A 57,671-nucleotide genomic window follows, 5' to 3' on the forward strand; every position below is an offset into this window, starting at 1 on the left:
GCTGGATATTCTCCAAACGCTTTTCATCTTCTCTGGCCTTCTCTTCTGCCATTCGCTGCGAAGGTAATTTAATTCCCCACGAGGCCAGCTCCCGCCGCGTAGGAAGCTTGACCGGATTTGGACGCGGCAATTCAGGACCAATTCCCTGCTTCACCTGGGTGTTCACTGATTCACTGGTGGCAGTAAAGCCCGGCATAAATGGCGTTTCGGCTGTAGCTGCATCGCTGTTAATTCCACCGTTTTTCACATCAGAAGGTTGCGAAACGGTTGGGGATGAAAAATCAAACGCTGAAGAAGCATCACGCCAGTCTTCCCTTTTCTGAACATCATCCACATTATTTAATGGCACAGACGGCGCTGGCGTTTCATCCGGCAGGGTGAAACGGTAAAGTTCAGGCGTCTTTTCCTCATGAGTAACCGACGCAGCCTGATGTGGTTGAGAAACGGCCTGAGGGAAGTGGGGTTCCGCTGACAATGCCGCCGCCGAAACAGCGGGTATGGCCGGCGCAACGTGTCTTGCAGCAAACGACGCTGGCGACGGGGTTGCAGCAGAGGCGTCGTCAGTAGTTGCAGCAACGGCAGGGAGGTTGACCAAAGGATCGTTCTCTTCGCTGCGTTGCTTTTCATCGTGCCATACTTTTTTCGATGCAGACAGCAGCACATCATTGTCATCGTCATCGTCGCGAGCGTGCTGCGCAAGCGTCGCAGCAGAAAACGCCACGTGCTGTTCTTCTTCATGTTCATCTTGCTGATATTTATCTTCCTGCCAGCGTTCATCCTGACGCGAACGATTACTGGCAAAGGTCAGTAGCCCCATCACCACACCGCCGATTTTCTCAGCGATAGTTAACCACGACCAGCCAGTGTAGAGGGTAAGACCTGCCGCCCAGATAAACAGCAAGGTCAGCGTTCCGCCAGCACCACTGAACCAGGTTGACATGGCATTACTCAGCAAACTACCAATGACACCGCCGGAGGCAAAATACCAGATATCATCCGCATTCAGCGCAGCCATACCACAGGTAGTCACTACCAGTGCCAGAACCCCTATCAGACGCAAGGCTACGGCAAAGTAGTCGATATAATCCTGCGTATGCCGCTGACGGAAAGCGATCCAGCACAGGCCAAGAATGACTGGAGGTATGGCATAGGCCATCACACCAAAAATGAAAAACAGCGTGTCCGCGAGCCAGGCCCCTACTCCCCCCCCCAAATTATGGATAGGTTCGTGCCATGCAGTCTGTGACCAGCTGGGATCGGATGGGTTGAAGCTCACCAGCGCCACCATCAGATAGACGGCGAGCAGAGCAACAATAATCAGTACGGCTTCAAGCAGACGCCGTCTGTTACTGAGCGGTTGTAACGAAACTTCTTTATCTTCTGTGTATTCCTGGCTCAAGCGCATCTCCAGGTGCCTGTAAACAATGAAGGCAACAGCGTCGGACTAACCCGACGCTGGACCTGTATGAATTCACAGGAGTGTACCGAAATCTTCCAGGTTTTGCACCTGCTGTCTGTTACCGGGTTTTAATGACCAGCCGGTTGCTTTGCTTCACTTCTTCCATCACGACATAAGTCCGCGTATCGTTCACACCCGGCAGGCGTAGCAAGGTTTCACCGAGCAGCTTACGGTAAGCTGACATATCAGGAACGCGCGTTTTCAACAAATAATCGAAATCACCTGAAACAAGATGACACTCTTGAGTTTCCTCAAGTTTTTGTACCGCAGCGTTAAATTGTTCAAACACATCTGGCGCGCCTCGATTCAGAGTAATCTCAACGAATACCAGTAGCGAAGCATCCAGATAATGTGGATTCAGTTGGGCAGTGTAGCCAAGGATAAATCCCTGACGTTCAAGACGACGAACACGCTCAAGGCATGGCGTCGGTGATAATCCCACCCGCTTGGAGAGTTCAACATTAGAGATACGTCCATCCTTCTGTAATTCATTCAGGATGTTACGATCAATTCTATCGAGATCTTTACCAGGCCGTTTTTTATTGTCTACCATTATTATTGTCTCTCTTAATACCTTCCCTTTACCTGCCATTCCCTGCTCAAGTTCTATTTTCACAGAGATGTTCTAAGTGAAGTCTGAAGTCTGCTGCGATATTAAAACGCCCATCCGTATGAAGCATGTTGTCTGTCCACACCATGCTTCATTACCAATGCAGACCGGGTAGATCCGACCAAAAGTACAAAATCAGCGAGTTAAGCCGATTTGCCAGCCGAAAAAACCTTTGCTTCCTACACTGTTTTCGCAAAAGCACAACCGATTGTCAAAGTAAAACAACCTAAATCAGTACAACATGCCATATGTGTTGCTGCGTGACTGTTTTTTAATGGATATTTGAGCTGACCTGCACCATTATGTATCACGTTTTGCTCTGTTTTTGCGCATCGTTCCCCCTTTTGACTCGAGGTAAATTGGTTAAGCCTTTTGCAACCATTGTTAACAAAAGTGCTGAACGCTTTTTTTGCCCTGTCAAATTCCCTACAATCAGGCGCTGGGGCGAAAGTAAAAACAGTTGAGGGTCTCATGATCACCGCCAAACACAGCAAATTACTTATTCTGGGCTCTGGCCCGGCAGGCTACACTGCCGCCGTTTATGCGGCACGCGCCAATCTGGAACCGGTGCTCATTACCGGACTGGAAAAAGGGGGGCAGTTAACCACGACGACCGAAGTGGAAAACTGGCCGGGCGACCCGCACGATCTGACAGGACCGCTTCTTATGGAGCGAATGCAGGAACATGCAGAGAAATTTAACACCGAAATCATTTTCGACCATATCCACAGCGTCGACTTGCAAAATCGCCCATTTCGCCTGACAGGTGACAGCGGCGAATACACCGCAGATGCGCTAATCATTGCCACAGGTGCATCAGCGCGCTATCTCGGTCTGCCTTCAGAAGACGAGTTTAAAGGCCGTGGTGTTTCTGCCTGTGCCACCTGTGATGGTTTCTTTTATCGAAACCAGAAAGTCGCGGTAATTGGTGGCGGTAACACCGCAGTAGAAGAAGCGCTCTATCTGGCGAATATTGCTGCCGAAGTGCACCTTATTCACCGTCGGGACAGCTTTCGGGCAGAGAAAATCCTCATCGACCGTCTGATGGAAAAAGTACGCAATGGCAATATTGTACTGCACACAAATCAGACGCTGGATGAAGTGATGGGAGACCAGATGGGCGTCAGTTCTCTTCGCCTGCGCTCTGCTCTGGATAATACCCAGACGAAAGAACTGAATGTTGCTGGTCTTTTTGTCGCCATTGGACACAGCCCGAACACGGCTATTTTCAAGGATCAGCTTGAGCTGGAAAATGGCTATATCAAAGTTCAGTCCGGTTTACAGGGTAATGCCACCCAGACAAGTATTCCGGGTGTATTTGCCGCCGGTGACGTCATGGATCACATTTATCGTCAGGCGATTACGTCTGCTGGTACCGGCTGTATGGCCGCATTGGACGCAGAACGCTATCTGGATGGATTAGTTAAAAAATCTCAGTAAGTTGTTAAAAAACTGAGCCAATTTTACCTCAGGCGACCACTACTGGTCGCCTTTTCACCTTCTGCATTGTAACATTGCCCATACTCTTTCCCGATCAACAGCGTGCCGCCGTAATGGCTCAGTCGCTGAATATCTGGCTTCGCGGTAAGGCATGAATAAATCACGGCAGCAACAGTTACTTCGCTGGTTAAAAATCCAGAGCGTCCAGGGCAAACGTTGGTTAAGGCTTTCACAACTTCTGGGTATTTTCAGCGCGCTATTGATACTTGCACAGGCATGGCTGATGGCCGGGCTGCTTCAGTCACTGATTGTTGAAAACCTTTCCCGCCATTTCCTTCTTCCGCAGTTTGTGATGCTGGCTTTCTGTTTTACCCTGCGTGCGCTACTGGTATGGCTACGCGAGAAAACCGGCTTTGAGTATGGCAACGCTATCCGACAACACCTGCGACAGACCGTGCTTAACCGGCTGGAAGTTCTCGGCCCTGCATGGATTAATGGTAAACCGGCAGGGACCTGGGCCACACTTTTGCTGGAGCAGATTGACGATATGCAGGATTACTATGCGCGCTATCTGCCTCAGATGCTGTTAGCGACGCTTATCCCCTGCTTTATACTGCTTATACTGCTGCCGGTAAACTGGGTTGCCGCGCTTATTCTGTTGTTAACTGCACCATTGATCCCCTTGTTCATGGCGCTGGTTGGCATAGGAGCAGCCGATGCCAACCGTCGTAACTTTAAGGCACTGGCAAGACTCAGCGGTCATTTTCTTGACAGATTACGAGGACTGGACACACTCCGGCTCTTTGATCGTGCAGAAGCAGAAACACAGCAGATCCGCAAAGCCTCAAGCGATTTTCGCCAGCGCACCATGGAAGTGCTTCGTTTGGCTTTTCTTTCCTCTGCCGTGCTGGAGTTTTTTGCTTCGCTTTCCATCGCCATCGTTGCCGTCTATTTCGGTTTTTCGTATCTGGGTGAGCTGAATTTTGGCCATTACGGGACCGAAATTACGCTCTTTGCTGGCTTCCTGGCATTAATTCTCGCACCGGAGTTTTTTCTGCCATTGAGGGACCTGGGCACATTTTACCATGCTAAAGCACAGGCAATTGGCGGAGCGGATGCGCTGGAAGCCTTCCTGACAGAAACTGCCAATCTGCCTGCCCGACACGGTGAGAAAACACCGGATTTCAGCCACGAAATAACCATAGTGGCAGAGGCACTGAGGGTGCTTTCGCCGCAAAATACACTATTGGCTGGCCCACTCGATTTTGTCATCAGACCCGGCCAACGAATTGTGCTACTAGGTCAGAGCGGAGCCGGTAAAACCTCATTGCTGAATATGCTGTTAGGCAACCTTCCCTATCAGGGATCGCTGAAGATCAACGGCGTGGAACTGCGTGATATTCAGCAGGAACACTGGCACCAACAGCTGGCCTGGGTTGGACAGAATCCTCTCCTGCCAGCCAATACGCTGGGTGAGAATATCGTACCCGATGGCAGTGACGATACGGCAAAATTGCAGCAGGTTTGTGAAGCGGCCGGTGTGGCAGAGTTCCTCTCCCGGCTGCCCAATGGGCTGGCAAGCGAAACGGGTGAGCAGGCAGAAAAGCTCTCTGTTGGTCAGGCTCAACGTATTGCAGTGGCCAGAGCGCTGTACAAACCCTGTAAAATGCTACTGCTGGATGAACCCACTGCCAGCCTGGACAGTCACAGCGAAAGTCAGGTCAATCAGGCTTTGCTGGCAGCCTCCCGCCAACATACCACCGTCCTGGTAACGCATCAGTTGCATCAGTTGTACCTCTGGGATGAAATCTGGCTGATGTCCGGGGGCAGGCTGATCCAACAGGGAAATTTTCAGCAGTTGTCGCAGGACGCAGGAGCGTTTGCCGAACTGATTTCGCGTCGTCAGAGGACAGTTATATGAAGATTTTACTTCCCTTTCTGGCACTTTATCGCCGCCACTTTTGGCGTCTGACGTTAGGTGTACTGCTGGCGATTATCACCTTACTGGCCAGCATCGGGCTGCTCACCCTCTCCGGTTGGTTTCTGGCGGCATCATCCCTGGCCGGTGTGGCAGGATTGTATAGCTTCAACTATATGTTGCCCGCAGCGGGAGTACGGGCGGCTGCCATTAGCCGCACAACTGCCCGTTATTTTGAGCGGCTGATAAGCCATGATGGCACTTTCAGAGTACTTGAGCATCTGCGGGTTTTTACCTTCAGCAAATTACTGCCTCTTTCTCCCGCTGGACTGGCAGGTTTTCGCCGTGCTGATCTGCTTAACCGGCTGGTTGCCGACGTCGATACTCTGGATCACCTCTACCTGCGTATTATCTCACCATTGTGTGGAGCGCTGGTGGTCATCCTGACAGTTACGTTGGGCCTGAGCTGGCTCGACTGGCAGCTGGCGCTATTTTCTGGCGCGGTGATGACGGTAACTTTACTGCTCCTCCCGATGCTTTTTTACCGCGCTGGTCGTTCTGTCGGTCAGGCGTTAACGGGTCTGAGAGCTCAGTACCGTGCGCAACTGACTGACTGGTTACAAAGTCAGACTGAACTGAAATTGTATGGTGCTGCTTCACGTTTCAGAAATGAGTTACGCATAACTGATGCCCAGTGGCAGGATGCGCAACGTTCACAAAGCAGTCTTGGAGGCCTTTCACAGGCCTTACTTTTGCTGATCGCTGGCGGTAGCGTGGTCTTAATATTGTGGCTCAGCGCCGGGGGTGTGGGCAGCGAGACGCAACCTGGCGCGCTGATTGCGCTGTTTGTCTTTTGCATACTTGCCGCGTTTGAAGCGCTGGCGCCGGTCGGAGGTGCCTTTCTGCATCTTGGCCAGGTCATCGCTTCCGCCCAACGGGTAGCACAGATAATCAATCAGCAACCCACGGTAACGTTTCCCACCGTGCGGCAAGATAGCGTCGCTGCTACCACCCTGAGCCTGCGCAATATTGACTTCACTTATCCCAATGGCAAATCTGCCCTGCACCAGATTTCTCTGGACATTGCTCCCGGAGAACATATCGCCCTGCTGGGACGCACTGGCTGTGGCAAATCCACACTGTTGCAACTACTAACCCGTGCATGGGACGTTGACAGCGGGGAGATCGTCATTAATGACCAACCGCTGAAAAACTGGGATGAAACCTCATTACGTGGCATGACCAGTGTGGTTACGCAGCGGGTTTATCTGTTCAGCGGAACCCTACGGGAAAACCTTCTGCTGGCTGGTGCACAAAGCAGCGATGAACAATTAGCTGAGGTGCTGCATCAGGTCGGGCTGCAAGGGCTGCTGTGTGACAGCCAGGGATTAAACGGCTGGCTGGGCGAAGGAGGTCGTCAGCTTTCCGGTGGGGAACTGCGTCGACTGGGCATCGCCCGAGCCCTGCTACACGGCGGTTCTCTGCTATTGCTGGATGAGCCTACTGAAGGCCTTGATGCTGAAACCGAGCAGCAAATACTCGCACTTTTGCGTCGTGTGGCACAGGATAAGACGCTGATAATGGTCACCCACCGTTTGCAGGGACTGACACATTTCGACAGAATTTGCGTTATGGAGAACGGTCACCTTATTGAACAGGGTCAGCATCACGAATTAATCGCAAAACGCGGACATTACTGGTATTTTCACCAGCAGTTTACGTTATAGTCTGAACCTTACGTGCGACAGAGATTATTTCCATGCGCCTAATCCAGCTTTCAAGAGACTCACTCAGTTTTCCTCCTCCAGAAATGGCGCTGCGGGAGCCTAACGGTCTGCTGGCAATGGGCGGCGATCTCAGCCCACCACGTCTGCTCAGTGCTTACCATCGGGGAATTTTTCCGTGGTTTTCTGCCAGAGATCCTATCCTCTGGTGGTCGCCCGATCCGCGTGCGGTGCTCTACCCACAGAAATTTCATCTGAGCCGAAGCATGAGGCGCTTTCATCGGCACTCCCCTTATCGGGTCACTGTAAATCAGCGCTTTTATGACGTGCTTGAAGGATGTGCCAGCGATCGTGCTGAAGGTACCTGGATCACCAACGAAGTAAAACGTGCCTGGTTGAAACTGTCAGAGGAAGGTCATGCCCATTCCATTGAGGTATGGCTTGATAATGAGCTGGTGGGTGGAATGTACGGGCTGGCCCTTGGGCAAATCTTCTGTGGCGAATCAATGTTCAGTCAAAGGGAAAATGCGTCCAAGACCGCACTGATGATCTTTAGCCGTTATTTTGCACAGCAGGGAGGCAAACTGATTGACTGTCAGGTATTGAATCCGCATACCGCCTCTTTGGGCGCGGAGGAAATCAGCAGATCGGATTACCTGCAACAAATTGAAATGCTGGCAAATCAGCCCCTTGCAAAGAGCTGCTGGCAGCAGCAGACCCTTTTTTGATGAGGAACCACGATGTTTTCCACGCAAAAGTGGATAACAGTGATATAATGCCCCGGTTTGGAATGTCGTCCGCCCTTCGCCTCCTGTGAGTAGCGAGCTGGGTCTGGCCTGGCTGGGAATATTAACGAATCTCGTCTTTCGGTTTTCATTACGCTCAGAAGCGAATGCAATGCCACTCTTAGCCGCAATTCTCCACGCTGACGCCATTACTCTTTCAGTTTATTCGTGGCTTCTCTGCCCATTGGCAGAGGGGCTAATGGTGGTATAATCACCAACAATTCTTTACATAATACCTGAAATTCGGCATTATCATGCTGGTTAAAAATGAAGGTTGTAACCCTCAGAGGATTCGATGGCCAAAGAAGACAATATTGAAATGCAGGGTACCGTACTGGATACGTTACCTAACACCATGTTTCGCGTTGAGTTAGACAACAAACACGTGGTTACTGCTCATATCTCCGGTAAAATGCGCAAAAACTATATCCGCATCCTGACGGGCGACAAAGTGACTGTCGAGCTGACCCCGTATGACCTGAGCAAAGGCCGCATTGTCTTCCGTAGTCGCTAGACAGAACCGCTTTCTGCCGACAGCCGGCACAGTACAGTAAAAAGGCCGCACGATGTGCGGCCTTTCGCTTTATCATTATTCATCAGAATTAATGAACGGTTCCTTCGGTTTTACGTTTTTCAGCACTGAGAAAATGGTAAGTCAGCTCGTTTTTCGCTTTATCAAGCGCTACCGATACCGAACCACCGTCCACCAGGGAACCAAACAGCAATTCGTTAGCCAGCGGTTTCTTCAGGCTTTCCTGAACGGTACGTGCCATCGGACGGGCGCCCATTGCCTTGTCATATCCCTTCGCTGCCAGCCAGTCCCGAGCTTCATCACTGACCTCAAGTGACACACCTTTCGCATCCAGCTGCGCCTGCAACTCAACAATAAACTTGTCAACAACCTGATGGATAACCTCCGTATCAAGATGCTTAAACCAGATAATGTTGTCCAGGCGGTTGCGAAACTCTGGCGTAAAGATTTTTTTGATCTCTTCCATCGCATCGGTACTGTTATCCTGCTGGATCAGGCCGATGGATTTACGCTCAGTTTCGCGCACGCCAGCGTTGGTCGTCATCACCACCACCACATTGCGAAAATCCGCCTTACGACCATTATTATCGGTCAGCATACCGTTATCCATCACCTGTAACAAAAGATTGAACACATCAGGATGTGCTTTTTCAATCTCATCAAGCAGCACTACAGCATGAGGATGTTTAATCACGGCATCGGTTAGCAGCCCCCCCTGATCAAAGCCTACATAGCCCGGAGGCGCACCAATAAGCCGGCTGACGGTGTGACGTTCCATGTATTCGGACATATCAAAACGGAGCAATTCGATACCCAGCGCTTTCGCCAGCTGGACGGTCACCTCGGTTTTCCCGACGCCAGTAGGACCGGCAAACAGGAAGGAACCGACAGGTTTACGATCCTGACCAAGACCTGCACGACTCATTTTTATCGCTTCGGTTAAGGCTTCGATCGCATTGTCCTGACCAAATACCAGCATTTTCAGACGATCGCCCAGCGTTTTCAACGTATCACGGTCAGTGGCTGAAACACTTTTCTCAGGAATACGAGCGATGCGGGCCACCACGGATTCGATATCTGAGACGTTCACCGTTTTCTTGCGCTTACTTACCGGCATCAGACGTGCGCGCGCGCCCGCTTCATCAATCACATCAATAGCTTTGTCTGGCAGGTGGCGGTCGTTGATATATTTCACCGCCAGCTCTACCGCAGCCCGCAGAGCTTTTGCGGTATAACGAACGTCGTGGTGCGCTTCATATTTCGGCTTAAGGCCGCTCAGAATTTGCACCGTTTCGTCCACGGATGGCTCAGTGATGTCAATTTTCTGAAAACGACGGGCCAGCGCACGATCTTTCTCAAAAATATTGCTGAATTCCTGATAGGTGGTGGAACCCATTACCCGAATCTTTCCGCCGGACAACAATGGCTTAATTAAATTAGCCGCATCCACCTGGCCACCGGAAGCCGCGCCCGCACCGATAATGGTATGAATTTCATCAATAAACAGAATACTGCTGTGATCCTGTTCAAGCTGTTTCAGCAATGCCTTGAAGCGTTTTTCAAAATCACCGCGATATTTAGTACCGGCAAGCAGCGATCCGATGTCCAGTGAATAGATGGTGGCATCTTTCATCACGTCAGGAACATCGCCCTGCACAATACGCCAGGCCAGCCCCTCCGCAATGGCAGTTTTACCTACGCCGGATTCACCTACCAGCAATGGATTGTTTTTACGACGGCGGCAAAGTACCTGAATGGCACGCTCCAGCTCTTTATCACGCCCGATCAGCGGATCGATGCCTCCCACGCGGGCAAGCTGATTGAGGTTGGTGGTGAAGTTCTCCATACGTTCTTCCCCGCCTGCCTGCTCTTCGTTGACCGGATTTTCTGAAGCTGATGACGAACCGGACTCCTCTTTGCGCGTGCCGTGAGAAATAAAATTAACCACGTCGAGACGGCTGATTTCATGCTTACGCAGCAGATATGCGGCCTGAGACTCCTGTTCGCTGAAAATAGCCACCAGCACGTTGGCCCCTGCTACTTCACTGCGCCCGGAGGATTGAACGTGAAAAACTGCGCGTTGCAGTACGCGCTGGAAACTGAGCGTCGGCTGAGTGTCACGCTCTTCTGCACTGACCGGCAAGACCGGGGTAGTTTGTTCGATGAAAGCTTCAAGCTCCTGCCGGAGAGCCACAATATCAACGGTACAGGCTTCCAGTGCCTCTCTGGCCGACGGGTTACTGAGCAGAGCCAATAACAGATGCTCGACGGTCATAAACTCATGACGGTGCTCGCGCGCTCTGGCGAAAGCCATGTTTAAACTGAGTTCCAGTTCTTGATTGAGCATAGGCACCTCCCCCATTAGATGGCCTTATTCAGGCTTTTTCCAGCGTACACAGCAACGGATGCTCGTTCTCCCTGGCGTACTTATTTACCTGAGCGACTTTGGTTTCTGCCACTTCGGCAGTGAAAACACCGCAGATCGCCTTTCCCTGGTAGTGGACCGCAAGCATCAGTTGCGTTGCACGTTCTACATCATAAGAAAAGAACTTTTGCAGTACGTCAATAACAAATTCCATAGGTGTATAATCGTCATTCTTGAGAATAACTTTATACATTGAAGGTGGCCGCAGTCCTTCGCGAAGTTTGTCATCTGCAAGATGTTCAAAGTTAAGCCAATCGCTAGTGTTTCCCATACCTGTCCACAGTTAAAAACGTTGCTTAATTACGCCAGTTGCATTTATCTCATCAGTCAGTGTAACACACCCCTGGTGCGGATTAGCGTTGATACAATTTGCCACAGGCTAGCGCCGGACGACCTCGATCACAAAATTTTCAATAGCGTTAACTGCCTCAAATTTTGATGATTTTATCCCGTACCTGTCGTCTCAATTGCTTGACGCTTTGTACTATTTCTCTACAGTACGGGCCTAAGCTGTGTGTTTTAACCAGCCCGGAGGCGACAGCCTCTTCACCTCACTCAATTGAACTTTATTGCGAGGGATCCAGAATTATGGAGACGGGTACTGTTAAATGGTTCAATAATTCCAAAGGCTTTGGCTTTATCTGTCCGGTCGGTGGTGGCGAAGACATCTTCGCGCACTACTCCACTATTCAGATGGACGGCTACAGAACGCTGAAAGCCGGGCAACAAGTCCAGTTTGATGTGCATAAGGGGCCAAAGGGCAATCACGCCAGCCTTATCGTCCCCGTGGGACAAGCGATAGCAGCCAGTACCTGACCCTTCCCTGACTCATTCTGAACAACCCTTGTGTAAAATGCCAGCCACCTGAGCTGGCATTTTTTACCGATGCAAATCAAATTGGGCTACCTCACCACTTTTCAAGTCCGACCCCATTAAAAATTGCCCTGCTGTATTCCACACCCGCAGACATATCGCTATGAAAGCGTTTTAATCTAATCAGATATCAGTCTCTCTCTCTTTTACTGTCGGCGACTTTACTCATGATAAAAATGTCGTCAGGATAACGCCTCATTTTTTATCAGATAAAGAAGCATTCTATGTATTCAGGATTGTTGATAATCCTTGCGCCTCTGATTGTTGGCTACATGCTGCCACTCCACGGTATCCCTCTGCAAAAACAGGTTAATAAACTGCTGGGCTGGATGGTCTATGTGATCCTGTTCGTTATGGGAATGGGGCTGGCGTTTCTCGACGATCTCAGCCATAACCTGCTGACGATATTTCACTATTCACTGGTTAGCGCGGTCTGCATACTGATTTGTAATCTGCTGGCACTGCGCCTGCTGGAATGGCGTTATCCCTGGCAACATCACCATCACAAAGGAATATTGCCTTCCCGACTGTCTATGGCGCTTGAATCGCTTACACTTTGTGGTGTGATAACCGCAGGCTTTGTCATCGGCCTGAGCCACTGGGCTCCGTTAAAATACGCCCCACAAGCCAGTGAATACGCGCTGCTGTTTCTGCTGTTCCTCGTCGGCCTGCAACTGCGGAGCAGCGGAATGACAGTTCGGCAAATCATCCTTAACCGTCGCGGACTGCTGGTGGCTTCGGTGGTCTTTGTAAGCGCATTAATCGGGGGCATGATAGCCGCAATGCTGCTGGGTCTCTCTTTTTGTACCGGCCTGGCACTGGCTTCAGGATTTGGCTGGTATTCTCTTTCCGGTATTCTGATGACTGAATCTTTTGGCCCGGTAATGGGCAGCGCCGCCTTCTTTAACGATTTGCTGCGTGAGCTGTTGGCAATTATGCTGGTTCCGACGCTAATCACCCGACATCGCGCGACGGCGCTTGGCCTGTGTGGTGCCACATCAATGGATTTTACTCTTCCGGTATTGCAGCGATCAGGCGGAACCGCGATAGTCCCTGCCGCCATCGTCCAGGGTTTTATTCTCAGTCTGGCAGCCCCTGTTCTGATTGCCCTGTTTTCCTCATGGTCTGTTTGATTATTCAGATACAGGCGGTTGACTTTAATGAAGCGCTAAGATCCACACAGCGTTGCTCTTCGTCTGAACAGCGGCTTTGTTTTCATCGCTGCTGGCTGTGATTACCCCCAGGTCAGGTCGTTATCTTTTGATGATTCGGATGGCTTAATAACAGGGCCCAGCCGCACGAATTGCGGCATCCCGTTAGCATAAAACTATCGTTAACGCCGTGGTTAGTTTTGTCTCAAAAGCGTTCTAACGCTGACCAGGATGCATTTCTTTTCACCGCATATTGTCATTGATGCCCACCCTCGCTATCAGCTGAAAATAGGGCTGGGGTGCTGGCAGTTTATCTTTCACATCGGCCGACAATATCCTCGTTAAATACGCTGAACTCTAAGTATTTTAATTACGGGCGGTAAACGGAGGGATTACTCTCCCACTCTGTCACACCTCGACTATGCTTTTTCCTGTCAGTTTTAACCGGAATAAAACCAGCTCAGGAGCAGAGATGAAACAAACCGTAGCCGCTCTGGTGGCAAAAACGTTAGAAAACGCTGGCGTGGAACGTATCTGGGGTGTAACAGGAGACTCACTCAACGGACTGAGCGACAGTCTGAACCGCATGGGAACCATCGAATGGATGCCCACCCGTCATGAAGAGGTTGCCGCATTTGCGGCCGGAGCAGAAGCACAGATTAGCGGCAAACTGGCGGTGTGTGCCGGGTCCTGCGGGCCGGGTAATCTGCATCTGATTAACGGTTTGTTTGACTGTCACCGTAACAATGTGCCTGTACTGGCTATCGCCGCGCACATTCCTTCTGCTGAAATAGGCAGTGGCTATTTTCAGGAAACGCACCCTCAGGAATTGTTCAGGGAGTGCAGTCACTATTGTGAACTGGTCTCTAATCCACAACAGTTGCCTCAGGTTTTGAGCATTGCCATGCGCAAAGCGATCCTCAATCGCGGCGTATCGGTGGTGGTCATTCCCGGTGATGTGGCACTGCAGGCCGCCCCGGAAAGCGCATCAGCGAGCTGGTATCCGCCGCAGTTGCCGGTAGTTCAGCCCCCCGCAACTGAACTGGCGAAACTGGCAACACTGTTAAATCAGGCACAAAACATCACGTTGATGTGCGGCAGCGGTTGTGCAGAAGCGCATGATGAAGTGGTGCAACTGGCGCAGACACTAAAAGCACCGATAGTCCATGCTCTGCGCGGAAAAGAGCATATCGAATACGATAATCCTTACGATGTTGGTATGACCGGCCTGATCGGCTTTTCATCCGGTTATCACGCCATGATGAACGCCAGTACGCTGCTCCTGTTGGGAACACGTTTTCCCTATCGGGCCTTTTATCCAACGGAGGCCAACATTATTCAGATTGACCTCGATCCCGGCAGTATCGGTGCTCATTGCCACGTCGATATGGCACTCACTGGCGATATCAAAACCACGTTGACCGCCCTGCTGCCGCAGCTCGACATCAAACAGGACCGTGAATTTCTCGACAGGGCGCTGGAAGATTATGCCAACGCCCGCAAAAATCTGGATGAACTGGCCACCGCCAATGACAAACAACCTATCCATCCGCAGTATCTGGCTCAGCAACTCAGTCACCATGCCGCGGAAGATGCCGTGTTCACCTGTGATGTTGGTACACCAACCGTATGGGCAGCTCGCTATCTTAAAATGAATGGTCGGCGGCGTCTGCTTGGCTCGTTTAATCATGGCTCAATGGCCAATGCCATGCCGCAGGCGTTGGGTGCTCAGGCCATCGATCGTTCGCGCCAGGTGATCGCCATGTGCGGGGATGGTGGATTTAGCATGCTGATGGGGGACTTTCTCTCGGTCGCACAGCTTAAGCTGCCGGTTAAGCTGGTGGTGTTCAATAACAGTGTGCTTGGCTTTGTGGCAATGGAGATGAAAGCCGGCGGCTATCTCACCGACGGTACCGGGCTTGAAAATCCGAACTTTGCTGATATCGCCACCGCCTGTGGTGTGAAAGGATTTCGCGTGGAGCGGGCTTCAGAACTGGATGACGCCATCCGGCAGGCGCTCTCTTATGACGGGCCGGCGCTGATTGATGTTGTGACTGCCGGAGAGGAGCTGGCTATGCCGCCACAGATAAAAATGGAGCAGGCCAAAGGATTCAGCCTCTATATGCTGCGCGCCATTATCAACGGACGAGGCGACGAAGTGGTTGAACTGGCAAAAACCAACTGGCTACGATAAACAGAATGAGATCTTACTGACGGGCGCAACGGCGTCCGTTTCTCACCGGCAAAGCGCCACTTAACCAACGATACCCCAACCGTTCCTCCCTGCCCTCCTTAGCATCAGCAGACGGGGCATAAAACGGCGAACGCGGCTCAGCAAACATGCTATTGGACTGCTCGCACGATGATTACATGCAACGCCAGCTATAGCCCTGCGCTGTAATTTACCCCACGCGACGGCTCCGGCTGATAAATTATTCTTAAGGTCAGCCTCTACTGGTTTCAGGAGTTTATCGCTGGCGGCAATCGTATTTATTTATACTACCCTGCTTTCAGATGGATGCCTTAATAGCGGCAGGTTTTTATTGCCATCACGACAACTAACCTGCCGTGCGTCAGGTAGAGAATATTTCCTCACTGGCCGGTGGTGATCCTTTCGCAACAGTACATATACAAAATAAGATGTGGTGGTCGCTTCGCGGCTGCTTATCTTATTTGCAGAAAATTCATCTGTAGCCGCACCCGGATATCGCCCTTTTTAATTCGCATCAAAACATGACCAAAACGACAGGAAATAGCAAATATTCATGTTGATCGGTAAAAAAATGTCACTTAGTATGCCTTCCGAAAATCTTAAAAACCTGTGAAAACCAGCATATAACCACAGCAATCAATATCAATAATTAAAATAGTTAACTGATTAAATAATCATTATTTTGACAAGGATACGTCAATGAAGGCTATTCCCGCCCTCCCCGTTCGTTATAAAAGTGGTGCTGTTTTTTTAACGGCCCTGTCACTGTTTTTCTTGCTGCCAGGAGCAGGTGCCGCAGACGTCAGTGAGCCACTGCTTTTGCAACAACAGCGCCAAAAAGCGCTGGAACAACAACTGACACCGCCAGTCCCTGACGTAAGGCTTTCACATCCCGATTCCGCCTCCGGCAGTCTGACATTTCCTGCGGAAACCCCCTGCTTCCCGATCTCTCAGGTGATCCTTTCCGGTAAAGACGCCCTGCCGGGCTGGATCCCCTTACAGCGTATCAGCAGTCAGGCCGTTGGCCACTGTCTGGGGGCTAAGGGCATTAATCTGCTAATGAGCAGGTTGCAGAACCGCCTGATCGGCAGTGGTTATATCACCACCCGAGTGCTGGCGCCGACACAGGATCTGAACAGCGGGAAACTGACACTGACTATCGTGCCGGGCAAGGTGCGTAACCTGATCCTGCCCCCTGACAGTGGGCATGCTGTTACGCTTTACACCGCCTTTCCGGCACATACCGGTGCGCTGTTGAATTTGCGCGATATCGAGCAGGGACTGGAGAATCTGCAACGCCTGCCAACCGTAGAGGCGAGTATGGAAATTGTGCCGGGCAGTCAGCCAGGCGAGAGCGACGTGCTGCTCAGCTGGCAGCAAAGCAGACGCTGGCGCATCGGTACATCACTGGATGACTCCGGCTCCCGCAGTACCGGACGCTACCAGGGGGGACTGACCCTGTCGCTGGATAACCCACTTTCGCTCAGCGACCTGTTGTGGATCTCCGCCAGCAGTAGCCTGGAGAAGCACCACGACAAAGGCAGCGGTAACCTGACGGGCCATTACTCGCTGCCGTTTGGCTGGTGGACCGCCGGCTTGACCCTCAACAGCTATGACTATCATCAGACGGTTGCCGGGATAAATCAGGACTATCGCTACAGCGGGAGAAGCCAGAACCTGGATTTCCAGCTCAGCCGCATGCTGCACCGAAACAGCAGCCAGAAAACCACGCTGACTTATGATGTGCTGGCAAAACAGACCAGGAACTTTGTCAACGATACGGAAGTGGAAGTGCAGCGTCGGCGTACGTCTGCATGGCGAATTGGGTTGCAACACCGCCACTATATTGCCGGCACCACGCTGGATGCCGGCATCAACTGGCAGCGCGGTACTCGCTGGTTCAACGCGCTGCCAGCGCCGGAGGAGAACGTTGGTGAGGCCACCGCGCTGTCGAAAATTCTGCAACTCTCCGCACGGCTTAACCTTCCCTTTGCGCTGGGCAACCAGAAATTCAACTACAACGTGCAGTACCAGCGCCAGCTAAGTAATACTCCGCTAACGACACAGGAGCAATTCACTATCGGCAGTCGCTGGTCGGTGCGCGGATTTGACGGCGAGCGCTCGCTGAATGCCGACCGCGGCTGGTTCGTACGTAACGATCTGGCGTGGGCTACGCCGTTGCCTCAGCAGGAACTCTATCTGGGCTTCGACTACGGCGAAATCGGCGGTAAAGCAACAAACAATCAGGTGGGTACTCGTCTGGCGGGAGGTGCCGTCGGCCTTCGCGGGCAGACCTTCAATATCAGCTATGACCTGTTTGCCGCCGTGCCGCTCTCCAGACCCGATGGATTCAGAACCGACCCGGTGTCGCCTGGCATAAGTCTTAACTGGCAGTACTGAGCAGGCAAACAGGGGTGCGATCAGGAAATGATGACGTTGAGTCGCCGGCATCCCCGGCGGCGGGATTGGTCAAACTGACGTATTTGCTGCCTCAGTCTGACTCTGGTTGCACCTGCCCCAGTACAGGAATTTGCCACTTCACTACGACTGCCAGCCATCAAGCGCCAGCAATCTGCCGGAATTAGCCATGTGCTCAGTATGCTGAAGATGGAAAGGTGAATCCGCTTAACGCTGTCGTGGCTGGCTGGCTGGCTGGCTGGCTGGCTGGCTGGCTGGGCTAAGGTTATCACCATCGCATGGCCTGAACAGCACTGAAGCCAAAATCCACCCGACCGTTGCCCTCAGGCATGATGATCGCAGAAACTTTCCCAGTTCGCGGATATCGCCTGCCTTGAGCGTCTGCCAACCAGCTCTTTACAGGAATAATTTTCTGTACCGGACATCATTGAGTACAGTGTATTGGTGCTATGATCGATATACTTCAGGCTGGTTGGTGATTGGCAATATTCAGCGATTGATCAATCAGCATAATTCGGGCCGGGTTTCCTCAGCGTGACCTACTATCAGGAACAGTCAACGTGATTGATTTACGTAGTGATACAGTAACCCAACCCAGCGCGGCTATGCTCTGTGCAATGATGGCCGCAGAAACCGGTGATGACGTTTACGGTGACGATCCGACGGTGAACGCGCTGGAAGCCAAAGCAGCAAGCCTCAGTGGTAAAGAAGCCGCACTTTTTTTGCCAAGCGGTACGCAGGCCAACCTGGTTGCCCTGCTCTGCCATTGTCAGCGCGGCGAAGAGTATATTGTCGGTCAGCTGGCCCATAACTACAAATATGAAGCGGGCGGAGCAGCGGTATTGGGCAGCATACAGCCCCAGCCCATCCTTGCCGCCGCAGATGGTACGCTCCCGCTGGATGTGGTGGCGCAATTTATCAAACCCGATGATATCCATTTTGCTGTTACCCGGTTGCTGAGCCTGGAGAACACGCATAACGGCAAGGTACTGCCGCTAAGCTATCTGCAACAGGCTTATGAATTTACCCGCGAACACAAGCTGGCACTGCATGTCGATGGCGCCCGCATTTTTAATGCGGCGGTTGCGTTAAACGTTGATCTTGCAACCTTAGCCGGCTACTGCGACACCCTGACTATCTGCCTGTCAAAAGGCTTAGGTACGCCAGTGGGATCGCTACTGTGCGGCAACCACGACTATATTCGGCGCGCCCGCCGCTGGCGCAAAATGACCGGCGGAGCCATGCGCCAGGCCGGTATACTTGCGGCAGCGGGACTGTACGCACTTGAGCATAACGTGGCACGTTTAAAGGACGATCATGATAACGCCGCCTGGCTGGCACAACGGCTGAAGGCCATCGGCGTGGACGTTTCGCGTCAGGATACTAATATGGTCTTCGTGCGCCTGCCGGAAAACCAGGCAGTATCCCTGAAAAACTGGATGGCGGCAAAGAACATCCGGCTCAGTACCGGCCCCGTTACCCGGCTGGTGACCCATCTGGATGTGGATCGTCCGGCACTGGAGACGCTGGTAGCGGAATGGCGGGCTTTTTTAGCCGCGTGACCGGCGACAGTGACCCTTATCGCTATTCGCTTTACGCCAGTCACGTGGTCACAACCGCCACGTTTATATCACTGGTCAGAAGGATGTCTGACCGCGGTACTTCTCCAGAAGGGCTTTCGCCATTGCCTCACTTTGTGCATCAGCCAGCCCACGATAATCTGCCGGGCGAAAATGCATCTGGAATGCGGCAATCACTTTTTGCTGCTGTGCTGGCGTCATATCCGGCGTCACCTCATAACCATACCTTCCCAGCAAAGTCAGCAACAGGTGCGCACTGGTCAGTTGCCGGGGCGATCTGCCGGCCAGAAAATATGTCACACGCTGCGCATCCGGCCAGGCCCCCACTCCCCGTTCAGCAAGCCACTGCCAGGGAAACAGCGGCCCGGGGTCCTGTTTACGCTGCGGTGCAATATCACTGTGTCCCACCACGTTCTGCGGCAGAATGTGATAACGATCGATGATGTCACGAAGCAGCGGTAACAACGCGTCGATCTGCTGCCCTGGAAACGGATACCAGACCACACCATGAATAGTCCGTCTGAACCCCTGATTTTCAAGCTCAATCCCAATGGATGTATCATTCAGGCGGGTGGCCCCTTGCCAGAAACTGCGCCCGGCATGCCAGGCCAGTTGTGTTTCCGGCACCAGGCGAAAAACGACTGGCCTGCGGGCATTTTCAGGTGGTCTGGCCGGGATAAGATAATGTGCGCTAACCTCACGATCGGTCAGCGTCGCCAGCGACGTGGGGAAATCTTCGGCGGTGTAATGTAGCACCAGTACACCAATCCTTGGCCTTGAACCATAAGCGTGATGTCGTGTATCCACCGCATAGCCATTGTGCTTCTCCAGCCCGGCCGGAGCACAGTCAGTAAGCAGTAAGATGGCTGCCAGGATCAGTAACAGGCGCATCAGCGGCAGACTTGCACTGCGGGGGCACGCAGGCCGATCATCGGCACATTGCGGTCTTTGCCCGCCGTCCCGTCATCGATATCGATGCCCGGCGCACTGGCCTGCACCATCGGTTCACTGAAGAAACGCTGACGGGTGTTGCGTAATACTTTCCCATATGTGTCTGAACGCCCGCCAACAACATCACGAATGCCAGTGAAAAAGACACAAAACAGGCTGACACCAGGCACGGCCTCGCCAGTCATGACATCACGGTATTCCATAATGGGACAGCCTTCGGGTATGGCGGTGATTGAACATTGCATTGCATTTTCTCCTGTCAGCAGGGCGCCGCGGATCTGGCCCGTATGGTTAAACAGAGCAGCTATACTTTATGCTAAAAAACGCCATCCAGAAACAATAAGGAAATCAAGATGAAATACCAGGCAATTGCCTTACTGGCTCCGCTGACGCTGCTTACTGCCTGTACCACGGTACAACCCGCGTATAAAGACATTGGCACCCGTACAGGGCCATGTGCCGATGGTGGCCCGGATTACGTCGCACAACAGTTCTATGATCTGCGTACCAAACAGCCGACACAGGGCCTGCCTGACACACAACAACTGGCAAAGTATCGCCCTTATCTCAGTGACAGTCTGTATCAGACCCTGCTGAAAGCAGGTAACGAAACCAAAAGGGAAACCACGCTGGCACAGGGGGATCTGTTCTCAAGCCTGGCGGCTGGTCCCACGTCGGCCAGCGTGGCAGATGCCTCCACCATTCCTGACAGCGATGCGCGTAATATTCCGTTACGCGTTAGCCTGAGCCAGGATGACGGCAAATGGCAGGATGAGGTGTTGATGGTGCGAGAAGGAACCTGCTGGGCGATTGATGATATTCGCTATCTTAGCCCCACCCCGCATCTCGACGGCGGTTCTCTCCGTCAGCGCCTGCTAAAATAAAGCGCCGGCTGGTGCCTTATCCGTAGGCATACAGCCGTTTCTCCTTTCTGCCTTTCCCGGCATTTTTTAACTTAATTAACACAATATTGTGCTAGCATTTAGCTTTTCGTCCATGTATTTGCGAATTTTTCAGACGATGATTGCATAACCATGCCGTCAACGCTAAGATCCGCAGCATCAATTGCTATTCACTTTTTACGCATGAGTATTCAACTTAACGCTGTTAACTGTTTTTATGGTACCCATCAGGCTCTGTTCGACATCCAACTGGCCTGTTCTGAGGGCGAAACGCTGGTTCTGCTTGGTCCAAGTGGTGCCGGAAAAAGCTCGCTACTTCGGGTTCTGAACCTGCTGGAGATGCCACGATCCGGTACGCTGGCTATCGCCGGTCATCATTTCGATTTCAGTAAGAGGCCTTCCGATGCCGCTATTCGCGAGCTACGGCAAAATGTCGGCATGGTCTTTCAGCAATACCATCTCTGGCCACACCTGACGGTGAAACAGAACCTGACTGAAGCCCCCTGCCGCGTACTGGGCCTGAACAACGAATTGGCCCACGCCCGTGCAGACAAATTACTTGAGCGCCTGCGCCTGACTAAATTTGCCGACCGCTTTCCGTTACATCTTTCCGGCGGTCAACAGCAGCGAGTGGCAATCGCTCGTGCGTTGATGATGGAACCGGCAGTACTGCTGTTTGATGAGCCGACTGCCGCACTGGACCCGGAAATTACCGCCCAGATCGTTTCAATCATTCAGGAACTTGCTGAAACCCGCATCACTCAGGTGATTGTTACCCATGAAGTCGAAGTGGCCCGCAAGACAGCCAGTCGCGTGGTGTATATGGAGAATGGTTACGTCGTCGAACAGGGTGATGCCAGCCGCTTTACACAGCCGCAAACCGAAGCGTTTGCCCATTATCTGTCACACTGATGCAGGACATCATGATGAAAAAAGTCGTACTCGCCGCACTGCTTGCCGGCTTAAGCCTGAGCGCCACGGCTGCACAAACTATCCGTTTTGCCACTGAGGCCTCTTACCCTCCATTCGAATTTGTTGGTACTGACAATAAAATTCGCGGGTTTGATGTGGATCTGGCTAACGCGCTGTGCAGCGAAATGAACGCGACCTGCACCTTTACTAATCAGGCCTTTGACAGCCTGATCCCCAGCCTGAAATTCCGCCGTTTTGATGCGGTCATGGCCGGTATGGACATTACTCCTGAGCGTGAAAAACAGGTGCTTTTTACAAAAGCCTATTACGATAACTCCGCACTGTTTATCGCCCAGAAAGGTAAAATCACTTCGGTGGACGCGCTGAAAGACAAACGTGTTGGGGTGCAGAATGGCACTACCCACCAGAAATACCTGATGGAAATAATGACCGGTATTAAGACGGTTCCTTATGACAGCTATCAAAATGCGATCCTTGACCTTAAAAATGGTCGTATTGATGCCGTGTTCGGTGATACCGCGGTGGTAAACGAATGGCTGAAGCAAAATACCAATCTGGCACCGGTTGGCGAGAAAGTGACGGACAAAGCCTACTTTGGTACCGGTCTTGGCATTGCCGTGCGCCAGGGAAACAACGAGCTGCAAAATCAGTTCAACACCGCGTTGGAAAAGGTGAAGGCCAATGGCACCTGGAAAACAATCTATAGCAAATGGTTCCCACAGTAATTTCTGAATGAACGAACTTTACCCCCTTGTTAGTGCCGCCGGGATGACCGTCGGCCTTGCCGTTTCTGCTCTGGCGGTTGGTCTGGTGTTGGCGATGATTTTTGCAGTCTGGGAATCGGCACGCTGGCGTCCACTCGCCTTCGCAGGCACCGCGCTGGTGACGCTGTTTCGCGGACTGCCGGAAGTTCTGGTGGTGCTGTTTGTCTATTTCGGCGCATCGCAACTTTTGCTCACGCTCTCTGATGGTTTCACCATCAATCTGGGACTGCTGAAGATCCCGGTTCAGATGACCATAGAGAATTTTGACGTCAGCCCGTTTCTTTGCGGCGTCATCGCCCTCTCCATCCTCTACTCTTCTTATGCCTCACAAACCTTGCGTGGTGCACTGAAAGCGGTTCCGGTCGGCCAGTGGGAATCAGGCCAGGCACTGGGAATGAAATCCACAACCATTTTCTTTGGTTTGATTATGCCGCAAATGTGGCGTCATGCGCTGCCGGGCCTTGGTAATCAGTGGCTGGTATTGCTGAAAGATACTGCGCTGGTGTCGCTTATCAGCGTCAACGACATTATGCTGCAAACCAAAAGCATCGCCACGCGAACTCAGGAACCCTTCACCTGGTATATGATTGCGGCGGCTATCTATTTGCTGATTACGTTGCTCAGTCAGCAGGTCCTGAAGCGGATCGATGCCCGCGCCACGCGATTTGAACGGGAGAGCAACGGATGCTGAGTTATTTACCCGATCTGCTCAAAGGGCTGCATACCAGTCTGACGCTAACCGCCGCCGCATTAATGCTGGCGTTACTGTTTTCGGTACTGTTTACCATCATCCTGTCTCTCAGGGCGCCACTGCTGAGCCTGTTGGTTCGGAGCTATATCACCTTGTTTACCGGCACGCCGCTGCTGGTACAAATCTTTCTGATTTATTATGGCCCCGGACAGTTTCCATCCATTCAGTCAGTTCCGTGGCTGTGGCATCTGCTCTCCCAGCCATGGCTGTGCGCATTGCTGGCGCTTTCACTCAACAGCGCCGCCTATACCACCCAGCTGTTTCATGGTGCGGTGCGGGCTATCCCATCAGGACAGTGGCAATCCTGTGCAGCACTGGGAATGAACCGCCGGGACACGCTGCGCATTTTGCTGCCCTACGCGTTCAGGCGCGCCCTTTCTTCCTATTCCAACGAGGTGGTGTTGGTATTCAAGAGCACATCGCTGGCTTATACCATCACCCTGATGGACGTCATGGGGTTCGGTCAGTTGCTGTATGGAAGAACCTATGATGTGACGGTATTTGCCGCCGCCAGTCTGATTTATCTCTGTATTAACGGCTTGCTGACTTTACTGATGCGTCTGGTAGAACGCCGCGCGCTGGTCTTCGAACGCCGTAACTGACCGATACCGTTGGTGTGCACATCACCGGTATCTTTCGGAAACAGCCCTTCTTTAGTGTTTAATCAGCGGATAGCTTACCGCCGCTGGCTGGCATAATCATCGGGTATGTTAATCGCAAGGACGGTAAGTAATGTATAAGTACTTCTTCAGCCTGCTACTGGCAAGCTTCAGCATGAGCACACTGGCCAGCGGTGCTTTACGTTTTGCGACAAACGCAACTAACCCACCCTTTGAGTTCCTCAATAAAGACAACCAGCTGGTGGGTTTTGATATCGATCTGGCAAAAGCGCTGTGTCAGCGTATGCAGTCAGAATGTGTTTTTATCAATAATGACTTTACGCAGCTACTCCCCTCCCTCAGATTCGCCCGCTATGATGCAGTTATTTCCGGTGTCGACATCACCGATGAACGCCTGAAGCAGGTGGACTTTACCCAGCCTTATTTAGTGAACTCCGGCAGCATTGTCGCGATGAAAAATCGCTACAACAGCATCACTCAGTTGAAAGGCAAACGCGTTGGTGTTGGCGGCGAAACGACCCAGCAGGCGTATCTGCAATCGAAATGGCCGGATATTATCCCGGTAGTCTATGATAACTACGATAATGCGCTGCTGGATATGCATAACGGCAGGCTTGATGGCATATTCGGTGATACGCCAGCGGTGAAGCAACTGCTGAAAATCAACCCGCAACTGGCGATGGTTGGCGATCCAATTATTGACAGTAACTATTTTGGCCAGGGGTTAGGTATTGCCGTTCGTAAAGGTAACGATCAATTGTTAAAACAGTTGAACGACGCGCTGCAACCTCTGAAAGAGGACGGTACCTTACAACGGCTTACCATGCGTTGGCTCAGCGCCGGGAGTTGATGACGATCAGCGACGTCGCAACAGCGTTAGCACTTCGCTGTGCGCCGTATGCGGAAACATATCAAACAGTTGTACTTTTTCTACCTGGTAATCGTTCATCAGTGCAATATCACTGGCCATCGTCTGCGCGTTACAGCTTGAATAGAGGATCCATTTCGGTGCCATGGTACTGAGCCAGTGACAAAGCTGCGCGCCGATTCCCCGGCGCGGAGGATTGACCAGCACCAGATCCGGTACAGCATCCTCACCACTGGCAAAATCAGTGGAGTCCAGCGCGGCAAACCTGACCTTATCCATTCCCATTACCGCCGCCGACCGCTGCGCGCAACGGATTGCTTCAGCGCTGATTTCAATGCCGGTGAGCCGCATCTCCTTACTGGCACAATGCAGACCGAAACCGCCGACGCCACAAAACAAATCCCACATGTTGCGCACGCCCAGCTCACCCACCCACTGCCGTGCGGTAGCATAAAGTGAGGCAGCCACGTCAGGATTGGTCTGGAAGAAACTCTGCGGACGGATCCACAGCGGTACGTCATTAAGCTGTTCAGCCAACGCCTGATTTTCCGTCAGTGGGATCTCTTCATCACCTTCAAGGATAGCCATATGTACCGGCTGGATATTCGCGGAAACGACACTGAGTTGAGGCAGCTGCTGTTGCAGTTCAGGTAACACACGCTTTAACTGCGCCAGCTTGGTTTTTGAACGCAGCACAAAGCGTAACATCAGTTCACCGCTGTGTCGGCTTTCCGTCAGCAGGATAAACTTCAGTTCACCGCGTCGGCGTACCACGTTGTACGGGGTGAGGCCGGCACGGGCAATAAATGGCCTCAGCTGCGCAAAAACGGAGGTGAAACTGTCAGGATAGAGCGGACAGGCACAGAGATCGACTGACTGCCCGTCGCGGTGCATCAGCCCCAGCACCGGGCGCTCAACGCTGCCGCTGACCACCATTTTAGCCTTGTAACGAAAGCGCCGCTCAGCCGAGACCACCGGGGGCAACCACTGCGCCGGAACCTGTCCGACAAGCAGCTGACGCAGACTCTCCTGTTTTCGATCAATCTGACGTGGGTAAGGAACAGATAGCCACTGGCATGAATGGCAGCGGTCAGAATCGTAGAGGGCGCAATGCATAAGAGCGTGGTTATCCGTATAGCAAAAAGCGGGCAGGAATGAATTGTATCACTCAGCTTTCAGTGATGGCGAAAAAATTCCCGACTGCTGACAGGCACAAACAGTAACAGCAACACCATCAGGTCAGGCAGCTTCGCAAACAACAGCCGTGGAAGCAGCGGGCTTTGGTTGCGGTCACTGATATTGAACAGCTCAGGATAAACCCAGCCCATTGAGGCCATAAACAGGTAGAAGATCACCACCAGCTGTGCCAGCGCGTAGCCCCATCGCCCCCAGCTGCGCCCACGGATGGCCGCCAGCGCACAGCGTAACTGAATAAAGAACAGCAACTGGCTGGCGATAAAAATCAGCGTGGAATCCCACGCCTGAGCGCTGCGATGGATAAATCTGAACAGCTCATCTGTTCCCAGTTCATGTACCTGAAGCGCAACTCCCACCAGGCGGATAGCGATGATGCCAATACCCGCCACCAACACCGGCACCGGCACCGATGAGGTCGATGACAGAACCGCTTTACCTTCTCTCAGCACCTCTGACATGTTGTGCTCCTGCGTCGCCTGCTTACACTCAGTAGTGGCGCACTGCGCCACGCTGTTTTTATTGCTGGTTTTCGTCAACAGAAAACGCTGACGGGATAGTTAATCAACAACAGAATGAAACATTAATTTTTAATTCACCGATAAAAAGAGCGTTGCTTATTTCTGCCGCTGGCAAAACGGTCGCTTTATTTTTTAATTCCGTCATGATATCTGATAATCTCACGGTAAATAGCAGCACGCTATTTTTTTAGCTCAATTTTTATAACATTTCCACTTTATGGAAACTTTTCCTCTGTAATATTAACTTTTGACGTTATTCAGGGAGTTTTACATGACTGAAAAAGAGTGCACGGCAGATGCTCAACATCACGCCACAGGCCCGGGAGCTTATATCGCACTGGTGACAGCCATTCTTTTCTTCTCAGGATTTTTTTATAACCTTGAAGGAATAAAATGGGCAGGTGCCTTTGATTTCACCACGCTGGCAGGAAAATTTGGCAGTATAAAAGACGCCGCCAGCAGTACTTTTATTGGTACGGGCGGCGTCGGTGCAAAAGCCGGTTTTTTGTTTGCACTGTCGCTGGTACCCACCGTGATGCTGGCTCTGGGCGTGCTGGAGATTTTCACTCATTATGGTGCCATACGCGCCGCACATAAACTGCTTACCCCATTACTTAAACCGCTACTGGGGATTCCGGGACGCACAGGTCTGGCCTTAATCACCGATCTGCAAAGCACCGATGCGGGCGCTGCGTTAACCAAGGAACTGTACGATGAAAAACAGGTAACCAGAAAAGACCTGGTCATTATGGCCGCCTGGCAATATTCCGGGGCGGGTCTGATCAATAACTATTTCTCTATTGGTTCCGCACTGTTTCTTTCCCTTTCCGTGCCGGTTCTGATTCCGCTGTTATTAATGTTTGTATTGAAGTTTGTTGGCGCGGTGCTGGTCCGCCTGGTATTGAATACCGTCTGTAAAGAGGACTTTCGGAATGCAGAATAAAACGCAGGCGGTGGTTTCCCGCAACCCTTTCGATATTTTTGTCACCGGTGCCCGCAAAGGCTTCCACATTGCCACTCACAATTTAATGCCAAATGTGCTGATGGCGTATGTCATTGCCGAAATGTTGAATCTGCTTGGTGTGATGGCATTCATAGGCAAGATTTTTGCACCGGTAATGGGGCTGTTTGGCCTGCCCGGTGAGGCGATCACCGTGCTGCTCACCGCGTGGCTTTCAGCTTCTGCTGGCACCGGCGTGGCGGTAAGCCTGCTGACAAAAGGTATGCTGAGCGGTGCGGATATTACCATCCTTGCTCCCGCTATCTTTCTGATGGGTTCGCAGTTGCAGTATATGGGCCGCCTGCTGGGGGTGGCTGATGTACCCAAAAAATACTGGCCGCTACTGATGCTGACAAGCATTGTTAACGCGGTTATCGCCATGCTGGTGATGCGATGTATTGCCTGACAATGACAAAAAGGAGAAGGTAACGTGTCAAAAGTTTTGCAACATTACGCCTGTCTGCATGACATCCCGGAGCTGGGATTTCAGGAATTTAAAACCTCGGCCTACATCAGTCAACAGCTTAAAAACAGCGGCTACCAGGTGCAGGAACGCGTAAATGATACCACTGGTATTGTCGCCATACTCGACAGCGGTGCTCCAGGCCCCACGCTGGCACTGCGTGCGGATATGGATGCGCTTGGTCATGTCATCAACGGTGAAAGCTGCGCCCGCCACACCTGCGGTCACGATGCACACGCTTCGGTCGTGCTGACCGCTGCTCAGGAACTGATAGCAGAAGGTGCAGTGAAAAAAGGCCGTCTCAAACTCATTTTTCAGCCTGCCGAAGAACTGGGCACTGGCGCGCTGGCGATGGCGGCCGGCGGTGCGATTGACGATGTTGATATGCTGCTTGGCTTCCACGTCCGTCCGGCGGAAGAGTGTGCCGTCGGCACGGCCATTCCAGCGGTTTACTACTCGGCCTGCGTGACGCTGGAAGCGACGGTGCGCGGACAAACCGCGCACGCTGCACGCCCTCATCAGGGGATCAACGCGCTGGATGCAGCCTGTGGTGCCGTACAGGCTGTCAATGCGGTGCATATGGCACCCGGCAAAACCTGGAGTGCAAAAGCTACCCGTTTCCTGTGCGACGCGGGGGTGACCAATTCTGTCCCGGATGAAGCCAGGGTCGTGTTCGATCTGCGCGCGGCGGAAAATGAGGATATGAACCAGCTGCAGGAGAGAGTGGAACGGGCCATCCGCTTCAGTGCCGCATCATTCGGCGCAACGGTGCAAATCAACGTACTGAAAGCGATGCCCGCCGCAGAAATTGCTGGTGAGATGACCGCATTGATTTCCGCTGCCATTAAAGAGGTGTTGGGAGCTGAAGCGGTAATGCCGGTACGCTCCACGCCCGGCAGCGAAGATTTTTTCCACTACGCCGTACAGCGACCAGAAATGAAAGCCGGTTTCTGGGGTTTAGGGACCGGTCTGCTACCGGGCCTTCATCACCCTGATATGCACTTCGATCTCAGCGCACTGCCGGTGGCTGTTCGCATCTTCAAAGCCTGTGTAGTGAGGGTGCTGGGATGAATCTGCTGGCACGTCGCAGTGAAAAGGCGGCGACGAGATCAATAACCTGACGGTGCCCCTGCCCGGCCGGGTTAACTGTTTTGCTTTGGTTTGAACCTGATATGCGCACATGACACGGTTTCAGAGTGATACTCTGTGTTATTTGGCAGCAACGCTGAGCGACGCCAGATAATCAGACAAAACCTGAGCGTGAATGAAAGGTTGCCACCAGATGACGTCACTGAGGCGGTGAGTGAATAACGATTCAGAAATGCGACAGCACCGCCCGGTCTGAACTGACCGGGTGGTGGCAAAAATAAATCTCAGAGATGACAGAACGGGCCTGGGCCAGCGAACAGCACCGTCACTTTTCAGCCTGCTTTTGCAGGCCTGTTTTATGAGCGTTACAGAGGGTGTCAATAATCTTATCTCAGGGGCGGCCACGCGCTTTCTGTCTGTCTTTCAGCCTCTGTTTCTCTTCATGAGCCATAAAACGCCAGGCAATAAAACCAACAATACCAACCACAAACAGGATCAGCGAAGCCAGCGCGTTGATCTCCGGGTTGACGCCACGGCGCACGGTGGCAAAAATCTGCATTGGCAACGTTGTTGCACCGGGCCCGGTAACGAAACTGGCAATCACCAGATCGTCCAGTGAGAGGGTAAAAGCCAGCAGCCAGCCGGTAACAATGGCCGGAGCAATCATCGGTACAGTGATTACAAAGAACACTTTTAACGGCGTTGCACCCAGATCCATCGCCGCTTCCTCAATGGAACGGTCCAGTTCCCGTAATCTTGAGTTAATCACCACTGACACGTATGCCGTGCAGAAAGTCACATGCGCCAGCCAGATGGTTAACATGCCGCGATCGGCAGGCCAGCCAAAGGCATTACCCATTGCCACAAACAGCAGTAACAGTGACAGGCCCGTGATCACATCCGGCATAACCAGCGGCGCGGTGAGCATAAAAGCAAAACCGGTAGACCCCCTGAAACGACCAAATCGCACGATCACCACAGCAGCGATGGTGCCAAGCACAGAGGCAGCCGTTGCAGCCAGCGCGGCAATGCTCAGACTCAGCGTAACCGCGTCAATCATCGCACCATCGTGAAACAGCACCCTGTACCAGTGCAGGGAGAAACTCTCCCACGCGGCCAGCTGTGAAGCGTTGAACGAGTAAATCACCAGCAGCGCCATCGGCGCGTAGAGAAAGAAAAAGCACACCACAAGGATAGCGATACGCCACGGCGAGCGCACAACAGGTAACGAGGTCATTCCTTCTCCCCCATCTCTTTATTCTGATGCTTGTGAAACCAGATGATGGGCAGGATCAAAATCAGCAGAATAATCACTGCCAACGCTGAAGCAACTGGCCAGTCACGGTTATTAAAGAACTCCTGCCACAGTACCCGGCCAATCATAATGCTGTCCGGGCCACCGAGCAGCTCCGGGATAACATATTCTCCGACCGCCGGAATAAACACCAGCATCGAACCGGCAATAATACCGCCTCTGGTCAGAGGCACAATGACACTGAAAAAGGTTTTCAGCGGACGCGCCCCCAGATCCAGCGAGGCTTCCACCAGCGAATAGTCAATCCGGGTCAGCGCAGTGTAGATAGGCAGCACCATAAAAGGTAGGTAGCAATACACAATGCCAATATAGACCGCAATATTGGTGTAAAGGATGGTCAACGGATGTTCGATAACCCCGGTCCACAGCAAAAAACGATTCAGCACACCATTATCGTTCAGGATCCCCATCCAGGCGTAGACCCGCACCAGAAAGGAGGTCCAGGAGGGCAGAATAACCAGCAGCAGCAGAATATTGCGGATGGAGGGTGAACTGTGTGCCACGGCCCACGCCAGCGGATAGCCAATTAACAGGCAAATCACCGTGGAAACAGCCGCAACCTGCAATGAATGCAAATAAGCATCAACATATAAAGGATCGTCGGTCAGCGTAAGATAATTGCCGAAATTCATCACCATCGTAAGTTGACCATCTGCCCAACTGAGCAAATCGGTGTAAGGTGGGATGGCGCGGGCAATGTCAGCAAAGCTGATTTTCAGAACAATTAAAAAAGGCAGCAGGAACAACAGCACCAGCCACAGGTAAGGCAACGCAGTTACCAACCTGCGGCCTGCTTTCATTTGCAGGCGAGAGAGAAAGGTCTGCACCACACCGGCAGAGCGGCCAGGTGGTTCAGTGATATTTGAAGAATGCTGGCTCATAGTTCCCCCACTACACCGTCAACACCACGCAGCTGTCCGCATCCCAACAGAGACGAACTTCATCTCCCCAGGTTGGCGCACCTTTGCGAAAACGGTGGGCATTTTGCAACTGGGCGCTGATCATCTGGCCGCTGTGCAGTCGCACATGATAAATCGACAGATCGCCGAGGTAAGCAATGTGTGTCACTTCACCAACGGCAAAATTACAGCCATCGGCAGGCACCTCTTCGCACAGCATCACTTTTTCCGGGCGCAGGGCGACATTCACCGGAACACCTTCCATCACCGGGGCATCAGAATCCACTTTTAGCGGGTGAATAAGTCCGGGGCTGTCAACAATCAGACCGTCGGACTGGCGCTCACGCAGCAGCCCCTCAAAAAGATTTACCGAACCAATAAATTCAGCACTGTAGCGCGTGGTCGGATGTTCATAAATTTCTTCCGGCTCACCTATCTGGACAAACTTGCCCCTGTTCATGATGGCAATTCGTCCGGCCATGGTCATCGCCTCTTCCTGATCGTGGGTGACCATCACGCAGGTGGCTCCAACGCGTTCAAGAATATCGACCACTTCCAGCTGCATCCGGTCGCGCAGTTTTTTATCCAACGCCCCCATTGGCTCATCCAGCAACAACAGTTTTGGCCGCTTGGCCAGGCTACGGGCCAGTGCCACACGCTGACGCTGCCCACCGGATAACTGATGCGGTTTACGCCTGGCGTACTCCTGCATATGGACCAGCGTCAGCATCTCGGCCACACGACTGGCAATTTCACCTTTTGGCAACCGGTCCTGCTTCAGTCCAAACGCGATATTCTGCTCTACCGTCATATGTGGGAACAATGCGTAGGACTGGAACATCATATTAATCGGACGCTGATAGGGCGGCACATGGGAAAGATCCTGGCCATCCAGCATAATCTGACCGGAGGTCGGCGGTTCAAAACCAGCCAGCATCCGCAACAGCGTCGATTTCCCGCAGCCGGAGGCCCCCAGCAGCGCAAAAATTTCACCTTTATAGATGGTCAGATTGACATCATCAACCGCATGCTGCCCATCGAAAGATTTGGTCAGGTTGCGGATTTCCAGCAGTGGCGTTAATGCCTTGCCCACTTTTGCCTGTGGACGAGGGGTTGCTTCATTCACTTCCATTATTCTCCGGCACTTAACAGCAGGCTTTGCCGTAAAAAAACAAAACAGAGGCCAGGCAGGCACCTCTGTTGTAGAGTCAGAAAAGGATTAGCAACCGACAGGCTACTTACCGCTTTTAACTTTAGTCCATGCACGCGTACGTACACGATCCAGTTTCGGATCCTGAACCTTCAGCACAAAAAGTTTCGCCATCGTATCCGGTGTCGGGAAAATGCCCGGATTATTGCGAACATCAGCATTGATCAGCGGTACCGACGCTTTATTGCCGTTGGCGTAGAACATTTTGTTAGACACATCAGCAATCACCTTCGGCTCCATCAGATAGTTAAGGAACTGATAGGCTTCATCAATATGTTTTGCGTCTTTCGGAATAGCCAGCATATCGAAGAATGCCAGCGCGCCCTCTTTCGGAATACTGTAGGCAATATTCACGCCGTTCTTCGCCTGAATGGCTCGGTTTTTCGCCTGTAACACGTCACCAGCCCAGCCAATCGCCACGCAGGTGTTGCCGTTGGCCAGATCGTTGATGTACTGGGAAGAGTGGAAATAACGAATGCTGGGACGAAGTTTCAACAGCAAATCGGTGGCCGCACCTGAATAGTCCTTCGCATCAGTGCTGTTAGGATCTTTACCTAAATAATTCAGCACGGTGGCAAAAATTTCTTCCGGCGCGTCAAGGAAGGAAACGCCACAACTTTTCAGTTTTTCGAGGTTTTCCGGCTTCAGCACCAGATCCCAGCTGTTTACCGGCGCATCTTTGCCCAACGCGGCTTTCACTTTCTCCACGTTGTAACCAATACCGGTGGTGGCCCACAGATAAGGAATGGCATATTTATTACCCGGATCGTGCTGATCCAGTTTTTTCAGCAGATCCGGGTCGAGATTCCTGTAGTTGGGCAGTTTACTTTTATCGAGCGGCTGGAACACGCCGGACTGCAGCTGGCGGGCGAGAAAACTGGAGGATGGTACAACCACATCATATCCGGTGCTGCCGGCCATCAGTTTACCTTCCAACACTTCGTTGGAATCGAATACGTCATAGACCACTTTGATGCCGGTTTGTTTTTCGAAATTCGGCACCGTATTGGGCGAAATGTAGTCTGACCAGTTATAGACATGCAGCGTCTTATCAGCAGCCACTGAACCTGCGGAAACCGCCATCAGCACACCAGCCACCACACCTGACAACCACTTTGTACGTTGGTTGAACATGTTTTCCATCCTCAAGAAAAGAGATAAACACAGCATCCACAGGCCAGGGAGTGTTCACATTGGTCCTGTCAGGGCTATAACAATGAATGAATATTCAATTTTGCCGTTAATAGAAAAAACCTATGCCCAGGACGACGTTGCACTAAAAATGCAGCCACGCAAGCATAGCTGTACTCACTTATCCAGGCCAGTGTCAGCCTTAAAAAACGTCTTTTATCGATTTTTTATGTATTTTTCATCTATGTGATATGCCACTCAGGCGTAAATAAAGATGAAAATAGGGAAAGTTCCGCTTAAGGTCAGAATAAAAGTTGGCAATGACAGGGGGTATTTTGGTGAAACGCGCAATACCGGGGGCGGAAAGGAAGAAAATATGGCGGGCCAGCCGACAACCGACCCGGAATTCACCAGGGAAAATCAGTGCAGCATAGAGTAAGGGAAAAGATACTCGCTGCGATCTTCATCTTCAGGGATCATCAACAGGTGGTTGGCAAAAGCTTCCATCACCACCATCGAAATCTGCTCTTCACTCTGTTTGAGAAAATGAACGAACTGCCCAAAGGTCACCCCGGCGACAACGCTGAGTGACTGCATCACGATCAGTTTTGGCAGGTTATCATCCTGAATATCAATGAAGGCTTTGACTGTCAGAGAGCTGGCATTGATTTGCGACAGATCGCCAACCAGTGGGATCAGTGCGGTCGGTTTAACTTCCGCCAGGGCGGAAAACAGAATAACGTTGTCAACCAGATCGAGTTTCGCATCAAACACACCGTCAAAATTTTGCATATGCGGAAGGTGCAGCGCCTGACAGCTGTCACACTCAAACCAGGTAACGCTTTGCTGATCCAGCCAGTGTCGGATCAGGTCAATATCCGGTATGACCAGAGAATCCATGTGATTTTCTCATACTGCCCTAAAATTGCGCTCTAGCTTACGCAAAAAGGCTGTGAAACACCACGACTGCGACACAAATATACCATCAACGGGCCGTTTTCAGACAGAATCCCGGCACCCTTCTGACCAGGTGCCAGGTCATGATTCGGCGAGCACAGGCGATTAAAATTATATATATACTTATAAATCATAACATTACATAAGCCGGTAATCATATTTGGCTTTATCGCAACCCGTTTCCCTTTCTTAAGTAAGAATGGGGGAAATTGTCAATGGCCGGAAGATGTTTACCAACGGTTTCAGTTCACTTCTCCGTATGGCCATTTTTATGCGCAAACAAACATCACCTCCTGTGGAGGTGGTCAGCAACAAATTGGCTCTGCCAGTAATGCTACTCATGGGAAAATCCGAATCTGTTATCCACACAACTGATAAGAATTTAACCATGAATGGATCCCAGAGACCATCGCATGTGCTGTGATGTTGTCAATATCGTATGGACACCCAGATATGGGTTCCGCATTCTGAGGAATAATCCAGGCAGGGAGGTTTGGATTTCAAATGAATAGCTCAGGATACACGTGGTGGAGCTGGATCATGTTCACTTGCTGATAAAAGTCCCACCGCGACGTTCAATTTCGCATGTCACTGGTCATTTAAAAGATAAAACGGCTGTTCAGTAAATTCCCGTATCGGAGAGAAAATAAATGATGGGGAAACCACTTCTGGGCGCGAGGCTACTGGGTAGATACCGTAGGTATAAACGAAGAGATGATCAGGAAATAGGTGAAATATCAGGAAAAGCATGAACAGGAAGAAAACCAACTTCGTTTAAAACAAGTCTGAGCGAAGGCTCTCAGAGTCAGAGCTAACTACGCCTCCGTGGGGCGCAATTGATACCACCTGCTATGCAGGTGGATTTTTATGCTGGCTGTTGAAATGCCCCCCAACAGTGATAACGGCCTTTAAAGCTGTCGTCGCGAATCGAGCAGTCTGCAAAGTAGTTTTCTCTCACTCAGGTACCGGGCAGTCACAATATTCAGCTCAACAGGCAGCGATCGGTGCGGATCAGCATGTCCTTCAGCCTTCTTCTTCATCTGGCAGATGCTAAACGGCAAACAAGCCTGCATGCCCCCTAACGCGTTGCCCACCCCTGTTTATGCAAATAGTCCAGGATAAAGGGACGACTCTCTTTAATGATGGTCTTTTGAATATGATGACTCCAGCTTTCACGCCGGGGATTAGTTTCACGGGTCAGATAATACGCTTCCTGCTGGCGGTCATAGTCAGCCAGGACCTGCGGGTCAATCGGCTGATAACGATTTTCATGTAGCAACATTGCCACAGGCATACGAGGTTTGCGTTGCGGTGACTGAGCGGGCCATCCAAGGCAAAGGCCAAAAAGCGGCAAAACAAATCTGGGTAAGCCTAACAGTTCGGTTACTTCAGCGATGCCGTTGCGAATTCCACCAATGAACACACCGCCGAGACCCAGTGATTCCGCGGCGATCATCGCGTTCTGTCCCATCAGGGCCGTATCAACGCAACCTAACAGCAATTGCTCAGCCATCCCCAGCTCTGCCTGTGGGCAGATTTGCAGATGACGATTAAAATCTGCACAAAACACCCAAAACTCAGCCGCCTCGGCAACATACTGCTGGCCTCCACTCACGGTAACCAGCTGATCGCGCAGCGCACGATCGGTAATGCGAATCACTGAAGAACATTGCAGAAAGCTGGAGCTGGACGCTGACTGTGCAGCGGCAAGGATGGCCTGCCGCTCAGCATCGCTGACTGGCTGCCCGGTAAAAGCACGAACAGAACGGTGTGAGCAGAGTAAATCAATAGTCGGTGTCATGCTTATCTCCAGGTGTGGGCCTGTTACGTACAGCAAAAAGTTCCGGGCAGATCGCTTTTGCTGTACGCCAGGCGATCGCCGTCGCAGCCGGTAGCATTAACGCTATGGCGATTAAAAACAATACCGTTGCTGGTAGCTTGCCTGAAAAAACGGCTGGTAAAGGTAACATCTGATGCAGGGCAAGATAAGAGAGAACCAGCGTAATCCCACCGCATGCCTCCAGCACCAGTACAGGGCGGGGCATTTTGTTAAACACAGGCATAATGCTCCTTCTCTCTTTCGCTCTGATTAAGCTGAAACTGTTAACATACCTATCCGCCTCAGGGGAGCCTGTGGCAGAATGGCCCAGATACCAACAGGAAAGGTATAGCCTGGACAAATTGGATTGACAGGTAATTCCTGCTTTTCGTCACCTGTTGAAACAGGCATCATGAGCGCCAATTAATAATATTTTGTGATTTAAATCACACATTTTGATCATCAAGGGGAAACGTATGTTTGCAGTGATTTTCGGACGCCCGGGTTGTCCTTATTGTGTACGGGCCAAAGAGCTGGCTGAGAAGTTGGCTGAAGATCGTGAAGATTTCAATTTCCGCTATGTCGATATCCACGCGGAAGGTATTACCAAAGCCGATCTGGAAAAAACCGTCGGAAAACCTGTTGAAACGGTGCCGCAGATTTTTCTCGATCAAAATCACATTGGTGGCTGTACGGATTTTGAAGCTTATGCTAAAGAGAACCTTGGCCTGTTCCAGTGAGGTTTGCCAGCTGGCCCGATAAAACAACTTCGTTGTAGCGAACCCGGCTATTGCGACCCTTTCTTTTTCCTTCTGCGGGGTATTTCAACAGAAATACCCCGCACTGTAAGGCATTTCAGCCATGCGAATGCCAGAAAAAAGTCCTTATCAACATGATCAACAGCGAGCCGCAACCACACCAGAAAATGGCACTGGCATCAAAAGCCAGTTCCTGTATTGGGTCGTAGCACATATCAGCGTAAAAATTCAGAATAAAAATGCACAATAACGTACCTGACAGTGCTGCCACTAGCGCCACCGTGAGTGGGGCCTCTTTTGAAGTCAGCGCTGCCACCGCACCGGGCAGGATTAACATCAGCAATCCGGGACGCGCCTGCATAATCGCAGCACCTTCAATGAACATGTCATAACGCAACGCCATAAAAACGATGCTGTAGAGGACAAGGCTGATTATTCCTCCTGTCCACGACACCCCCCTTAACACCATAGGTTTTTCTCTCAGTAATTGATGTAGTTATCAGGCCAGACATGCCCCAGCCCCACTATTCCTGCTGGCGAAAAGCAAAAAAAACGTTACAAATACAGATGGCTTTTACTGGCTGAAAAAGAATGAAACGATTAAAATAGACGCCGATTTATCTGGCCTGAGCTGAAACTTACCGCGCACCTCAGGACCGGTTAATCAGGCAATATTTATTTGTCATTTTGCTGCAGGCAGTACGCGACATATTTATCCACTCTCTGCGCTGTTCAAATTCAGTCAGCCTGCAACGGTTACGCAGGGTGAGACAAAGGTTTAATATTGCCATCGCGCTATTGCCGTGCGAAAAATTTAGCGCAAAAAACCCATTATTTCAACGCGTTACTCGTAAACAAGAAGTTAAACAGTGAATATAAACGTCGCAGACTTGTTAAGTGAAAATGACATTCTGTTATTATTTGTCGTACTCGCTCTGGGACTGTGCCTGGGTAAATTACGCCTTGGCTCGGTTCAACTGGGTAATTCCATTGGTGTTTTAGTCATTTCTCTCCTGCTTGGCCAACAGCATTTTGGTATTAACCCGGACGCACTCAACCTGGGCTTTATGTTATTTATTTTTTGCGTAGGTGTTGAAGCCGGACCTAACTTTTTTTCTATTTTCTTTCGTGATGGCAAGAATTATCTGATGCTCGCGGCGGTAATGGTAGTCAGTGCGATGATGATGGCCTTAGGACTGGGCAAACTGTTCAACTGGGATATTGGCCTCACCGCAGGAATGTTGGCGGGTTCGATGACCTCAACACCTGTGCTGGTCGGAGCGGGAGACACACTTCGGCAAACCTATCCGGGGGGAAACCTGCTCAGCGTTGCTCAGTCAAATCTGAGCCTGGGCTATGCACTGACCTATCTGATTGGTCTGGTCAGCCTGATTTTTGGTGCCCGTTATCTGCCTAAGTTGCAACATCAGGATCTCTCTACCAGTGCGCTCACCATCGCCCGCGAAAGAGGCCTGGATCCCGACAGCCAGCGTAAGGTTTATCTGCCAGTGATCCGAGCCTATCGCGTTGGACCAGAGTTGGTTGCGTGGACGGACGGTAAAAATCTGCGCGAGCTGGGTATCCACCGTCAGACCGGCTGTTACATCGAGCGTATTCGACGCAACGGTATTCTGGCAAATCCCGACGGCGACGCGGTGCTGCAACAGGGCGATGAAATCTCTCTGGTGGGTTACCCGGATGCACATTCCCGTCTTGATGCCAGCTTTCGCAATGGGAAAGAAGTGTTTGACCGCGACTTACTGGATATGCGGATTATTAATGAAGAGATCGTGGTTAAAAATAACAATGCGGTAAATAAACGGCTAAGTCAGCTTAAGCTAACCGATCACGGTTGTTTTCTTAACCGGGTGATCCGTAGCCAGATTGAAATGCCCATTGACGACAGTATTATTCTTAATAAAGGCGATGTGTTGCAAATCAGCGGTGAGGCACGTCGGGTTAAATCAGTAGCCGATCGTATCGGATTTATCTCAATCCACAGTCAGGTTACTGACCTCCTCGCGTTTTGTGCCTTTTTTATTATTGGACTGATGACCGGAATGGTCACCTTCCAGTTCAGTAACTTTAATTTCAGCATCGGTAATGCCGCTGGGTTATTATTCTCCGGGATCATGCTCGGTTTTCTACGAGCCAACCACCCCACCTTTGGCTATATTCCCCAAGGGGCACTGACGATGCTGAAAGAGTTTGGCCTGATGATTTTTATGGTTGGCGTTGGACTGAGTGCCGGCAGCGGTCTGTCACAGGGTCTCGGCGATACGGGCGTGATGATGTTGGTTGCAGGCTTACTGGTAAGCCTTCTGCCCGTAGTACTCTGCTTCGTTTTTGGGGCCTACGTGTTAAAAATGAATCGTGCACTGCTGTTTGGTGCCATTATGGGGGCACGCACCTGCGCCCCGGCAATGGAAATTATCAGTGATACGGCACGGAGTAATATACCTGCCCTTGGCTATGCCGGAACCTATGCCATTGCTAATGTGTTGCTCACTTTAGCGGGTACGCTGATCGTTATAATCTGGCCAATGTTCGGAAATTGAAAATTAATTCAAAAAAAAGTGAGAACTTTTTCTTCAGACGCTGGTCATAATCAGTGCCACTGCTTTTCTTTGAAATCCCCCACATTGTGGAGCCCGCTAACTCTATATTTAGCGGGTTTTTTTATTTTTTTTTTCCTTTCAGGGGCTATCGGCGGTAACTCTTTTGCGCTGACAAAAATAATCACAATTTTATTCTTAACGAAAGCACAACCACGTCCGTAATCAGGAACATACCTGTTTATCTTCCTCTACTCAGCTTTTATCCTGTCCGCCAATATTATTTACCGCAGCCAGGATAATGAATCTGGCTGTGCCATTGTTTTACTTTCAGATGCCCTTTGCATCTGCTGAAAAGACGAGGAGATGGATATGATGGAAGAAATGAACAGAACATTGTTTCTTTGGATTAACGCCACGCCAGCGTCGCCTGACTGGCTGATTTCAACCGCAACTTTTTTTGCCAGAGACCTTATCGCTATTGTGCCATTGCTGATTGTCACACTCTGGCTGTGGGGCCAAAAAAGCCAGCTGGCTTCGCAACGCCAGCTGGTACTGAAAACGGCTATTGCACTGGCTTATGCCATGACCATCTCCTGGTGCATTGGCAATCTGCTGCCACATCCACGCCCCTTTGTAACAGGGCTGGGTCACCAGTTTCTGCGACATGCGGCGGATGACTCTTATCCCAGCGATCACGGCACCGCCATCTTTACTGTCGCCGTTGCATTTCTTTGCTGGCACCGCGTCTGGTCCGGTGTACTACTGATGGTAGTGGCATCGGCCATTGCATGGTCACGCATTTATCTCGGTGTGCACTGGCCTGTGGATATGCTGGGGGGATTACTGGTTGGGATGCTTTCATGCCTGTTTGCACAGGTTGCCTGGCAGTTTTGCGGCAGGCGCTTATTACAGAATATCTCCTCCCTGTACCGGTTCCTGTTTGCCATTCCAATCCGTAAAGGCTGGGTGCGCAACTAGACAGGCACCCTGAGATGAACCGGGGTTTAACTGTCACTCAGGGCAGCAACAGTGGTCCTGAGTGGCAATCTGACAGCCACCGGTGTCAGCCAGGACAAAAAGAGATACACCATAATGGTGGTGCAGTTATTACAATACATAACCGTATGCACGACTTGACCGCATAATTATCCGGGCAGGGATGTCCGCACTCAGGCAAACCATTTTCCAAACCAGCCGTTAAATTTCATCAGCACAAGATCTGTTATCCGGCTGAAAAAATGCCCTTCTTTCACTGTTTCCATCACCACCAGCGGATGTTGCTCAATGATTTTGCCGTCCAGTTGAAAATCAATAGTGCCCACGACCTGATTTTTCGCTAATGGAGCCTTCAGCAGAGGCTGAGATAACGTATAGCTGGCCTTAAGATTTTTCATCTGCCCTTTAGGCAGGGTCACCGATGCATCGCCAGCAACACCAAGCTGGACCTCTTTTTTATCCCCATACCATACGCGATGCGTGGCAAACGGCTTCCCGGCTTTGATGGGGGTCACCGTGTCAAAAAAGCGAAATCCCCAGGTAAGCAATTTTTCGCTTTCGTGAAAGCGCACAGCGTCAGTATCAGCACCAAGCACCACTGAAATCAGCCGCTGGTCACCGTCGGTGGCAGATGCTACCAGGTTATTCCCCGCCCCGTTAGTATGTCCGGTTTTAATGCCATCAACGTTCAGATTGCTGCTCCACAGGAGGCGGTTGCGGTTATATTGCCGGATATTATTAAAGGTAAACTCTTTTTCCTTATGCAGGGCATACTCGTCCGGCACATCGCGGATCAGCGCCTGACTCAGCAACGCCATATCACGGGCCGTGCTGAATTGTCCCTCTGAATCCAGCCCGTGCACCGTTTTAAAATAGGTATTTTTCAGTCCCAGTGCCTGCGCGTAGCTGTTCATCAGACTGACAAACGAATCCTGACTACCGGCAACATAATCCGCCAGCGCGATACTGGCATCATTACCTGACTGGATGACGATACCTCTGTTGAGTTCAGAGACCGGAATACGGTCGCCCGGCTTAAGAAACATCAGTGATGACCCTTGCAGGACCGGATTGCCGGTCGCCCAGGCATCTTTCCCCACCGTCACCATATCGTCAGCGGTGATTTTTCCTGACTTAATTGCGTGACCGACAACATAGCTGGCCATAATTTTGGTCAGACTGGCAGGATCGAGGCGATCATCTGCATGAGATTCTGTCAGCACTTTTCCACTGCGGTAATCCATCAGTATCCAGGCTTTAGCATCAACCTGCGGTTGGGTTGGAGCCTGTTCGGCACGGGCGGGAGAAAGCAGTATGCAAAACAGGGGCAGGACAGCGGCAGGGAGTCGCATTTTCTTCATGATAACATCCAGGTATCCATTTGAAAGTTAGACATTTTCAGCTAACAGACTACTGGAGTGTTACGCTATCCTGTCTGTCGGCAAAAATGAACAGCCATACCGTAAAGTTTTTCACAGTTTATTAGATAAATCCTGGCGGTCACCCTCATCCGGCTATTTTTTGCCCAAAAAAAACTAAAAATTCCAGGTGTAATTCCGATTTTTCGCAGAACGGTTAAGCCGATCACAAAATTCCGCTACCCTGAATGCACTTTGCCAGAGGAGTATGACGATGGATTTAGCCCTGTTCGATCTTGATGAAACACTGATCTGTGATGATAACACCGGCCTGTGGTTACGCTGGCTGGTTTCGCAGGGATATGCCCCCCCAGCGCTGATTGAACAGGAACGCGCGCTGATGACGCAGTATTATCAGGGAACACTGTCGATTGAAGACTATATGACCACCACCCTCTCCCCACTGACCGGCATGAGTACGCTAACGGTATCAGGCTGGATCAGACGCTTTATTCAACGTGATATTACGCCCAGAGTTTACCCCTCAGCCCGCGACAGGTTGGCCTGGCACAGGCACCGCGGCGACAGGGTAATCGTTATTTCTGCCAGCGGTGAGCATCTGGTCACGCCGATTGCTGAACAGTTGGGGGCGGATGTGGCGCTGGCTATTGGCGTGGAGATTGTTGATGAGCGATACAGCGGCAAAACTTATGGCACCATGACCTATAAAGAAGGTAAGGTGACGCGGCTTAACAGCTGGCTGTCACAACAGACGGAACTGGCGTTCGACAAAATCTGGGCTTACAGCGACTCAATGAACGATTTGCCGATGCTGGAACATGCCGATTTCGCGCACGTTATCAACCCGGCAGAACCGTTGCAGCAACTGGCACAGGAACGCGGTTGGGAAGTACATCACTGGCAACGCTGACAGGTCTGGATAAAATATCTGAAGCACTCACAGAGGGGTGCTTTTTTGTTACCAGCCACCGGTAATCTTTTTGCATATGACTGTTCTGCGTGATGTTTGCCGCTGGCGTAAAAGGTAAATCTCCGTGCCATTCACATTGCTGTATAAATTTTGCTTCGACCCCGGTAAAATCCCGCGCAAAATGCTGTGCTGAACTGGAAAAAGTCATGTCGCAAAACACAACAATGGCACCCCGCGTAGGTTTCGTCTCCCTCGGTTGCCCAAAAAATCTTGTTGACTCTGAAAGGATCCTCACTGAGTTACGTACGGAAGGATACGAAGTGGTTCCGCGTTATGACGACGCGGAAATTGTCATCGTCAACACCTGTGGCTTTATTGACAGTGCGGTGCAGGAGTCGCTGGAAGCCATCGGCGAGGCGCTGAATGAAAATGGCAAAGTGATTGTTACCGGCTGTCTGGGCGCGAAAGAGAACCAAATCCGTGAGGTGCACCCCCGCGTTCTGGAGATCACCGGGCCACACAGTTACGAACAGGTGCTCTCTCACGTCCACCAGTATGTGCCAAAACCCCAGCACAACCCGTTTCTTAGCCTGGTGCCGGAACAGGGCGTTAAACTGACGCCACGCCACTATGCCTATCTGAAAATTTCCGAAGGCTGTAATCATCGCTGTACGTTCTGCATCATCCCGTCAATGCGCGGCGATCTGGACAGCCGTCCGATTGGTTCCGTGCTTGATGAAGCAAAACGGCTGGTGGAAGCCGGTGTAAAAGAGCTACTGGTTATCTCGCAGGATACGTCAGCCTATGGTGTGGATGTCAAACACCGTACCGGTTTCTGGAACGGTTCCCCGGTGAAAACCAGCATGGTCAGTCTGTGCGAACAGCTGGCAAAGCTGGGCGTATGGGTTCGTCTGCACTACGTCTACCCTTACCCGCATGTGGATGAGGTGATCCCGCTGATGGCGGAAGGAAAAATCCTGCCGTATCTGGATATTCCACTGCAACATGCCAGCCCACGTATCCTCAAGCTGATGAAACGTCCGGGTGCCGTAGAGCGCACGCTGGAACGGATCAAGCGCTGGCGGGAAATCTGCCCGGCGCTGACGCTGCGTTCCACCTTTATCGTGGGCTTTCCCGGTGAAACCGAGGAAGATTTCCAGATGTTGCTCAACTTCCTGCAGGAAGCGCGGCTGGATCGGGTAGGCTGTTTCAGGTACAGCCCGGTTGAAGGCGCCACCGCCAACCAGCTCCCGGACCAGGTTCCTGAAGAGGTCAAGCAGGAACGCTATGACCGTTTTATGCAGCTGCAACAGGCCATCTCTGCCAGCCGCCTTCAGGAAAAAGTAGGGCGCGACATTCTGGTGATCGTTGACGAAGTGGATGAAGAAGGCGCCATCGGCCGCAGTATGGCAGATGCGCCGGAAATCGACGGCGCGGTTTACCTGAACGGTGAAAAGCAGCTCAAACCGGGTGATGTGATCCGCGCACGCGTGGATAACGCCGACGAATACGATCTCTGGGCGACAAAGATCTGATCCACAGCCTGCTGGCGGCCTGCCAGCGGGCAATCCTCTTCAGCCATAGCGCTTCTGGTGCTGTTTGCGTCGTTGCAGATAGTCCTTATCGGCACGAATTTTGTCCCAACTGGCTTTAAAAATGGCCGCAGCGGCGGCTTTTTCCGCATTCAGCGTTCGGGGTAGCAGTTCACCGTTGGCATCGTATTTTTTTCCGCCCTGATGATTAGCATAACGGCGTGCGCGGGTATAACCCATCTGAATAAATTTTCTCGCCATGTCCATGCCAACAAAATCGTCTGCCGCGCGGTAGGCTTCAAACAGTTGCATAATTTTCTCTGCTGAAGCTTCAGCCAGCAACGGCGTTTTAAAACGCCAGTGTGGTAGGATCTCACTTTTGTAAGGCTCCACGGACAGCACGCCCTGCTCCCCCCTTCCCACCTGATAGCGCTCAGGGTGCTGGCGAAAATCAATATTTTTACCGTCCTGCTGATAATCGAATGCTGTCATCGCATCAGGTTTTTAGTTTTGGATCGAGCGCGTCACGCAGGCCATCGCCCAACAGATTAAACGCCAGCACGGTGAGGAAAATCGCCAGGCTGGGAAAAATCGCGACGTGTGGTGACATCACCATATCCGCGCGAGCTTCATTGAGCATTGCCCCCCATTCCGGCGTTGGCGGCTGCGCACCCAGCCCCAGAAACGACAGGCTGGCAGCACTGATAATTGAGGTGCCGATGCGCATGGTGAAATAGACCACAACCGAAGAGAGGGTACCCGGCAGGATATGCCGCAGAATGATGGTCAGATCGGAGGCGCCGATACTGCGTGCGGATTCAATGTAGGTCAGGTGCTTCAGCACCAGCGTATTGCCGCGGACCAGTCGGGCAAATGCCGGAATACTGAAAATCGCCACCGCGATAATGACGTTAGACATGCCTGTCCCGGTGATAGCCACCACCGCAATCGCCAGCAGGATGCCAGGAAAAGCGAACAGTACATCGCTGACGCGCATGATAATTCGGTCCCACCAGCCTTCGTAGTAACCGGCCAGCAGCCCCAGAAACGTACCGATTGCCGCCCCCAGCACCACTGAGAAGAAACCAGAAATGAGCGAAAGCCGTGTACCCACCAGCACGCGGCTGAAAATATCACGTCCCAGAGAATCAACGCCAAACCAGTGCATCGCCGATGGTCCTTCGTTCAGCCGGTCATAATCAAAATAATTTTCCGCATCAAACGTTGCCAACCAGGGGGCGAAAACCGCCAGAAAAATCAGCAGCAGTACAAATCCGGCTGACGCCAGTGCCACCGGATGACGCTTAAAGCGCCGCCAGAATTCGCGCCAGGGCGTGCGCACGCGATGCTGATTCAGGGTTGGCATCGCGGACAGCGCCGCATTACGTCGCCAGTTTTTCATCAACGATCCTTATTTGTAGCGTATCGCCGGATTAATCACGGCATACAACATATCAACCATCAAATTGATCAAAATAAACTCCAGAGAGAACAGCAGCACCAGGGCCTGCACGACCGGGTAATCACGCATTTCAACGGAGTCCACCAGCAGGCGGCCCAGTCCCGGCCAGTTAAAGACCACTTCCACCACAATCGATCCACCCAGCAGAAAACCAAATTGCAGTCCCATCATGGTGACAACCGGGATCATCGCATTACGCAATCCGTGTTTGACCACCACCAGAGACTCCCGCACACCTTTGGCACGGGCGGTACGCATATAATCCTCCTGCATCACTTCGACAAAAGAAGCACGGGTGAAACGAGCCATCACGGCGGCTACCGCCGCGCCAAGGGTGATGGAGGGCAGAATATAGTGCTGCCAGCTGTCCGCGCCCACCGTTGGCAACCAGCCCAACGATACCGAGAAAACCTGCATCAGCAGCATTCCCAACGCAAACGCGGGAAATGAGATCCCGGACACCGCCAGCGCCATTCCGAGACGATCCGGCCAGCGGTTGCGCCAGACGGCGGAGACAATCCCCAGTGCCATGCCAAACACCACCGACCACCCCATACTGCTGAGTGTCAGCCACAGGGTTGGCAAAAAGCGCTGGGCAATTTCTGAAGATACCGCTCTTCTGGATACAATCGACTGACCGAAATCACCCCCGATCGCATTGCCGATAAAATGCCAGAACTGCACCAGCAGCGGCTGATCCAATCCAAGCTGCTGGCGTAACATCGCCACTACCGTCGCATCCGCTTCGGGACCGGCGATAATCCTCGCCGGGTCGCCAGGCAGCATGTGAACAAACAGGAACACCAGCACGGCCACAATCAGCAGAGTGGGGATCAGTCCCAGCAAGCGTTTAAAAAAATAATTAAGCATAGGTTTTCCTGTGCCGGGGACAGCCACGCGATGATACCGCGTGGCTGATTTTCAGCGAGGCTTACTGCAAATCTGCATCATCAAAGTTAAATGAGGTGTCCGGCATGATATAGAAGCCCGTCAGGTTTTTCGTTTTGGCTGAAACCAGCTTTTCAACCACCAGCGGCACCCAGGGCTTGTCCTGCCAGATACGATCCTGAGCATCTTTATACAACGCCGCTTTCTGGCTGTTATCAGTGGTTTTTAGCGCATCGGCTAAATCGCTGTCGACCTTCGGATTGCTGTAAAACGCCGTATTAAAGATGGTTGGCGGCCAGGACTGGGTGGCAAACAGCGGGGTCAGCGCCCAGTTAGCTTCACCGGTAGAGGCAGACCAGCCGGTATAGAACAGCCGAACGCCGCTCTCTTTTTGTCCCTTACTTTCCACTTCTGCCGTACGCTGTCCGGCATCCATAGCGGTCACCGTGGCTTTAATGCCCACCTGCGCCAGCTGTTGCTGGGTAAACTGCAACACTTTCTGCGCCGTGCTGTGATTATGTGAGGACCACAGCGTGGTGGTGAAACCGTTCGGGTAGCCCGCTTCCTTCAGCAGCTCACGCGCCTTCGCCGGATTGTATTGCGCGACCGGATAGCGTTGTGAATAGGTAATAGCCGGAGGCACCACGCCGTTCGCTGGCGTGGCGAAACCGGCAAACGCCACCTTTGCCAGCGCCTGTCGGTTGATGGCGTAGTTAAGCGCCTCGCGGACCTTCACGTTATCAAACGGTTTCTGCGTAACGTTAATGCTGAGATAACGCTGCATAATTGACGGCGAAACAACCAGATCCAGCTTGCTGTTTTTCTCCAGCAGCCCGGCCTGCTCGTAGGGAACAGGGAAAGCCAGATTGGCTTCACCCGTTTGCAGCATCGCCGCACGAGTGTTGTTATCCACCACCGGACGCCATGTCAGCGTGTCCAGCTTCGGATAGCCTTTCTTCCAGTAACCATCAAATTTTTTCACCCGGACAAAATCGGTCTGGTTCCAGGTGTCCAGCACATACGGCCCGGTGCCTACGGGATGAAAACCGATCTCCTTACCGTATTTCTTCAGTGCAGTGGGGGAAATCATCGCCGCCGCCGGGCTGGCAAGGGTGTTAACAAAGGCGGAGAACGGCTGTTTGAGGGTGATTTTCACCGTGGACGGATCAACCACCTCAGTGGTGGCGATGGATTTGAACAGGTTGTAACGTTTGAGGTGATTATCAGGATTGCTGGCACGATCGAGATTAACCTTAACCGCCTCGGCATTGAAGTCTGTGCCATCCTGGAATTTCACACCACTTTTCAGCCTGATGGTCCAGATAAGACCATCTTTGCTGACATCATAGCTTTCTGCCAGCACATTAATCAGTTTCATATCCTTATCAAAGCCAAACAGCCCCTGATAGAAGGATTTCGCAACGGCCTGAGAAAGCGTATCGTTTGCGTCGTAAGGATCGAGCGTCGTGAAGTTAGAACCAACGGCTATCACCACATCTTTTGCTGCAAAGGCAGGTAGTGCAGCAACACTGCCCAGCAAACCAGCAGTAAACAGTGTACGTTTAGAAATTCTCATGTTGCGTTTTTCTCCTGTCGTTCCTTGTTGTTTTACAGCCAATTCAGACGCCGCCCACCGCGTGGCGTGCAACGTAATGCCCGGGACCAATCTCAACCAACGGAGCCACATCTGGCTCATCATCCAGAGCGCGAACGGGGCTGGGGATGTCGTCCGCCAGCAACGCTCTCTCACGCCGCCGATGAGCAGGATCGGCTACTGGCACGGCAGAAAGCAGTTTACGCGTGTAGGCATGTTGTGGGTGCTCAAACACGGACTGACGTGGGCCGATCTCGACAATCTGACCAAGATACATCACCGCCACACGATGACTAATCCGCTCAACCACCGCCATATCGTGTGAAATAAACAGAAAAGCAATGCCAAACTCACGCTGTAAATCCAGCATCAGATTGACGATCTGTGCCCGTACAGAGACATCCAGCGCCGAGACAGACTCATCGGCAATGACCACTTTTGGATTGAGGGCCAGCGCTCTGGCAATGCAGATACGCTGACGCTGCCCCCCTGAAAACTCATGAGGGTAACGCTGTGCATGTTCCGGCAGCAGACCGACCTTTTCCAGCAGCCAGGCGACACGGTTTTCCGCCTCCTTACCACGGGCGATGCCATGCACCAGCAGTGGCTCCATGATGGAAAAGCCTACCGTCAGTCGTGGGTCAAGGGATGCATAAGGATCCTGAAAGATAAACTGGATATCCCGCCGCAAATGAGAAAGTGCAGAATTTTTGAGTTGATCAATGCGCTGGCCGTTGAAGGTAATGCTACCCGACTGGCTTTCCACCAGACGGAGCAAGGCGCGTCCGGTGGTGGATTTACCACAGCCGGACTCACCCACCAACGCCAGCGTTTCACCCGGCCACAGGTCGAAGCTGACCTTTTCCACCGCGTGAACCCGGCGGGTGATGCGGTTAAAAATACCGCTACGCAGATCGAAACGGGCTACCAGATCGCGAACCTGTAAAACCGGGCCGCCATCGGTAACTACGGTATCCTGAGGGGATAGTGTCGGTGGGTTACGGTCAGAATGAAGCACCGGGAAATGCGCCGGTAATGACGTACCGGCCATCTCCCCCAGCCGGGGAACCGCCGCCAACAGCGCTTTGGTATATTCCTGCTGTGGGTGGTTAAAAAGGCGCTCCACCGGGCCAGTCTCCACCATATCCCCGCGATACATTACCTGCACACGATCGGCCATCTCCGCGACCACGCCCATATCGTGGGTAATAAAAATCACCCCCATCTGCATCTCTTTTTGCAATACGCGGATCAATTGCAGGATCTGAGCCTGAATGGTGACGTCAAGCGCCGTGGTGGGTTCATCAGCAATCAGCAGCGCCGGACGGCAGGAGAGCGCCATGGCGATCATCACACGTTGACGCATACCGCCTGACAGCTGGTGCGGATAACGCGTCAACACATCTTTCGCCACCGGAATACGGACCAGATCCAACATATGCAGCGCTTCATTTATCGCTTCACGGTGATTTTTACCCTGATGTAACCGAATGGATTCTGCAATCTGCTCACCGATGGTAAATACCGGATTAAGCGAGGTCATCGGTTCCTGAAAAATCATCGCCATATCGGCACCACGGATCTTACGCAACTGCGATGGTCTGCCCTGTGCCAGATCGATAACCTGGTTATTACGCTGCCGTAGCAGCATTTCACCGCTGTCGATGCAGCCACCGCCCTGCTCCACCAGTCGCATTAGCGCCAACGACGTGACCGATTTACCTGAACCGGACTCACCGACAATAGCCAGCGTCTCACCGCGATTGACCTCCAGCGACAGATTTTTCACCGCCTGCACCACCTGGTTTTGCTGGCTGAAGCTGACGCTAAGATTTTTAACGGCCAGTACCTGCCCGGCAGGCAAATCTGTCTCACGAATCGCCGTCATCCCGCCCCCTGGTTTTCGCGATAGACGCAGACATTGGGTGTCTCCCCTACATAGCCATAGCCACGGTACATACCTTCACTGTTAAAAGGCAGCGCCACATTACCATCACGATCAACCGCAATGACTCCGCCACTGCCGCTCAACGCGACAATTTTATCCATCACCACCCGTTCACTGGCCTGCTGAAGCGACAGACCAGCGTATTCCATCAGTGCGGCAATATCATAGGCGGCCAGCGTGCGCATAAAAACTTCGCCGGTGCCGGTACAGGAAACCGCCACGTTAGCATTATTGGCATAGCAACCTGCACCAATCAGCGGAGAATCGCCCACCCTGCCTACCTGTTTATTGGTCATACCGCCCGTGGAGGTGGCCGCCGCCAGATTGCCATGCAAATCCAATGCTACGGCGCCCACCGTGCCAAATTTACGATCGGCGTCGAGCGGCGCGCCGTCACCGTGGCTGGCGCCATCGTGATCCAGCATCAGACGGTTATCCGATAACGCCCGCTGTAACTGCTCACGGCGGAAAGGCGTTGAAAAAAAATCTTCTTCGACCTGCTCCAGTCCCTGCGCGAAGGCGAAAGCTTCAGCACCTTCGCCGATAAACATGACGTGCTGGCTTTTCTCCAGCACGGCGCGGGCGGCCAGCACCGGATTACGGATACGTCTGACGCCCGCCACGGCACCGGCCTGCAACGTGCGCCCATCCATGACGCTGGCATCCAGCTCATGGGTGCCATTATGGGTAAAAACCGCGCCTTTTCCGGCGTTAAATAAAGGACACTCTTCCAGCAGGCGCACCGCTTCAGTGACCGCGTCCAACGCGGTAGCGCCTGCCGACAGCATGGCCTGCCCGCTGGCAACGATAGCTGAAAGCGCCTGAATATAAAGCTGTTCCTGTTCCGCGCTCATGCTGGCGCGGGCAATCGCGCCCGCACCGCCGTGGATGGCGATGACTGCCTTGACCATAATCCGCTTACCCTGCGCAATAAATCAGCATGAAAAACACCAGGTTAGAATGAATTAGCCCGAATTGAATTGGTTTTCGACTATAGGCAGGCGGTAAAGTGATGTAAAGCAGAATGTTCATTGCCTGTTAATAACAAAATTTTCTATCTAATACGTTTACTGTCGTATGGCGAAAAATCGCGCTATCACACTGCGGCCACTCCAATAAATAACAGAGACGCTTTCTCTCTGACCAACTGCATTTGACCCGCATAACGGACAGGCAGGTTTTGATGATCCCGTGGGCAAATCGCGCCATAATAATGCCATCTGACTCTATCCCCGCCCCGCCGGAGACGTTAATGGACGCTTTTACTGCTGGACTTACCTCACTTGATGATGCGCTGTCGGCCATGTTGTCACCCATCAGGCCGGTTACTGAAACCGAAACCCTTCCGCTTACCGCCGCCGCCGGGCGTATTACCGCGCGGTCGGTCATTTCACCGATTGATGTCCCGACGTTCGATAATGCCGCGATGGACGGCTATGCCGTGCGACTCAGCGATCTACAGCACGGCCAGCCGCTGCCCGTCGCCGGTAAAGCGTTTGCCGGTGCGCCATACGTGGGCGACTGGCCTCCAGGTAGCTGTATCCGCATCATGACCGGCGCGCCCATCCCAAAAGGCACGGACGCGGTGGTGATGCAGGAGGAAACACGCCAGTACGGTGACGGGATTGAAATTAATGCCGAGGTGATCACAGGCCAGAATATCCGTCTGGTGGGGGATGATATTGTGCGGGGAGCCAGCGTACTGGCGGCCGGCATTCGTCTCGGTGCAGCCGAACTGCCACTGCTGGCTTCACTGGGCATTGCGGAGGTTGAAGTCATGCGTAAAGTACGCGTGGCGATCTTCTCCACCGGGGATGAACTGCAACCTGTGGGTACGCCGCTGGCCGCCGGTCAGATTTATGATACCAACCGTTTCGCTATACAACTGATGCTGAATAAACTGGGCTGCGAGGTTATCGATCTCGGCATTGTTGGTGATAATCATCAGGCGCTTGGCGCGGCCTTTATCCGCGCCGACAGCGAGGCCGACGTGGTCATCAGCAGCGGTGGCGTTTCAGTCGGTGAGGCGGATTACACCAAAGCCATGCTGGAAGCACTGGGCGAAATCACTTTCTGGAAACTGGCGATCAAGCCTGGCAAGCCGTTTGCCTTTGGCCGTCTGCACCACAGCTGGTTCTGTGGCCTGCCCGGTAATCCCGTTTCTGCAGTGCTGACCTTTTACCAGCTGGTGCAACCCCTGCTGGCCAAGCTGGCCGGACAACAGGCCACCGTACTGCCGCCGCGCCAGCGCGTGCGGACCGCGGATGCGCTGAAGAAAACGCCGGGGCGGCTGGATTTCCAGCGCGGTTTGCTGGTGTCGGATCCATCAGGCGAACGGCAGGTACGCAGCACAGGCCCACAGGGTTCGCATATATTCAGCTCCTTCAGCCAGGCTAACTGTTTTATTATTCTGGGGCGCGAACGTGGCGATGTGGCCGCTGGCGAGTGGGTGGATGTCGAGCCGTTTAACACCCTGCTGGCAGAATAAGATGCAGTCTGAACTCAGCCATGACGAGGCGTTACGCTATAACCGACAGATTATGCTGCGCGGCTTCGACTTTGATGGACAGGAGAAGCTGAAAGCCGCGAAAGCCCTGATTGTTGGGCTGGGTGGGTTGGGCTGTGCCGCCAGCCCATACCTGGCTTCGGCCGGTGTCGGACAACTGACGCTGCTGGATTTCGATACCGTGTCCCTCTCCAACCTGCAACGGCAGATCCTGCATCACGAAACCGCAATGGGTCAGACGAAAGTGGCTTCAGCCCGTCGGCAGTTGCAGGCGATCAACCCGCACCTTTCCGTGGTGACAGTGAATGCTCAGCTCAACGATGCGGCACTGTCCGCACTGATCGGCAAACAGGATGTGGTACTAGACTGTAGCGATAATATCGCCACCCGCGAGCAGCTGAACCGTCTGTGTTTCAGCCGCAAAATACCGCTGGTTTCCGGTGCGGCCATCCGTATGGAAGGGCAAATCATGGTGTTTCGCTGGCAGGAAACTGCCCCCTGCTATCGCTGTATCAGCCGCCTGACTGGCGAAGGTTCAACAAGCTGTGCTGAGGCGGGCGTAATGGCCCCACTGGTGGGCGTTGTCGGTGCGCTACAGGCGATGGAAGCCATCCGTCTGCTGACAGACTATGGCGAGGATGTGACAGGAAAACTGTTGATCTACGATGCGATGGTCTTGCAGTTTCGGGAGATCAAGGTGGTTAAAAACCCGGCCTGCGAAATCTGCGGGCGCTGAGGTTTATGTGGGCTTTCACAGACAGCGTTTCCACAGAAGGTAGGGTTGATTGTGCCCCACCTGCGGGAGAAAACCACCTTAAGACCTGACTGTTACGTAAGAATTAAATCCAACATAATAAGGCAAACCCTAAACTTATTCACAACCATACCGACAGGACATGATGATCAGCTTCACAGGAGACAACCTTGTTTAAGCGCTTATACGGGATGAAGTAAGCGCCAAAAAATAAGGTATTGCCTGACCTGTACTCTTTGACATCAGGACATTGCCAACACCAGCATGTGGTTTTCATTTGGAAAAAAAAGGGGATCGGACGACCCCCTGCTGTGCGCTACTGATCAGATTCAGACAATACCCTGACTACGCAGATAGTCCTCATAATTGCCGGTGAAATCATGCAGTTTTGCCGGCGTCATTTCAATCACACGGGTGGCCAGTGAGCTGACGAACTCACGGTCATGGGAAACGAAGATCAGGGTGCCTTCGTACATCTCCAGCGCCATATTCAGCGCCTCAATGGATTCCATATCCAGGTGGTTGGTCGGTTCATCCATAATTAATACGTTTGGCTTTTGCATCATTAGCTTGCCAAACAGCATCCGGCCTTTTTCCCCCCCGGACAGTACCCTGGCCGGCTTTTTGATATCATCCTGGCTGAACAGTAAGCGCCCCAGAATACTGCGTACCGCCTGCTCATCATCTCCTTCCTGCTTCCACTGACTCATCCAGTCAAAGACGGTCAAATCGTTAGCAAAATCATGGGCGTGATCCTGGGCATAGTAGCCAATGCGGGCATTTTCCGACCATTTCACCGACCCTGCGTCAGGTTGCAGATCGCCCACCAGAGTTTTCAGTAAGGTGGTTTTACCGATACCGTTTGGTCCAAGGATCGCCAGCTTTTCTCCCACTTCCAACAGCAGATTGACGTTTTTAAACAGCGGCCCGTGATCAAAGCCTTTCGTCAGCGCTTCCAGCTCCAGCGCATTACGGAACAGTTTTTTATCCTGTTCGAAGCGAATAAACGGATTCTGGCGGCTGGAGGCTTTCACCTCTTCCAGCTTGATTTTATCGATCTGTTTCGCACGTGAAGTGGCCTGACGTGACTTGGAAGCGTTGGCGCTGAAACGGCTGACAAAGGATTGCAGTTCGTTGATTTGTGCTTTTTTCTTCGCGTTATCTGCCAGCAGACGCTCACGGGCCTGGGTGGCCGCCGTCATATATTCATCGTAATTGCCCGGATAAACGCGCAGTTCGCCATAATCGAGATCGGCCATATGGGTGCATACCATATTCAGAAAGTGGCGATCGTGCGAAATAATAATCATGGTGCTGTCGCGTTCATTCAGCACCTGCTCCAGCCAGCGGATCGTGTCGATATCAAGGTTGTTGGTTGGTTCATCAAGCAGAAGCACTTCCGGGTTGGAAAACAGCGCCTGTGCCAGCAGCACACGCAGCTTCCAGCCCGGTGCCACTTCGCTCATCGGACCATAATGCTGCTCCAGCGGGATGCCCACGCCAAGCAGCAATTCACCCGCGCGGGCTTCGGCGGTGTAACCATCCATCTCACCATACTGCACTTCCAGATCGGCCACTTTATAACCGTCTTCTTCGCTCATTTCTGGCAGCGCATAAATGCGGTCACGCTCTTCCTTCACCTGCCACAGCTCCGCGTGACCCATAACCACCGTGTCCAGCACGCTGTATTGTTCAAAAGCAAACTGGTCCTGACGCAGTTTACCAATCCGCTCATTAGGATCGAGAGAGACGTTCCCGGCGCTTGGCACCAGATCGCCGCCGAGAATTTTCATAAAGGTGGATTTGCCGCTGCCGTTGGCACCGATCAGGCCATAGCGGTTACCGCCGCCAAATTTGACAGAGATGTTTTCGAACAGCGGCTTACTGCCAAACTGCATGGTGACGTTGCTGGAAACTAGCACAGGATTGCCTTTCGTTTTCGATGGGAGAATGTGAATCAGCGCGCATTATGCCAAAAAAAACAGGCGGCGAATATACCGACAAGGTAACAGTAACCAGGTCAGGAAGGCGATATCGTGCAGTCAGAAGACGCCGCCGCATAAGGGGTATACGGCGGCTCCGGGCTGTTGACATTAAAACCGTGGCCGATCTCCGGTCAGCCTGACGGCGTATCACCACTGTCCGCCGGACCAAACACGGAATACTCTGGCAGTTTGACATCCTGATAAAGCTCCCAGCCTCCGCCGAGCGCTTTATACAGCGCCACCAGATCCAGGCTGCTTTGCAGTCTGGCGGAAATCGCCTGCTGTTGCGCCTGGCTTAACTGACGCTGTGCATCCAGCGCCTCAATAAACGATGACAGCCCCTTGGCATAGCTATCGTTCGCCAGGTTAAAGGCATTCTGGAATGCCTCCACCGACTGGTCGAGTCCTGCCACCTGTTGTTGATCGGTGCGATAGCTGACCAGTGCATTTTCCACATCCTGCAACGCGGTCAGCACCGTCTGACGATAGTTCAGCGCGGCACTGGCCTGCTCTGCTCGCGCCATCTTCACGCCGGAGACCAGGCGTCCTCCCTGGAAGATGGGCAGTGAAACTGACGGGCCAAAACTGTAGAAATGGCTGCTCCAGTTATCCAGATAGCTGATATCGGTGTTGCGCATACCAAACTGGCCGGTCAGTGACAGGTCAGGAAAAAGTTGGGCCACCGAAACACCGATATTTGCCGTCGCTGCATGCAGCTTCGCCTCCGCCTGGCGCACGTCCGGGCGCCGCCTGGCCAGGGTTGAAGGTAATCCCACCGGCACGACTTTTGGTAACGCTGGCAACGGTCGAACCGCCGACAGCTCACCGTCGAGTGCCCCAGGCGGCTTGCCGGTAAGCACCGCCAGGCCATTCATCGCCTGATGGATCTGCGCCTCATACTGTGGCAGTTGTGCGTGCAGAGAACTGAGCTGGGCACGAGCCTTTTCCACATCCATCGCCGGTGCGAGGCCATATTTCTGCTGGCTGCGGGTCAGTTCCAGCGTCTGATCCGCTACGTCAATCTGGCTTTGCAAAGTCTGCGCAACCGCCTGAGCACCGCGAAGTTGCAGCCAGGTTCGTGCCACTTCGGCCTCCAGCGACACCAGCGCATCGTTGCGGCTCTCCAGTGACTCCTGTTGCTGTGCATCTGCCGCTTCCACCTGGCGACGAACCTTGCCCCACAGATCCAATTCCCAGGAGGCATCAAAGCTGCCCTGATACATCCCGACCGGTTTCGTCAGCTCATCCAGCGTGGAGCTCAGCTGCGAGTTATTCTGATCGACCTGTTGATAAACATTTTTCGACTCCAGTATTCCCTTCAACCCCTCCTGCTGACGCTGTGCAGAGAGTTTGCCATTGACCGATGGCAACCAGGCTCCGCGCGCCTGGTTCAGCTGCTGGCGGGATCCGGCAATACGCAGCACCGCCTGCTGCAGGTTCAGATTCCCTGCAATCGCACGCGCGATCAGGCTGTCCAGCTGCGGATCGTTAAACGACGTCCACCAGGCAGGGCTGGTTGCCGTCGCCTGAGGTTTTGAACCCCGATCCGACGACAGCGCATGAAAAGAGGCGGGCGTGGCGGGCTTCGGCGCATGATAATCAGGCCCAACCGAACAGGCCGACAGCGTCAGGGTGGCGACCAGCAGCGCGCTGAGTCGAGAACGCGTCAAACAGGGAAAAACGTTCATGTCAGTGTGCTCCTGCACTGCCTTCGCTTTTAATTGGCGCGAGCAGTAAACAAAAAGGAATAAGAATAAAGGCAATAACGCTGAGCCCTATAAAAACGTCGATATAAGCCAGGATACGTGCCTGAGCGATCATTTGTTTATACAGCTGACCGGTCGCCAGCGTCACCGGATCGCCCACCGCGGAGGTGAAGTCACGGAT

At 52.4% G+C, this 57,671-nt stretch carries 54 protein-coding genes and 1 pseudogene (2 of these 55 cut by a window edge); 28 read left to right on the top strand and 27 right to left on the bottom strand.

The window, feature by feature from the left end; all coding sequences use genetic code 11:
* Window positions 1-1,399 carry the start of a DNA translocase FtsK 4TM domain-containing protein gene (locus EB241_RS10390; RefSeq protein ID WP_124233107.1) on the bottom strand. The gene continues 1,982 nt to the left of window position 1, outside the view, so 1,399 of the gene's 3,381 nt are visible here — the first part of the coding sequence; the start codon lies at window positions 1,397-1,399; its stop codon lies off the left edge, out of view.
* 118 nt (window positions 1,400-1,517) lie between these two features.
* A complete protein-coding gene (gene lrp, locus EB241_RS10395) occupies window positions 1,518-2,012 on the bottom strand; it encodes a leucine-responsive transcriptional regulator Lrp (RefSeq protein WP_006118610.1) in 495 nt (164 codons plus the stop codon).
* Window positions 2,013-2,540: 528 nt separating this feature from the next.
* Here lrp and trxB point away from each other — a divergent pair.
* The 5 genes from trxB to infA all read left to right on the top strand — a co-directional run bounded on the left by trxB (window position 2,541) and on the right by infA (window position 8,450).
* Window positions 2,541-3,509: a thioredoxin-disulfide reductase gene (gene trxB, locus EB241_RS10400; protein WP_124233108.1), complete on the top strand. Its 969-nt coding sequence runs from the start codon at window positions 2,541-2,543 to the stop codon at window positions 3,507-3,509.
* 151 nt (window positions 3,510-3,660) lie between these two features.
* A complete protein-coding gene (gene cydD / locus EB241_RS10405) occupies window positions 3,661-5,430 on the top strand; it encodes a heme ABC transporter permease/ATP-binding protein CydD (RefSeq protein WP_124233109.1) in 1,770 nt (589 codons plus the stop codon).
* Window positions 5,427-7,154, top strand: coding sequence for a heme ABC transporter ATP-binding protein/permease CydC (cydC, locus tag EB241_RS10410; RefSeq protein ID WP_124233110.1), 1,728 nt, complete (start codon window positions 5,427-5,429; stop codon window positions 7,152-7,154). Before cydD ends, cydC begins: the two co-directional genes overlap by 4 nt.
* Before the next feature lie 32 nt (window positions 7,155-7,186).
* Window positions 7,187-7,879 (top strand): leucyl/phenylalanyl-tRNA--protein transferase, encoded by a 693-nt coding sequence (gene aat / locus EB241_RS10415; RefSeq protein WP_124233111.1) that lies wholly within the window; start codon window positions 7,187-7,189, stop codon window positions 7,877-7,879.
* Between the two features lie 352 nt (window positions 7,880-8,231).
* Complete coding sequence (gene infA / locus EB241_RS10420) at window positions 8,232-8,450, top strand: translation initiation factor IF-1 (RefSeq protein WP_124233112.1); 219 nt, start codon at window positions 8,232-8,234, stop codon at window positions 8,448-8,450.
* Window positions 8,451-8,538: 88 nt separating this feature from the next.
* Here infA and clpA read toward each other — a convergent pair whose 3' ends face one another.
* Window positions 8,539-10,815 (bottom strand): ATP-dependent Clp protease ATP-binding subunit ClpA, encoded by a 2,277-nt coding sequence (gene clpA, locus EB241_RS10425; RefSeq protein WP_124233113.1) that lies wholly within the window; start codon window positions 10,813-10,815, stop codon window positions 8,539-8,541.
* 28 nt (window positions 10,816-10,843) lie between these two features.
* Window positions 10,844-11,164 carry an ATP-dependent Clp protease adapter ClpS gene (gene clpS, locus EB241_RS10430; RefSeq protein WP_124233114.1) on the bottom strand — a complete coding sequence of 107 codons (321 nt, stop codon included), beginning with the start codon at window positions 11,162-11,164 and terminating at the stop codon, window positions 10,844-10,846.
* A 317-nt stretch (window positions 11,165-11,481) separates the two neighbouring features.
* Between clpS and cspD the strand changes: the two genes are divergently transcribed.
* The 4 genes from cspD (at window position 11,482) to EB241_RS10450 (ending at window position 17,529) form a co-directional block, all read left to right on the top strand.
* Entirely contained in the window at window positions 11,482-11,709 is a 228-nt protein-coding gene (gene cspD, locus EB241_RS10435; protein WP_124233115.1) for a cold shock-like protein CspD, read from the top strand.
* A 281-nt stretch (window positions 11,710-11,990) separates the two neighbouring features.
* Window positions 11,991-12,899, top strand: coding sequence for a lysine exporter LysO family protein (locus EB241_RS10440; RefSeq protein WP_124233116.1), 909 nt, complete (start codon window positions 11,991-11,993; stop codon window positions 12,897-12,899).
* A 490-nt stretch (window positions 12,900-13,389) separates the two neighbouring features.
* Complete coding sequence (gene poxB / locus EB241_RS10445) at window positions 13,390-15,111, top strand: ubiquinone-dependent pyruvate dehydrogenase (RefSeq protein ID WP_124233117.1); 1,722 nt, start codon at window positions 13,390-13,392, stop codon at window positions 15,109-15,111.
* A gap of 717 nt (window positions 15,112-15,828) precedes the next feature.
* Window positions 15,829-17,529, top strand: a complete 1,701-nt coding sequence (locus EB241_RS10450) for a ShlB/FhaC/HecB family hemolysin secretion/activation protein (RefSeq protein WP_124233118.1) — start codon at window positions 15,829-15,831, stop codon at window positions 17,527-17,529.
* 20 nt (window positions 17,530-17,549) lie between these two features.
* Here the strand turns inward: EB241_RS10450 and EB241_RS10455 are convergent, their stop codons facing one another.
* Window positions 17,550-17,822, bottom strand: coding sequence for a hypothetical protein (locus EB241_RS10455; protein ID WP_124233119.1), 273 nt, complete (start codon window positions 17,820-17,822; stop codon window positions 17,550-17,552).
* 285 nt (window positions 17,823-18,107) lie between these two features.
* On the opposite strand from EB241_RS10455, the gene ltaE reads away from it, so the two are divergent.
* Window positions 18,108-19,109, top strand: coding sequence for a low-specificity L-threonine aldolase (gene ltaE, locus EB241_RS10460; RefSeq protein WP_124233120.1), 1,002 nt, complete (start codon window positions 18,108-18,110; stop codon window positions 19,107-19,109).
* Window positions 19,110-19,184: 75 nt separating this feature from the next.
* Here the strand turns inward: ltaE and EB241_RS10465 are convergent, their stop codons facing one another.
* Together EB241_RS10465 and EB241_RS10470 are read right to left on the bottom strand one after the other, a co-directional pair.
* Window positions 19,185-20,018 (bottom strand): N-acetylmuramoyl-L-alanine amidase, encoded by an 834-nt coding sequence (locus EB241_RS10465; RefSeq protein WP_124233121.1) that lies wholly within the window; start codon window positions 20,016-20,018, stop codon window positions 19,185-19,187.
* On the bottom strand, window positions 20,018-20,323 hold the full coding sequence (locus EB241_RS10470; protein WP_124233122.1) for a heavy metal-binding domain-containing protein: 306 nt from the start codon (window positions 20,321-20,323) through the stop codon (window positions 20,018-20,020). The genes EB241_RS10465 and EB241_RS10470 overlap by 1 nt, the downstream gene beginning before the upstream one ends.
* Before the next feature lie 108 nt (window positions 20,324-20,431).
* On the opposite strand from EB241_RS10470, the gene EB241_RS10475 reads away from it, so the two are divergent.
* The 6 genes from EB241_RS10475 to EB241_RS10500 all read left to right on the top strand — a co-directional run bounded on the left by EB241_RS10475 (window position 20,432) and on the right by EB241_RS10500 (window position 24,898).
* Entirely contained in the window at window positions 20,432-20,962 is a 531-nt protein-coding gene (locus tag EB241_RS10475; protein ID WP_124233123.1) for a lipoprotein, read from the top strand.
* A 201-nt stretch (window positions 20,963-21,163) separates the two neighbouring features.
* Window positions 21,164-21,892, top strand: a complete 729-nt coding sequence (artP, locus tag EB241_RS10480; RefSeq protein WP_124233124.1) for an arginine ABC transporter ATP-binding protein ArtP — start codon at window positions 21,164-21,166, stop codon at window positions 21,890-21,892.
* Window positions 21,893-21,906: 14 nt separating this feature from the next.
* The gene (gene artJ / locus EB241_RS10485) at window positions 21,907-22,638 is read left to right on the top strand and encodes an arginine ABC transporter substrate-binding protein (RefSeq protein WP_124233238.1); all 732 of its coding nucleotides are present in this window, start codon (window positions 21,907-21,909) and stop codon (window positions 22,636-22,638) included.
* A gap of 7 nt (window positions 22,639-22,645) precedes the next feature.
* Window positions 22,646-23,368, top strand: coding sequence for an arginine ABC transporter permease ArtQ (gene artQ / locus EB241_RS10490; RefSeq protein ID WP_124233125.1), 723 nt, complete (start codon window positions 22,646-22,648; stop codon window positions 23,366-23,368).
* Complete coding sequence (artM, locus tag EB241_RS10495) at window positions 23,362-24,030, top strand: arginine ABC transporter permease ArtM (RefSeq protein WP_124233126.1); 669 nt, start codon at window positions 23,362-23,364, stop codon at window positions 24,028-24,030. Before artQ ends, artM begins: the two co-directional genes overlap by 7 nt.
* A gap of 130 nt (window positions 24,031-24,160) precedes the next feature.
* On the top strand, window positions 24,161-24,898 hold the full coding sequence (locus EB241_RS10500; protein WP_124233127.1) for a transporter substrate-binding domain-containing protein: 738 nt from the start codon (window positions 24,161-24,163) through the stop codon (window positions 24,896-24,898).
* A gap of 6 nt (window positions 24,899-24,904) precedes the next feature.
* On the opposite strand, the gene rlmC is transcribed toward EB241_RS10500, so the two are convergent.
* Together rlmC and EB241_RS10510 are read right to left on the bottom strand one after the other, a co-directional pair.
* Complete coding sequence (gene rlmC, locus EB241_RS10505) at window positions 24,905-26,032, bottom strand: 23S rRNA (uracil(747)-C(5))-methyltransferase RlmC (protein WP_124233128.1); 1,128 nt, start codon at window positions 26,030-26,032, stop codon at window positions 24,905-24,907.
* Window positions 26,033-26,091: 59 nt separating this feature from the next.
* Window positions 26,092-26,571, bottom strand: coding sequence for a YbjO family protein (locus EB241_RS10510; RefSeq protein WP_124233129.1), 480 nt, complete (start codon window positions 26,569-26,571; stop codon window positions 26,092-26,094).
* A 331-nt stretch (window positions 26,572-26,902) separates the two neighbouring features.
* On the opposite strand from EB241_RS10510, the gene EB241_RS10515 reads away from it, so the two are divergent.
* Genes EB241_RS10515 through EB241_RS10525 form a run of 3 tightly spaced genes read left to right on the top strand, consistent with a single transcriptional unit; the run spans window position 26,903 to window position 29,165 of the window.
* Window positions 26,903-27,574: a nucleoside recognition domain-containing protein gene (locus tag EB241_RS10515; RefSeq protein WP_124233130.1), complete on the top strand. Its 672-nt coding sequence runs from the start codon at window positions 26,903-26,905 to the stop codon at window positions 27,572-27,574.
* Window positions 27,564-28,037 carry a YjiG family protein gene (locus EB241_RS10520; protein ID WP_124233131.1) on the top strand — a complete coding sequence of 158 codons (474 nt, stop codon included), beginning with the start codon at window positions 27,564-27,566 and terminating at the stop codon, window positions 28,035-28,037. Before EB241_RS10515 ends, EB241_RS10520 begins: the two co-directional genes overlap by 11 nt.
* A gap of 24 nt (window positions 28,038-28,061) precedes the next feature.
* Window positions 28,062-29,165: an amidohydrolase gene (locus EB241_RS10525; protein ID WP_124233132.1), complete on the top strand. Its 1,104-nt coding sequence runs from the start codon at window positions 28,062-28,064 to the stop codon at window positions 29,163-29,165.
* Window positions 29,166-29,574: 409 nt separating this feature from the next.
* Here the strand turns inward: EB241_RS10525 and potI are convergent, their stop codons facing one another.
* The 4 genes from potI to potF form a co-directional block, all read right to left on the bottom strand.
* Window positions 29,575-30,420 carry a putrescine ABC transporter permease PotI gene (gene potI / locus EB241_RS10530; RefSeq protein WP_124233133.1) on the bottom strand — a complete coding sequence of 282 codons (846 nt, stop codon included), beginning with the start codon at window positions 30,418-30,420 and terminating at the stop codon, window positions 29,575-29,577.
* Window positions 30,417-31,379, bottom strand: a complete 963-nt coding sequence (potH, locus tag EB241_RS10535) for a putrescine ABC transporter permease PotH (RefSeq protein WP_124233134.1) — start codon at window positions 31,377-31,379, stop codon at window positions 30,417-30,419. Before potH ends, potI begins: the two co-directional genes overlap by 4 nt.
* 10 nt (window positions 31,380-31,389) lie before the next feature.
* Window positions 31,390-32,523, bottom strand: coding sequence for a putrescine ABC transporter ATP-binding subunit PotG (gene potG / locus EB241_RS10540; RefSeq protein ID WP_124233239.1), 1,134 nt, complete (start codon window positions 32,521-32,523; stop codon window positions 31,390-31,392).
* 108 nt (window positions 32,524-32,631) lie between these two features.
* Window positions 32,632-33,741, bottom strand: a complete 1,110-nt coding sequence (gene potF / locus EB241_RS10545; protein ID WP_124233135.1) for a spermidine/putrescine ABC transporter substrate-binding protein PotF — start codon at window positions 33,739-33,741, stop codon at window positions 32,632-32,634.
* A gap of 271 nt (window positions 33,742-34,012) precedes the next feature.
* Here potF and EB241_RS20935 point away from each other — a divergent pair, with 271 nt between their 5' ends.
* Window positions 34,013-34,177: a hypothetical protein gene (locus tag EB241_RS20935; RefSeq protein ID WP_158612406.1), complete on the top strand. Its 165-nt coding sequence runs from the start codon at window positions 34,013-34,015 to the stop codon at window positions 34,175-34,177.
* Here the strand turns inward: EB241_RS20935 and EB241_RS10550 are convergent.
* Window positions 34,159-34,638, bottom strand: a complete 480-nt coding sequence (locus tag EB241_RS10550; RefSeq protein ID WP_124233136.1) for a YbjN domain-containing protein — start codon at window positions 34,636-34,638, stop codon at window positions 34,159-34,161. The two genes, EB241_RS20935 and EB241_RS10550, sit on opposite strands and share 19 nt — an antisense overlap.
* 449 nt (window positions 34,639-35,087) lie before the next feature.
* On the opposite strand from EB241_RS10550, the pseudogene tnpA reads away from it, so the two are divergent.
* Window positions 35,088-35,424 (top strand): annotated as a pseudogene (tnpA, locus tag EB241_RS10560) (IS200/IS605 family transposase).
* A 349-nt stretch (window positions 35,425-35,773) separates the two neighbouring features.
* On the opposite strand, the gene nfsA reads toward tnpA, so the two are convergent.
* The gene (nfsA, locus tag EB241_RS10565) at window positions 35,774-36,496 is read right to left on the bottom strand and encodes an oxygen-insensitive NADPH nitroreductase (RefSeq protein ID WP_124233138.1); all 723 of its coding nucleotides are present in this window, start codon (window positions 36,494-36,496) and stop codon (window positions 35,774-35,776) included.
* Window positions 36,480-36,758 (bottom strand): YbjC family protein, encoded by a 279-nt coding sequence (locus tag EB241_RS10570; RefSeq protein WP_124233139.1) that lies wholly within the window; start codon window positions 36,756-36,758, stop codon window positions 36,480-36,482. The genes nfsA and EB241_RS10570 overlap by 17 nt, the downstream gene beginning before the upstream one ends.
* Window positions 36,759-36,990: 232 nt before the next feature.
* On the opposite strand from EB241_RS10570, the gene EB241_RS10575 reads away from it, so the two are divergent.
* On the top strand, window positions 36,991-37,254 hold the full coding sequence (locus tag EB241_RS10575; RefSeq protein WP_124233140.1) for a GrxA family glutaredoxin: 264 nt from the start codon (window positions 36,991-36,993) through the stop codon (window positions 37,252-37,254).
* A 115-nt stretch (window positions 37,255-37,369) separates the two neighbouring features.
* On the opposite strand, the gene ybjM is transcribed toward EB241_RS10575, so the two are convergent.
* Window positions 37,370-37,726, bottom strand: coding sequence for an inner membrane protein YbjM (gene ybjM / locus EB241_RS10580; protein WP_124233240.1), 357 nt, complete (start codon window positions 37,724-37,726; stop codon window positions 37,370-37,372).
* Window positions 37,727-38,141: 415 nt separating this feature from the next.
* Here ybjM and EB241_RS10585 point away from each other — a divergent pair, with 415 nt between their 5' ends.
* Window positions 38,142-39,830, top strand: a complete 1,689-nt coding sequence (locus EB241_RS10585; protein WP_124233141.1) for an aspartate:alanine antiporter — start codon at window positions 38,142-38,144, stop codon at window positions 39,828-39,830.
* Between the two features lie 372 nt (window positions 39,831-40,202).
* Window positions 40,203-40,808 carry an undecaprenyl-diphosphate phosphatase gene (gene ybjG, locus EB241_RS10590; RefSeq protein WP_124233241.1) on the top strand — a complete coding sequence of 202 codons (606 nt, stop codon included), beginning with the start codon at window positions 40,203-40,205 and terminating at the stop codon, window positions 40,806-40,808.
* A gap of 191 nt (window positions 40,809-40,999) precedes the next feature.
* Here ybjG and EB241_RS10595 read toward each other — a convergent pair whose 3' ends face one another.
* Window positions 41,000-42,178 carry a serine hydrolase gene (locus tag EB241_RS10595; protein ID WP_233592590.1) on the bottom strand — a complete coding sequence of 393 codons (1,179 nt, stop codon included), beginning with the start codon at window positions 42,176-42,178 and terminating at the stop codon, window positions 41,000-41,002.
* A gap of 280 nt (window positions 42,179-42,458) precedes the next feature.
* On the opposite strand from EB241_RS10595, the gene EB241_RS10600 reads away from it, so the two are divergent.
* Together EB241_RS10600 and rimO are read left to right on the top strand one after the other, a co-directional pair.
* Complete coding sequence (locus tag EB241_RS10600; protein WP_124233143.1) at window positions 42,459-43,115, top strand: HAD family hydrolase; 657 nt, start codon at window positions 42,459-42,461, stop codon at window positions 43,113-43,115.
* A gap of 206 nt (window positions 43,116-43,321) precedes the next feature.
* A complete protein-coding gene (rimO, locus tag EB241_RS10605) occupies window positions 43,322-44,650 on the top strand; it encodes a 30S ribosomal protein S12 methylthiotransferase RimO (RefSeq protein WP_124233144.1) in 1,329 nt (442 codons plus the stop codon).
* A 39-nt stretch (window positions 44,651-44,689) separates the two neighbouring features.
* On the opposite strand, the gene EB241_RS10610 is transcribed toward rimO, so the two are convergent.
* From EB241_RS10610 to EB241_RS10635, 6 genes are all read right to left on the bottom strand, one after another.
* The gene (locus EB241_RS10610) at window positions 44,690-45,139 is read right to left on the bottom strand and encodes a DUF4385 domain-containing protein (protein ID WP_124233145.1); all 450 of its coding nucleotides are present in this window, start codon (window positions 45,137-45,139) and stop codon (window positions 44,690-44,692) included.
* A gap of 4 nt (window positions 45,140-45,143) precedes the next feature.
* Window positions 45,144-46,049 carry a glutathione ABC transporter permease GsiD gene (gene gsiD / locus EB241_RS10615; protein WP_124233146.1) on the bottom strand — a complete coding sequence of 302 codons (906 nt, stop codon included), beginning with the start codon at window positions 46,047-46,049 and terminating at the stop codon, window positions 45,144-45,146.
* Between the two features lie 9 nt (window positions 46,050-46,058).
* A complete protein-coding gene (gene gsiC / locus EB241_RS10620; protein ID WP_124233147.1) occupies window positions 46,059-46,979 on the bottom strand; it encodes a glutathione ABC transporter permease GsiC in 921 nt (306 codons plus the stop codon).
* A 61-nt stretch (window positions 46,980-47,040) separates the two neighbouring features.
* Window positions 47,041-48,573, bottom strand: a complete 1,533-nt coding sequence (gene gsiB / locus EB241_RS10625; protein ID WP_124233148.1) for a glutathione ABC transporter substrate-binding protein GsiB — start codon at window positions 48,571-48,573, stop codon at window positions 47,041-47,043.
* Between the two features lie 43 nt (window positions 48,574-48,616).
* The gene (gsiA, locus tag EB241_RS10630) at window positions 48,617-50,479 is read right to left on the bottom strand and encodes a glutathione ABC transporter ATP-binding protein GsiA (RefSeq protein ID WP_124233149.1); all 1,863 of its coding nucleotides are present in this window, start codon (window positions 50,477-50,479) and stop codon (window positions 48,617-48,619) included.
* A complete protein-coding gene (locus EB241_RS10635) occupies window positions 50,476-51,450 on the bottom strand; it encodes an isoaspartyl peptidase/L-asparaginase (protein ID WP_124233150.1) in 975 nt (324 codons plus the stop codon). Before EB241_RS10635 ends, gsiA begins: the two co-directional genes overlap by 4 nt.
* Before the next feature lie 341 nt (window positions 51,451-51,791).
* Here EB241_RS10635 and moeA point away from each other — a divergent pair, with 341 nt between their 5' ends.
* Both moeA and moeB read left to right on the top strand, forming a co-directional pair.
* Window positions 51,792-53,027 (top strand): molybdopterin molybdotransferase MoeA, encoded by a 1,236-nt coding sequence (gene moeA / locus EB241_RS10640; RefSeq protein WP_124233151.1) that lies wholly within the window; start codon window positions 51,792-51,794, stop codon window positions 53,025-53,027.
* 1 nt (window position 53,028) lies between these two features.
* Window positions 53,029-53,781: a molybdopterin-synthase adenylyltransferase MoeB gene (gene moeB, locus EB241_RS10645; protein ID WP_124233152.1), complete on the top strand. Its 753-nt coding sequence runs from the start codon at window positions 53,029-53,031 to the stop codon at window positions 53,779-53,781.
* 347 nt (window positions 53,782-54,128) lie between these two features.
* On the opposite strand, the gene EB241_RS10650 is transcribed toward moeB, so the two are convergent.
* The 3 genes from EB241_RS10650 to EB241_RS10660 form a co-directional block, all read right to left on the bottom strand.
* Complete coding sequence (locus tag EB241_RS10650) at window positions 54,129-55,721, bottom strand: ABC-F family ATPase (RefSeq protein WP_124233153.1); 1,593 nt, start codon at window positions 55,719-55,721, stop codon at window positions 54,129-54,131.
* Window positions 55,722-55,915: 194 nt separating this feature from the next.
* Entirely contained in the window at window positions 55,916-57,472 is a 1,557-nt protein-coding gene (locus EB241_RS10655; RefSeq protein WP_124233154.1) for an efflux transporter outer membrane subunit, read from the bottom strand.
* A 1-nt stretch (window position 57,473) separates the two neighbouring features.
* Window positions 57,474-57,671: the end of a DHA2 family efflux MFS transporter permease subunit gene (locus tag EB241_RS10660; protein WP_124233155.1), read on the bottom strand. The gene runs 1,371 nt beyond the window's last position; only the last 198 of its 1,569 coding nucleotides appear in the window; its start codon lies beyond the right edge, outside the window; it ends in the stop codon at window positions 57,474-57,476.

It is taken from the genome of Erwinia psidii, assembly GCF_003846135.1.
GTDB lineage: Bacteria > Pseudomonadota > Gammaproteobacteria > Enterobacterales > Enterobacteriaceae > Erwinia > Erwinia psidii.

What these genes read in the sequence shown, in the direction of transcription:
- lrp (WP_006118610.1), bottom strand. Translation starts at nt 2,012, where the DNA reads ATGGTAGACAATAAAAAACGGCCTGGTAAAGATCTCGATAGAATTGAT.
- trxB (WP_124233108.1), top strand. Translation starts at nt 2,541, where the DNA reads ATGATCACCGCCAAACACAGCAAATTACTTATTCTGGGCTCTGGCCCG.
- cydD (WP_124233109.1), top strand. Translation starts at nt 3,661, where the DNA reads ATGAATAAATCACGGCAGCAACAGTTACTTCGCTGGTTAAAAATCCAG.
- cydC (WP_124233110.1), top strand. Translation starts at nt 5,427, where the DNA reads ATGAAGATTTTACTTCCCTTTCTGGCACTTTATCGCCGCCACTTTTGG.
- aat (WP_124233111.1), top strand. Translation starts at nt 7,187, where the DNA reads ATGCGCCTAATCCAGCTTTCAAGAGACTCACTCAGTTTTCCTCCTCCA.
- infA (WP_124233112.1), top strand. Translation starts at nt 8,232, where the DNA reads ATGGCCAAAGAAGACAATATTGAAATGCAGGGTACCGTACTGGATACG.
- clpA (WP_124233113.1), bottom strand. Translation starts at nt 10,815, where the DNA reads ATGCTCAATCAAGAACTGGAACTCAGTTTAAACATGGCTTTCGCCAGA.
- clpS (WP_124233114.1), bottom strand. Translation starts at nt 11,164, where the DNA reads ATGGGAAACACTAGCGATTGGCTTAACTTTGAACATCTTGCAGATGAC.
- cspD (WP_124233115.1), top strand. Translation starts at nt 11,482, where the DNA reads ATGGAGACGGGTACTGTTAAATGGTTCAATAATTCCAAAGGCTTTGGC.
- EB241_RS10440 (WP_124233116.1), top strand. Translation starts at nt 11,991, where the DNA reads ATGTATTCAGGATTGTTGATAATCCTTGCGCCTCTGATTGTTGGCTAC.
- poxB (WP_124233117.1), top strand. Translation starts at nt 13,390, where the DNA reads ATGAAACAAACCGTAGCCGCTCTGGTGGCAAAAACGTTAGAAAACGCT.
- EB241_RS10450 (WP_124233118.1), top strand. Translation starts at nt 15,829, where the DNA reads ATGAAGGCTATTCCCGCCCTCCCCGTTCGTTATAAAAGTGGTGCTGTT.
- EB241_RS10455 (WP_124233119.1), bottom strand. Translation starts at nt 17,822, where the DNA reads ATGGTGATAACCTTAGCCCAGCCAGCCAGCCAGCCAGCCAGCCAGCCA.
- EB241_RS10465 (WP_124233121.1), bottom strand. Translation starts at nt 20,018, where the DNA reads ATGCGCCTGTTACTGATCCTGGCAGCCATCTTACTGCTTACTGACTGT.
- EB241_RS10470 (WP_124233122.1), bottom strand. Translation starts at nt 20,323, where the DNA reads ATGCAATGTTCAATCACCGCCATACCCGAAGGCTGTCCCATTATGGAA.
- EB241_RS10475 (WP_124233123.1), top strand. Translation starts at nt 20,432, where the DNA reads ATGAAATACCAGGCAATTGCCTTACTGGCTCCGCTGACGCTGCTTACT.
- artP (WP_124233124.1), top strand. Translation starts at nt 21,164, where the DNA reads ATGAGTATTCAACTTAACGCTGTTAACTGTTTTTATGGTACCCATCAG.
- artJ (WP_124233238.1), top strand. Translation starts at nt 21,907, where the DNA reads ATGAAAAAAGTCGTACTCGCCGCACTGCTTGCCGGCTTAAGCCTGAGC.
- artQ (WP_124233125.1), top strand. Translation starts at nt 22,646, where the DNA reads ATGAACGAACTTTACCCCCTTGTTAGTGCCGCCGGGATGACCGTCGGC.
- artM (WP_124233126.1), top strand. Translation starts at nt 23,362, where the DNA reads ATGCTGAGTTATTTACCCGATCTGCTCAAAGGGCTGCATACCAGTCTG.
- EB241_RS10500 (WP_124233127.1), top strand. Translation starts at nt 24,161, where the DNA reads ATGTATAAGTACTTCTTCAGCCTGCTACTGGCAAGCTTCAGCATGAGC.
- rlmC (WP_124233128.1), bottom strand. Translation starts at nt 26,032, where the DNA reads ATGCATTGCGCCCTCTACGATTCTGACCGCTGCCATTCATGCCAGTGG.
- EB241_RS10510 (WP_124233129.1), bottom strand. Translation starts at nt 26,571, where the DNA reads ATGTCAGAGGTGCTGAGAGAAGGTAAAGCGGTTCTGTCATCGACCTCA.
- EB241_RS10515 (WP_124233130.1), top strand. Translation starts at nt 26,903, where the DNA reads ATGACTGAAAAAGAGTGCACGGCAGATGCTCAACATCACGCCACAGGC.
- EB241_RS10520 (WP_124233131.1), top strand. Translation starts at nt 27,564, where the DNA reads ATGCAGAATAAAACGCAGGCGGTGGTTTCCCGCAACCCTTTCGATATT.
- potI (WP_124233133.1), bottom strand. Translation starts at nt 30,420, where the DNA reads ATGACCTCGTTACCTGTTGTGCGCTCGCCGTGGCGTATCGCTATCCTT.
- potH (WP_124233134.1), bottom strand. Translation starts at nt 31,379, where the DNA reads ATGAGCCAGCATTCTTCAAATATCACTGAACCACCTGGCCGCTCTGCC.
- potF (WP_124233135.1), bottom strand. Translation starts at nt 33,741, where the DNA reads ATGTTCAACCAACGTACAAAGTGGTTGTCAGGTGTGGTGGCTGGTGTG.
- EB241_RS20935 (WP_158612406.1), top strand. Translation starts at nt 34,013, where the DNA reads ATGAAAATAGGGAAAGTTCCGCTTAAGGTCAGAATAAAAGTTGGCAAT.
- EB241_RS10550 (WP_124233136.1), bottom strand. Translation starts at nt 34,638, where the DNA reads ATGGATTCTCTGGTCATACCGGATATTGACCTGATCCGACACTGGCTG.
- nfsA (WP_124233138.1), bottom strand. Translation starts at nt 36,496, where the DNA reads ATGACACCGACTATTGATTTACTCTGCTCACACCGTTCTGTTCGTGCT.
- EB241_RS10570 (WP_124233139.1), bottom strand. Translation starts at nt 36,758, where the DNA reads ATGCCTGTGTTTAACAAAATGCCCCGCCCTGTACTGGTGCTGGAGGCA.
- EB241_RS10575 (WP_124233140.1), top strand. Translation starts at nt 36,991, where the DNA reads ATGTTTGCAGTGATTTTCGGACGCCCGGGTTGTCCTTATTGTGTACGG.
- ybjG (WP_124233241.1), top strand. Translation starts at nt 40,203, where the DNA reads ATGGAAGAAATGAACAGAACATTGTTTCTTTGGATTAACGCCACGCCA.
- EB241_RS10595 (WP_233592590.1), bottom strand. Translation starts at nt 42,178, where the DNA reads ATGCGACTCCCTGCCGCTGTCCTGCCCCTGTTTTGCATACTGCTTTCT.
- EB241_RS10600 (WP_124233143.1), top strand. Translation starts at nt 42,459, where the DNA reads ATGGATTTAGCCCTGTTCGATCTTGATGAAACACTGATCTGTGATGAT.
- rimO (WP_124233144.1), top strand. Translation starts at nt 43,322, where the DNA reads ATGTCGCAAAACACAACAATGGCACCCCGCGTAGGTTTCGTCTCCCTC.
- EB241_RS10610 (WP_124233145.1), bottom strand. Translation starts at nt 45,139, where the DNA reads ATGACAGCATTCGATTATCAGCAGGACGGTAAAAATATTGATTTTCGC.
- gsiD (WP_124233146.1), bottom strand. Translation starts at nt 46,049, where the DNA reads ATGAAAAACTGGCGACGTAATGCGGCGCTGTCCGCGATGCCAACCCTG.
- gsiC (WP_124233147.1), bottom strand. Translation starts at nt 46,979, where the DNA reads ATGCTTAATTATTTTTTTAAACGCTTGCTGGGACTGATCCCCACTCTG.
- gsiB (WP_124233148.1), bottom strand. Translation starts at nt 48,573, where the DNA reads ATGAGAATTTCTAAACGTACACTGTTTACTGCTGGTTTGCTGGGCAGT.
- gsiA (WP_124233149.1), bottom strand. Translation starts at nt 50,479, where the DNA reads ATGACGGCGATTCGTGAGACAGATTTGCCTGCCGGGCAGGTACTGGCC.
- EB241_RS10635 (WP_124233150.1), bottom strand. Translation starts at nt 51,450, where the DNA reads ATGGTCAAGGCAGTCATCGCCATCCACGGCGGTGCGGGCGCGATTGCC.
- moeA (WP_124233151.1), top strand. Translation starts at nt 51,792, where the DNA reads ATGGACGCTTTTACTGCTGGACTTACCTCACTTGATGATGCGCTGTCG.
- moeB (WP_124233152.1), top strand. Translation starts at nt 53,029, where the DNA reads ATGCAGTCTGAACTCAGCCATGACGAGGCGTTACGCTATAACCGACAG.
- EB241_RS10655 (WP_124233154.1), bottom strand. Translation starts at nt 57,472, where the DNA reads ATGAACGTTTTTCCCTGTTTGACGCGTTCTCGACTCAGCGCGCTGCTG.